Source organism: Streptomyces sp. NPDC059874, from assembly GCF_042731135.1.
Taxonomy (GTDB): Bacteria; Actinomycetota; Actinomycetes; order Streptomycetales; family Streptomycetaceae; genus Streptomyces.
Genome location: NZ_JBHWJY010000017.1, coordinates 77,475 through 118,084, shown reverse-complemented (window position 1 = coordinate 118,084; position 40,610 = coordinate 77,475). Strand labels below are relative to the sequence as shown.

Below are 40,610 nucleotides of genomic sequence, written 5' to 3'. Positions count from 1 at the left end.
CCCAACGCGGGAAACTCCTCCCCCCCCCCCCCCCGGGCGGGCCGGGGGGGGCCGACGTCCTGCTCGTCTCCCTCGGTCTGATCGACCTCGGCTTCTACACGAAGGCCGACGAGACCGCCGCCAACGCCCGGCGGTTCATCGCCGAGGCGCGAGCGGCCCGCCCGGGAATCCGGATGGTCCTGCTCCCGGTGATCCCGAACGTCCGGGCCGAGGAGGACGCGCCGTTCGCGGCCGAGGTCGACCGCTTCAACGAGCTCCTGGCGAAGGCGGTCGCCGACCTGACGAGCGACGCCTCCCCCGTCCTGCTGGCCGCGCGCCCGGCCTCGTACGACATCCACCAGGACACCTACGACGGCACCCACCCCAACGCCTCCGGCGAGCACCGGCTGGCGGGGGAGTTCGCGGCGGTGCTGCACCAGGCCTGGGGCCTCGGCGGCCCTTACCGCCCGCAGGGCTAGGCCGTCTCTTCCGCCCCCTCATCCGCAGCCGTACCCGCAGTCGGCTGCTGCGCCTGCCTGATCTCCCTCAGGTAGTCCAGGGCCTGCTTCCCCGAGACCTCGCCCAGGAGCCGGTCCTCGTGCAGTCCGCGGCGGGCTTCGTTGCGGGCGTTGACGAGCGCCTCGGCCCGCAGGACCAGCAGGCAGCCGAACACCAGGGCGCCGACCACCCACCATGGTGCCTCGGCGAGGAGGCCCAGCGCGGCCGTCAACAGGCCGCCGAGGGAGGCGAGAAGGCGGTAAGCAGTCATCGGTGAACTCCTCTGAGGACGGGCAGGGGAAGGGGACTTCGGCAGATCCGCCAAGGAATCCCCTGAACCTGGCAGTTGGCCGTACAAGCGCCGCCCGGCCGGCCAAGATGGGTGCTCCGGGCAGGGACGGAAGCCCCCGGCGACCCGGCCGGCGGCAACTCCCACCGACGACGTTCCTCCGCTCGCAAGCCGTCCACCAGGGGCTTCGGGCAACCGTGAACGCGTGAACGCCAATGAACGGGCTCCGAACGAGGAGAGTGAATGGCAGGACGTGGAGGCTCCCAGCCCAAGGGCCCGCAGCGCCCCGATCCGGCGGCCGCCGCACCGCAGTTCCGGTCCTGGGCGGCGCTCATGCGCCGCGTCTACGACGAGCTCTACATGGAGCTGGAACCGGCGGAGCGCCCGTCGGTCAGGGCAATGGCCGCCGCGGCACATCGCAGCGACGGCTACATGTCGCAAGCGTTCTCCGGCAAGGGGCGTATGGAGCTGGAGTCGTTCCGCTTGTTGGTCAAGGCGCTGGGCGGGGACCCCGGCACATGGGAGCCGCGCTGGCACCGGGCCGAGGCCCGGCAGCAGCCGCCCGCCGATGTGGAGCCACCGCCTCCGCCGCTGCCCGGAGTCGAGGACGAGAGCCCGGAGATCCCTGAGAGCTCCGCCGGCCCCGACGCGGACCTGCGACGCTACCCCCTCCGCCGCTTCGTGCGGACCGTCCTCGCGTGGGCGGCCGCGGTGTTCGCCTCACCGGCCCGCTCCCGCCGGGACAAGCACGCGGTGCGGATGCGGCGCACGCTGATCAAGGCGGTCATGGCCCGGGCGGCCAAGGACTTCGGGCGGGCCGAGGCCCACTACTACCTCGAACCGCGGTTCGTGATCCTCGAGCAGCCGGAGGAGGCGAACTTCGGGAGCAGGCGCCGGGAGAGGACCCGCCGGCGGGCCGATCCCCGGCGGGTGGAGACCGTGAGCAGCGTCCGCGCGCTCTACGAGGACATGGAAGACCTCGTGGTGCTGAGCAAGGCGGGCATGGGCAAGACCACGCAGCTCGCTTGCCTCGCCCACCGGCTGGCCGAGGAGGCCCTGGCCGGCGGCCACGACCGGGACCCTTCCTGCATCCCGGTCTACCTGCGCCTCGACACCTACCGCGGCGAACCGATCGAGGAATGGCTGGCCGCCCAGTTGAGCAAGATCAAGGGCGTCTCGGCCCTGCTCGTACGCAGCTTGCTGGACCAGCACCTGCTGCTCCCGGTGCTGGACGGACTGGACGAGGTACCGGAGGCCGATCGGCCCAAGTGCGTCAAGGAACTGCTGCGCCTGCGCGAGCTCTGCCCGGGCATGGCCGTCGGCTGCCGGACGGACGAAGGCGATCTGCGCCGCCTCGCCGAGGGCTTGCACGCGCTGCGCTACGTGGAGATCCAGCCGCCGATCCGGCAGGACGTCCAGGCCTACCTCAACGTCAACAGGGCGGCCCTCGCCGACGTGCACGCGGCGCTGGAGGAGAACCAGGAGCTGTGGCCGCTGCTGCAGTCCCCGATGATGCTCAACATCATCAGCATCACCTACGCCAACCGGTCCGCGGACGATCTGCGCATGGGCGGCAGCAACGCCGAGCGCCGCAGCCGGATCTTTGACGCGTACGTGGGGGAGTGCTTGCGGCGCGAGCGCCCGCGGCCGGACGGCGCCCCGGAGCGGACGCTGACCTGGCTGACCTGGCTGGCCCGGACGCTCACCGCACGCAAGGAGCACGTCCTGTACCTGGACCGGCTGGACCTGAGCTGGCTGTCCCGCCGGGAGGGGATCCTGCCGCGGGCCGCTCCGAACGTGGCCATGGCGGCCTGCGCCCTCGGCACAGCCGCGCTGTGGGTGGCGGCGGCCGACCGGGCCGGAGTGCTGCACGCCAGTCTGCCGGCGGCCGTGGTCCTCGCGCTGGGCATGGTGTGCTCCACCGCGGCGCAGGCGTACGAGTCGGAGAAGCACTTCCTCCGGAGTCCGGAGGGCGGGGGCACGGCTGCCAAGGGGGAGCGCGGGGACGTGCTGATCCCCCTCGCGGCCAATGGAGGGACGGTGATCCTCCTCGGGCTCGTCATGACGATGACGGGCGTTGACCTGGGGGGACCGGGACCCGTGGTGGTGGGGCTGGCCTACTTATGGGTCTCCGCCACCCAGTGGGAAGCCTCGCTCACCGACGTGTTCTCCCCTGTGGAGCAGATGCGGTGGACCTGGCGCCGGCGCGAGCGGGCGATGTACGAGCCGGGCAGGTTCCCCATGAAGCGCTTCGCGCTGACCGCCTCGGTCTGGCTGGCCCTCATGTGCCTGGTCGGCTACGTCGTCCAGTTGCTCTGCCCGGAGCCCGCGTGGCTCGCCCCGGTCGCGGCTTTCCTGCTGGGCCAGGCCTATATCTTCGGCAACCAGTTCGAACCATCCCTACAGGACCGGCGCCCCCGCCCCAACGAGGGCGTCCGCCGGACGGTCCGCTTCTCCCTGGTCCACGGGTTCGCGGGCCTGGTCGTGGCCGCCGTGTGCCTGACCGCGCTCATCGCCCTGGCCTCGCCCGAGCACGACCTGCGCCGCGCCGGCTATGTCGCCACTCTGCTGGGCGCACTCTTCGCCCTGGTGCGGGGCTTCCGCTACGGGGGCCTGGCGGTCGTACGCCACTGGACGATCCGCGCGGTCCTCGCGTACCGGGGGCGCACTCCCTACCGCTACCGGCGTTTCCTGCACACCGCCGAGGAGCGCATCCTGCTCTTCCGCACGGACAGCGGATTCTTCTTCCCGCACCGTCTGATCCAGCTCCATCTGGACACCACCGCCGAGGAGTTGCTGCCGCGGGTTACGCCCTTGCCTTGAGTGCACTCGAAGCGTTTGTCTTGTGGTCCATGAAGTACACGCAGCTCGGACGCACCGGACTCAAAGTCAGCCGACTCGTTCTCGGCACGATGAACTTCGGTCCGCAGACAGACGAACCCACGAGCCACTCGATCATGGACTCCGCGCTCGACGCGGGCCTGAACTTCTTCGACACCGCCAACGTGTACGGGTGGGGTGAGAACAAGGGCCGCACCGAGGAGATCATCGGCACCTGGTTCGCCCAGGGCGGTGGCCGACGCGAGAAGACGGTCCTCGCCACCAAGGTCTACGGCTCCATGTCCCGCGAGGGCGAGACCTGGCCCAACGAGGACAGGCTGTCGGCGCTGAACATCCGCCGGGCCGTCGAGGCCAGCCTCAAGCGGCTCCAGACCGACCACATCGACGTCTACCAGTTCCACCACATCGACCGCCGGACCCCCTTCGAGGAGATCTGGCAGGCCGTCGACGTACTGATCCAGCAGGGCAAGATCCTCTACGCGGGCTCCTCCAACTTCCCCGGCTACAAGATCGCCCAGGCCAACGAGACGGCCGCCCGGCGCGGGATGGTCGGCCTGGTCAGCGAGCAGTGCCTCTACAACCTCGCCGAGCGGCGGGCCGAGATGGAGGTCATCCCGGCGGCCCAGGACTACGGCCTCGGGGTCATCCCGTGGTCGCCGCTGCACGGCGGCGTGCTCGGCGGGGTCATCAAGAAGGAGGTCGAGGGCGGGCGCCGGGCCTCCGGGCGGGCGGCGGACGCGCTGGCCAACAGTTCGGTACGGGCGCAGATCCAGGCGTACGAGGACCTGCTGGAGAAGCACGGCCTGGAGCCCGGCGAGGCCGCCCTGGCCTGGCTGCTCACCCGGCCGGGCGTGACGGGCCCCATCGTCGGCCCGCGCACCGCCGAGCAGCTGGACGGTGCGCTGCGCGCGCTGGAACTGGAGCTGAGCGAGGAGGTACTGGCCGCGCTGGACGAGATCTTCCCCGGGCCGGGACCGTCCCCGGAGGCCTTCGCCTGGTGATCGACGTCGAGCCGTGGACGGTCCGCCGGGCGCTACTGGCCGACGGCGGCCGCCACGGCCACGACGACGAACATCAGCACGAGCACACCGGCCATCACACGGTTTCTGGTCTTGGGATCCACCCGTCGAGCCTAACCGGTCCCCGCGGTCAGCCTTCCAGGGGCCAGGCCGCGACCGTCTCGTAGCGGGGCTGCTCGCCGGGGATCCCGCTGGTGGGCAGGTTGCTGCGGACCAGGCTCAGCTCGCCGACCTGCCAGGCCGTCCCCTCGAAGGAGGCGAGCCCCTCCAGGTAGTGCCGCAGGCCGTCACCCTGGCCCTGGTCGGGGTGGTCACGCTTGATGTCGCGGCTGCGGCCCAGGGTGAGGTGCGGGGTGTACCGGTGGTGCTGCCCCATCGGTACGCCCGCCCGCCGCGCGGCGGCGTCCGCCCGCTCGGCGAGCATCCGCATCCCGTCGAGGTCCCCGGCGGCCCCGACCCACAGAGCGCGGTCCCCGAAGTGCCCGGCGCCGTGCAGCCGCAGCGTGAACGGGGCCGTGCGGTGGGCGGCCCTGGCCAGCCGGACGTGCAACTCGGGGAGCAGCTCGTCCCGCACCTCGCCGAGGAAGGCCAGAGTGAAGTGCCAGCCCGCCTGGGCGGTCCAGCGCAGCCGGTCGTCGCGCAGCCCCTCCAGGGCCTGCGCGAGCTCCTCGACGGCCGCGGGGGGCGGCAGCACGGCGACGAACAGTCTCATGGCCCCGAGCCTATAGGCGCCGCCGGTGCCGAGGGGTGCGCTCGGCCGCGCCGCCGTTGCCGGGGGCCAGCCCCCGGACCCCCGCGCCTCAAACGCCGGCGAGGCTGGATGTTTCAGCCCCGCCGGCGTTTGAGACGCGGGGTCTGGGGCGGAGCCCCAGGAGGCCGGGCCGCAGGCGCCTAGGCGACCGCCACCAGTTCGCGGCGGCGCGAGCCGGCGGCGGGGACGAACGCCACCCCGTGCCGGCTCACGCGCAGGCGGAGGTTGCCGACCCGGGCGAGGATCAGCCCGATGGCGAGCGACGCGGCCAGCGACACCGCGCCACCCGCCGCCATACCGACCCGCGCGCCGTACGTGTCCGTGATCCAGCCCACCAGCGGCGCGCCCACCGGGGTCCCGCCCGTGAACACCATCATGAACAGGGCCATGACCCGCCCCCGCATCTCCGGGTCGGTCGCCATCTGCACGCTGGAGTTGGCCGTGACGTTGACCGTCAGCCCGAACAGCCCGATCGGCACGAGCAGCGCCGCGAACAGCCAGAAGCCCGGCGCGAAGGCCGTCACGATCAGCAGCGCCGAGAACAGCACGGCGGCCGCCGTCAGCAGCCGCAGCCGGGAGAGCCCCCGCCGGGCCGCGAGCAGCGCGCCGGCCAGGGAGCCGGCCGCGATCAGGGTGTTGAAGAGCCCGTATGTGCCCGCGTCCCCGTGGAAGACGTTGTCGACGAACGCGGAGAGCCAGATCGGGAAGTTGAACCCGAAGGTCCCGATGAAGCCGACCAGCACGATCGGCCAGATCAGCTCCGGCCGGCCGGCGACGTAGCGCAGGCCCTCGCGCAGCTGCCCCTTCGCGCGGGGCTGCGGCTCGACCGGGTGCAGTTCGTTCGTGCGCATCAGCAGCAGGCCGATGACGGGCGCGGCGAAGGACAGTCCGTTCAGCAGGAAGGCCCAGCCGGAGCCGACGGCGGTGATCAGCACACCGGCGATCGCCGGGCCGACCAGCCGCGCGGACTGGAAGTTCGCCGAGTTCAGGCTGACGGCGTTGGCCAGTTGGTCCTTGCCGACCATCTCGGGGACGAACGTCTGCCGGGCGGGGTTGTCCACGACGGTGACGAGGCCGAGCAGGAAGGCGGCGAGGTAGACGTGCCAGACCTGGACGTGTCCCGCCAGGGTGAGCGCGGCGAGTGCGACACCGGTGAGGCCCATCGCGCTCTGGGTGGTGATCAGCAGCGGCCGCTTGGGCAGCCGGTCGGCGAGTACGCCTCCGTAGAGGCCGAACAGCATCATCGGCAGGAACTGCAGGGCGATGGTGATGCCGACGGCGGAGGCGGAGCCGGTCAGGGAGAGGACCAGCCAGTCCTGGGCGATGCGTTGCATCCAGGTGCCCGTGTTCGACACGGCCTGGCCGGTCGCGAAGAGCCGGTAGTTCCGGATCTTCAGCGAGCTGAACATCGAGTTCTTGCCCGCGCGTGCGTCAGTAGTGGGGGTGGATATGTGGTCGGGTGCGGAGTCTGCTCCGTTTCCCGTACTCAAAAGCGTTCGCCTCCTGGCGTCGTCCTTATAGGTGCGCGAGCTTCTCCAGGACGGGTGCGGCCTCGCGCAGCTTGGCCCACTCCTCCTCGGTCAGCTCGGCCGCGAGCCCGGCCAGGAAGGCGTTCCGCTTGCGACGGCTCTCTTCGAGCATCGCTTCGGCCTCCTCGGTCTGGCGGACCACCTTCTGGCGGCGGTCGTCGGGGTGCGGCTCCAGCGTGACCAGTCCCTTGGCCTCCAGCAGGGCGACGATGCGGGTCATCGACGGCGGCTGCACGTGCTCGCGCCGGGCCAGCTCACCGGGGGTGGCCTGGCCGCAGCGGGCGAGGGTGCCGAGGACCGACATCTCGGTCGGGCTCAGCGACTCGTCGACGCGCTGGTGCTTGAGGCGCCGGCCCAGTCGCATGACGGCGGAGCGGAGGTCGTTCACGGCGGCAGCGTCGTCGCCATGGGAAAGGTCACGCATGTCTTTAGAGTAACTCATTACTCTAGCTAAAGAACACCGGGTTTCCTTCTGACCCCTTCGTCGCCCTCAGTCACTCGTAAGGGTGAGTGGGGCGCGGAAAGTGACACGCGTACACGCCCTCAGCCCCGACCCTTTCGGCATGGGGACACATGTGCTGAGCATGCGCATAGACGGGGAGCTCCTCGACAGGCTCCGGACTCATGCCGCCAAACGCGGAATGAGCGTCCAGGACTACGTGGTCCGGACGCTCATTCGCGACGATTTCGACGAGCGCTTCAAGGCGGCCGTCGACGAGACGGAGAAGTTCTACGGGCTCACGTGAGCCCTGGCACGAGCCTTACGTGAGGCCGAGGGCGGGCATCGCGTAGTAGAAGACGAACACCGCCGACACGACGTACATGGCCACCGGGACCTCACGGCCCCGGCCGGTCGCCAGCCGCAGCGCGCTGAAGGCGATGAAGCCGATGCCGATGCCGTTGGTGATCGAGTACGTGAAGGGCATCATCACCATGGCCAGGAAGGCCGGGACGGCGATGGTGAAGTCGCTCCAGTCGATGTCCTTGACCGAGCCCGCCAGGATCAGGAAGCCGACCGCCACCAGGGCGGGGGTGGCCGCCTGGGACGGGACCATGGTGGCGAGCGGGGTGAGGAACAGCGCCACGGCGAAGAGACCGCCCGTCACGACGTTCGCCAGACCCGTGCGGGCGCCCTCGCCGACCCCGGCCGTGGACTCCACGAAGCAGGTGGTCGCCGAGGAGGAGGTCGCGCCGCCCGAGGCGACGGCCAGGCCGTCGACCAGCAGGACCCGGTTGATCCCGGGGAACTCGCCGGTCTCCTTGTCGATCAGCTTCGCCTCGTCGCCGACGCCGAGGATCGTGCCCATGGCGTCGAAGAAGCAGGACAGCAGCACGGTGAAGACGAACAGGACGCCCGTCAGCACCCCGACCTTCCCGAAGCCGCCGAAGAGGCTGACCTGGCCGACGAGCCCGAAGTCGGGCGCGGCCACCGGGTTGCCCGGCCACTCGGGCACGGTCAGGCCCCAGCCGGTGTCCGGGATCTCGACGACCAGCTGGACGACGACCGCGACGACGGTCATGGCCACGATGGAGATCAGGATCGCGCCGGGCGTCTTGCGGATCAGCAGCGCGAGCGTGAGCAGCACGCCGACCGCGAAGATCAGGACGGGCCAGCCGTGCAGGTGGCCGCCGGTGCCGAGCTGGAGCGGGACCGTGGTGTGCGCGGCGTCCGGGATGCGAGTGACGAAGCCGGAGTCGACCAGGCCGATCAGCATGATGAACAGGCCGATGCCGATCGCGATGCCCTTGCGCAGGCCCGTCGGGACGGCGTTCATGACCCGCTCGCGCAGGCCGGTCGCGACCAGCAGCATCACGACGAAGCCCGCCAGCACCACCATGCCCATGGCGTCGGGCCAGCTCATGCGCGGGGCGAGCTGGAGGGCGACGACCGTGTTGACCCCGAGGCCGGCGGCCAGCGCGATCGGGACGTTGCCGATGACGCCCATCAGGAGGGTGGTGAAGGCCGCGGTCAGGACGGTCGCCGTGACGAGCTGGCCGCCGTCGAGCTGGTTCCCGTACATGTCCTTCGCGCTGCCGAGGATGATCGGGTTCAGCACGATGATGTAGGCCATCGCGAAGAAGGTGGCGAAGCCGCCGCGGACCTCGCGGGCGATGGTCGAGCCGCGCTCGGAGATCTTGAAGTAGCGGTCCAGGCCGCCGGAGGGTCCCTGGGGGGAGGGCTCCGGACGGATGGCTTCGGGGGCGGGGGCCGACGTGCTCATACGGTCCTCAAATGGGGGTTCATACGAAGAAAATGGGCCTGGCCCAAACCGTTTCAGTATGAACACATGAACGAAGGGGAGTCCATCTCCGCGCGTAGACCCCGGCCCGGCCCGCCTAGACTTGCCGCATGGCGAAATGGACAGCGAGGCACGAGGCTCCCGAGCCCTTGGAGGGCCCGGTCGTCGCGACCATCACGGGCGGCACGATCCTCTGGTTCGCCATGTTCCTCGCCCAGCTCCCCTTCTACGGCTGGTTCGCCGACCGGGACCTGCTGTGGTGGGTCTGGACCTGCGCGGCCGGCGGCTTCCTCGGCCTGATCGGCATCTGGTACGTCCGCGGCCGCGACGCCGCCCTCAAGCGCCACGCCGCCGAGCAGGCGGAGCGGGCCGAGCAGACCCCGCCCGCCTAGGTCCGCCGTACGGGCTCCAGCCGCAGGTGCTGCGGCGTCGAGCGGAGGCGGGCCGACAGGTCCGGAAGCGGTGGCGGGGTCGCGCCCTGCGTGAACCAGAGGAGGACGTCCTCTCCCTCCCTGACCGGCAGCGCCGGGAAGGTGTTCTCGGCGTGTTCGGTGCGGTGCACCGCCAGTGCCGGGAACCCGGCGGCGGCCAGGGCGGGGCGTAGCTCCCGCTCGAAGTGGACGGCGAAGTCCCCGTCCAGTGGATGGCACACGGTCACGACGCCCGGCCCGCCGACGCCCGGCCTCCCTCGCTCGCCCGCGCCCGCGCCCGCGCCCGCCTCGCCCGCGCCCGGCCCGGGCCTGCCGGCGACCGGCGGAGCCGGCAGGCCCGGCCCGCGCAGCAGCAGCACGTCGTCCGAGTCCACCATGGTCGCGTTGGCCGCCTCCCGGTGCGCCTGCCAGACGGGGCCGTAGTAGAAGGCCCTCAGCGCCCGGTCCCGCGCCGCCATGTGCGGGAAGGCCCGCAGCCAGACGAAGCGGTCCGGGTCGTCGAGGTCCCGGAAGCGGCCTCCGACGCTGATGCCGACCGCCTCCTGCCCGGTGACGAACTCGCGCTCGAACAGGTCGATCAGTGTGTCCCGGGCACCCGGGTGGAGGGTGTACTGCCGGAGTTCGACGATGAGGTCCATGAGCCGCACGCTAAGGCCGGTCCCCTGACACCCTCCGTCAGCGAAAGGGGCGACCAGGGGACGATTCGGGTCATCCCGAAGTCGGATCTTCGGTTCGCTCGGCGGGTGAAGCGTTCGAACCACGCTTACCGTCGAAACCATGACGCAGCGGGCAGACATCGACCACGACGGGCCGGAGCGGGCCACCGGGGCCATCGACGCGGGGGCCGAACTCGACCCCGTACACCCCGTGCGGCCACCGGCGCCCCGGTTCAAGCCCGCCGGGCTGACCACCGCCGAAGTCGCCGAACGCGTCGCGCGCGGCGACGTCAACGACGTTCCCGTCCGCAGCAGCCGCTCCACCGCCGACATCGTCCGCGCGAACGTCTTCACCCGCTTCAACGCCATCATCGGCGTCCTCTGGGTGATCATGTTCTTCGTCGCGCCCATCCAGGACAGCCTCTTCGGCTTCGTGATCATCGCGAACACCGGCATCGGCATCATCCAGGAACTGCGCGCCAAGAAGACCCTCGACGGCCTCGCCGTCATCGGCGAGGCCAAACCCAGCGTCCGCCGCGAGGGCCGCACCGCCGAGATCTCCACCTCCGAGATCGTCCTCGGCGACGTCATCGAACTCGGGCCCGGGGACAAGGTCGTCGTCGACGGCTCCGTCGGCGAGGCCGAAAGCCTGGAGATCGACGAGTCCCTGCTCACCGGCGAGGCCGACCCCGTCCTGAAGAAGCCCGGCGACACCGTCATGTCGGGGTCCTTCGTGGTCGCCGGCGGCGGCGCCTTCACCGCCACCAAGGTCGGCCGCGAGGCCTACGCCGCCCAGCTGGCCGAAGAGGCCTCCCGCTTCACGCTCGTCCACTCCGAGCTGCGCTCCGGCATCTCCACCATCCTCAAGTACGTCACCTGGATGATGATCCCGACCTCGATCGGCCTGATCATCAGCCAGCTCGTCGTCAAGGACAACAACCTCAAGGACTCCATCGCCCGCACCGTCGGCGGCATCGTCCCGATGATCCCCGAGGGCCTCGTCCTCCTCACCTCCGTCGCCTTCGCGATCGGCGTCATCCGCCTGGGCCGCAAGCAGTGCCTGGTCCAGGAACTGCCCGCCATCGAGGGGCTGGCCCGCGTCGACGTGGTCTGCCTCGACAAGACCGGCACCCTCACCGAGGGCGGCATGGACGTCACCGAGCTCCGCCCGCTCGGCGGCACGGACCCCGCGTACGTCAAGAAGGTGCTCGGCGCCCTCGGCGAATCCGACCCCCGCCCCAACGCCAGCCTCCAGGCCATCATCGACGCCTACCCCGACAGCGCCGAATGGCGCTGCACCGAGTCCCTCCCCTTCTCCTCCGCCCGCAAGTACAGCGGCGCCAGCTTCAGCGAGGGCGACGGCGAGAACAACACCTGGCTGCTCGGCGCCCCCGACGTCCTGCTCCCCGCCGGGGACCCGGCCCTCGACGAGATCAACGACCTCAACGAACAGGGCCTACGCGTCCTGCTGCTGGCCCGCTCCGGCCGAGAGCTCGACGACGAGGCCGTGGCCACCGGGGTCAGGCCGACCGCACTCGTCGTCCTGGAGCAGCGGCTGCGTCCCGACGCCGCCGACACCCTGCGCTACTTCGAGGACCAGGACGTCAAGGCGAAGGTCATCTCCGGCGACAACGCGGTCTCCGTCGGCGCGGTCGCCGGGAAGCTGGGGCTGCCGGGCGCGGAGAACACCGTCGACGCCCGCAAGCTCCCCACCGAACAGGCCGGGATGGCCGAGGCCCTCGACGAGAACGCGGTCTTCGGCCGCGTCACCCCGCAGCAGAAGCGCGACATGGTCGGAGCCCTGCAGTCCAAAGGCCACACGGTCGCGATGACGGGCGACGGCGTCAACGACGTGCTCGCCCTCAAGGACGCCGACATCGGCGTCTCCATGGGCTCGGGCTCGGAAGCCACCCGCGCCGTCGCGCAGATCGTCCTCCTCAACAACAGCTTCTCCACCCTCCCCTCGGTGGTCGCCGAGGGCCGTCGCGTCATCGGCAACATCACCCGCGTCGCGACCCTCTTCCTCACGAAGACGGTCTACTCGGTGCTCCTCGCCATCCTGGTGGTCTGCTCGCAGGTCGAGTACCCCTTCCTGCCCCGCCACCTGACCCTGCTGTCCACCCTCACGATCGGCATCCCGGCCTTCTTCCTGGCCCTGGCCCCGAACAAGGAGCGCGCCAAACCGCACTTCGTGAAGCGCGTGATGCGCTACGCCATCCCCGGCGGCGTGATCGCGGCGACGGCCACCTTCGTGACGTACCTGATCGCCCGCGCCCACTACACGGGCCCCGACTCCCTCAAGGCGGAGACCAGCGCGGCCACCCTGGCCCTCTTCCTCACCTCCATGTGGGTCCTGGCGATCATCGCCCGCCCGTACACCTGGTGGCGCGTCGGCCTGGTCGGCGCCATGGGCGGGGCGTTCCTGATCGTCCTCGTGGTGCCGTGGCTCCAGGACTTCTTCCAGCTGAAGCTGGAGGGCGCCACCATGCCGTGGATCGCGGTGGCCACCGCGGCGGTGGCCGCGACCCTGATCGAATTCACCTTCCGCTGGGTGAACCGCAAGTTCCCGGCCTAGGCCCGTCGCCGCGTCAGTCGAACCACCTGTCGCGGGCCAGTTCCCCGGTGCGGGACGGGTCCTCCAGGAGTGCCGCCACCTCGAAGCGGCGGGGCCACTGGGAGGCCGACCAGGCCAGGCCCGCCGCCACGCCCTCCAGTGTGGAGGCGTGGAGGGTGCCGTCGGGGGTGCGGCGCCAGTCGAGTTCGATGCCGCCCGCGATCAGTTCCTCGTGCTCGACGTACGTGGTCGGGGTCGAGGGGCCGAGGAGGATGCGGACCGATTCGGGTACCTCGTGGACCTCGCCCGGGGTCGTCACCTCCGCCGGGACCGTCTCCGAGAGCCGGCGGACCTGGAGGAGGTCCGCCAGGTCCGCCGCCCGGGACGGGGCGACGGGGAGGAGGGGGAGGCCGGTGGTGAGGGGGAGGAGGTCCGGGGCGTCGGCGACGAGCGCGTCGGCCGCGTCCACCACGACCACCTCGCCGTCCACCACCGCGCGCAGCTCGTCCGGGAGGGTGACCTGCTCGGGGTCCAGGTCGGCCAGGGCCCCGTACAGGCCGTGCAGTTGGCGGCCGGTGACCTCGCGGTCCGGGTCGGCGAGCCGGCCCAGGAGCTCGGCCGCGCCGCCGGGCTCGTCCAGGAGGGCGGAGACCGTGGTGCGTACGCCGAGGGCCCGCAGGACCTGCTCGTCCTCGAAGCCGGTGGCGTCCGCCGAGGTGTAGAGGCCCTCCAGGAGCGGATCGCCGCCCGCCGCGCGCAGACCGGCCGGGCGGCGGCCGTCGAGCACCGGGTGATCGCGCAGCCACCAGGCGGTGTACGGGCGCACCGACTGCGTGGTGCCGTCCGGGAGCAGGATGCGCACGGGCTGGGTGAGGGCGTCGCGGAGCGGGGGCTGCGCGAGCATCGCGAGGGCCTGGGGCCAGCAGTCGTCGTCGACCAGGTCGAGGTCGCGGACGGCGACCAGTTCCGTGGCCACCGGGGGGACCGGGGTGTCGGGCAGCTGGTCGAGGAGGTCCTCGCACCAGACGTCGACCGCGTCCAGCAGCCCCGCGTCGTCGGGCTCCGCGAAGTCCCCCTCGCGCGGCTCCAGTTCGTCCGGGTCGAGGACGACGTCGGTGGCGCGGACCAGCTGGAAGGTGGCGAGGACCCCGCAGGCGGTGAGGGTGTCCGCGTCCCAGCGGGCGGCCAGTTCGGCGTCCAGGTAGGGGATCTCGTCCTCGCGGACGACCGAGGCCAAGGGGCTGCCCGGTAGCAGGAGTTCGCCCGCCGGGGTCAGCTCGCCGTCCTCGTCGGGCAGGGCCAGCGCGCCGAGCCAGGGTTCGTCGCCGGGCGACAGCTCGGCGTCGCGGACCAGCCCCAGGACGACCTCGGCCAGTTCGTCGGCGTCCAGCGTGTCCGCGTCCTCGTCCCAGATCTCGCCCGCGTCGAGGGAGGCCGCGACGGCCGCCCGCACCTGCGGGGTCGTCAGGACGGCCCGCGGCGTCGCCGGGAGGGCGCCGAGCTTCTCCAGCAACGGGTGCGCCGCGTCCGGGTGGGCCACCTTCAGCCCGAGGCGGGCCAGGTCGGCCGGCGTGTCCCCGGAGGGCAGCAGGACGTGGCGCGGGCCGATCGTCGTACGGCCGTCGGCGAGCGGCACGGGCAGCCCGGACAGCCGGTCCGGGTCCACCCCGGCAAGGCTGTCGTAGAGCCGGTGCCACCAGTCGGGGGTCCGCTCGATGCCCGCGATCCGCTCGATGGCATCCCCGAGCGGGAGCCGGCCCACACCCAGCGTCCGCAGCTCGGCGCGCCGCTCCAGGCCCGCCGGGAGCAGCGTCGGCAGCACCTCCGCGAGGACCCGCACGGTGTCGGCGCCCGCGCCCTCCACCACCTCGGCCTCGAAGGGGCGCAGCGCCGACAGCTCCTCGGAGGGGGCCGCCGGGGCGAGGAAGGCGGTGCGGGGCAGCCGCTTCAGTACGGCCGCGCGCAGGGCCCCGTCGAGCTCGCCCTTGCCGAGCGGGCCCGGTACGAGGTCCACGAGCGCCGTGCTCACCGGCTCCCACTCGCCGAGCAGTTCGGCGTACGCGTCGGCCGCGCGCTCCACGAGGAAGTCGGTCAGCGGCCCCGGCGCCGGGTGCCGGCGGGTGGTGTCCAGCGGCAGCGTCGCGATGAGCAGCGCGGGGATGCCCAGCGGCTCGTCCGTCGGGGTCGGCGCGTGCACCACGCTCGCGGTGGCCGGGCGCACCGGAGCGCCCTCGGCGTCCACCGGCACCGCCCAGGACACCGCCCAGGCGGGCCGCAGCCGCTCCTCCACGGGCCGGTCGGCGAGCAGGGCCCGCTCGATGGGGCCGCCGTGGCGGACGGTGCGCCAGCGGTTGGTGCCGGTCAGCGAGTCCTCGATGACGGTGTACGGGCCCTCGTCGGCGCGGTGCAGGGTGCGGGTGCCCCCGGTCGGGGTCTCGACCACGACCTCTCGCAGCCCCGGCAGGGTCAGCAGCAGGGCGTCGTCGATACCGGCCAGCAGCCGCTCCACCAGGTCCTCGGCGGCCGCGTCGCGCAGCGGGAGGACGACCACCGTGTCGTAGCCTTCGGGCGCGGTGCCCTCGGCGGGCAGCGGGAGGCGCAGCAGCGGGACGTGCCCGTCGCGGCGGCGCAGCTCGTCGCCGAGGCCGGGGCTGCCGACGGCTGCGTCCTTCGCCAGCTCGCGGGCCTCGGCCAGGGACCAGCGGACCCCGCCGTGCCGGCCCAGCACCGCGGGCTCGTCGCAGACGGCCAGCACGGCGGCGAAGCCGACGCCGAAGCGGCCGACGCTGTCGTCCGCGGACTCCCGCTTGGCGGAGGCGCGCAGGGTGGACAGCGACTCCACGCCCGTCGCGTCCAGCGGGGCACCGGTGTTGGCCACGGCCAGCACGGCGTGCCCGTGGTCGCCCTCGCCGGCGTGCAGGGTCAGCCGCAGCCGGCCCGGCACCTTGGCCCGGGCGGCGGCGTCGGCGGCGTTCTGCGCCAGCTCGACGACGAGCCGGTCGCGGTAGCCGCCGAGCGCGAGGTCCTCCTCGGCGTTGGCGTCCTCCCGGAACCGGGCCGGGCCCGCCCCCCACGCGTCGAGCACCCCGCGCCGCAGCCGGGCCGTGCCGAAGGGGTCCACGCCGCTCTGGGCCGCCGTCACTCGCACGCTCACGCCGCTGCCTCCAAGATCGCTCTCCGGAGTCCTGACCCCGGAGAGCTGAAGGTATCGCGTGAAGGGCTACGCCTCGCCCGTGAGGTGGGCGAACACGACCACGTTCGCGTCCCAGTGGCGGTCCGCGGTGAGGTGGCCGCCGCACGTGATGACGCGGAGCTCGGCCTTGCCGCGGGTGTCGCCGTAGACCTTGTCGGTGGGGAAGGCGTCCTTCTTGAAGGTGTCGACCTCGTCGACGGAGAAGACGGCGGTGGTGCCGTCGGCGCGGTGGACGTCGATCTCCTCGCCCTTCTTCAGCTTCTTGAGGTCGAAGAAGACGGCCTTGGCGACCTGCGGGGTGTCCATGTGGCCGACGATGGCGGCCGCGCCCGGCTCGCCGGGGGTGGGGCCGTTCTCGTACCAGGCCGCGTCCTTGGGCTTGGCGAAGTCGGGTTCCCGCATGACGCCTTGGGCGTCGAGGCCGACGGTGTCCAGCGGGGCGTCCACGCCGATGTCGGGAATCTCGATGTGGTCCGGGACGGACGGGGCGAGGGAGGCGGCGGCGGCAGCGTGGGCCGGGCCGCTCTTCTTGCCGCCGTCGCCCGCGGAGCAGCCGGAGGCGAGGAGCACGGCGAGGGCCGTGGCGAGGACCGAGGCCCCCGCCCGGGCGGCCGCGCGACGTGCGTGGCCGCCCCGGCGGAGGGAGGTGGTGGCGGGCTCAGACATCGCTGGCATCGCCGGTCTCGGGCACGTAGCCGACGGGGGCCTCGCCGGTGTTCACGGAACCCTTGGGGGTCTTGTGCTCGCTCGGCTTCAGCGGCTGGGGCTTCGGCTGCGGCTGCGGCTTCACGTCGGGGGTGCTCTTGCCCTCGGTGGAGAACTTGACGGTGTCGAACTTCTTGCCGCCCGCGTAGGCCTCGACGCCGTAGTAGCCGGTCTTGACGTCCTTGGCCACCACGGCGGTGCCGGTCCAGGTGCCGTGGCCGTCGTCCTTCAGGTTGACCTGGCCGCCGGTGAAGGCGTCCGACTTCACGAAGGCGTTCTTCTCGGCGGCGCCGGTCCTGATGGTGACGACGACCTTGTCGCCGGGGCGGCCGAAGTCGGTGGACAGGCTCACGGTGGACGCCGTCGGCGTGGGCTTGTCGCCCTTCATGACGGTCAGCTGCGCGGTGGCCTGGAGCTTGGCGCCGTCGCGGCCGGTGCCGGTCAGGGAGACCCCGTACGTGCCGTCGGCGACGTCGGCGACCGTGGCGGTGCCGCCCCGGCCGTCGGTCATCTTCACGCCGTCCAGGGCTTGGAGGAGACGGAGAGGTTCGTGGAGCCGTCGGGAACGTCCATCTGGAAGCTGATGGAGGAGCCGGGCTTGGCCGTCGACGCCGACAGCTTCAGGCCCGCCTTGTCCGCGTGGGCGGCCGTGCCGATCGCGGAGTGGGAGTCGTGGGCGGGAGAGTCGGCGGCGAAAGCGGTGGCGGCGCCGCCGAGCGCCATCGACGAGGCGAGGGCGATGCTCGCGATGGTGAGTGCCTTGCGCATGGGAATTCCTCCTGAACGGGCCGGGGTTGTTTCCCGGCACACCAGACATGAGGGACATCCCGGGGCGCTTGGTTGCGGGCCGGTTCGGGGGTCGGGGGAAGGCCTGCCGAAGGTCCTGAGGGGTAAAGACGCAGGCCGGGCCGGGGGTGAGGATCTTCCGTTTACGGGCTCTTTGCCCCGATTTTTGGGACGAAGGTCCCGGCGGGGGTGCTGTCCGTATGCGTGGGGACCGGCGAACGCGCGGAGCCCGCGACGACCAGGGGTCGCCGGGGGCTCCGTGTGCCAGTCAGCTGCCGATCAGGTCAGAGCTTCTCGATGACGTAGTCGATGCACGCGGTCAGCGCCTGCACGTCCGCCGGGTCGATCGCCGGGAACATCGCGATACGGAGCTGGTTGCGGCCGAGCTTGCGGTACGGCTCGGTGTCCACGATCCCGTTGGCGCGCAGCACCTTGGCGACGGCCGCCGCGTCGATGTCGTCCGAGAAGTCGATCGTGCCGATGACGGCCGAGCGCTTGTCGGCGTCCACGACGAACGGGTTCGCGTACTTCGACGCCTCCGCCCAGCCGTACAGGTTGCGCGCGCTGGCAGCCGTACGACCGGTGGTGAACTCCAGACCGCCCTGGCTGTTCATCCACTCCAGCTGCTGGTTCAGCAGGAAGAGGGTGGACAGTGCCGGGGTGTTGTACGTCTGGTTCTTCAGCGAGTTGTCGATCGCCGTCGGCAGGGAGAAGAACTCCGGGATGTGCCGGCCCGACGCGTGCACGCGGGCGGCGCGCTCCAGGGCGGCCGGGGAGAACGCGGCCAGCCACAGGCCGCCGTCCGAGGCGAAGGACTTCTGCGGGGCGAAGTAGTAGACGTCCGTCTCGGTGATGTCCACCGGCAGGCCGCCGGCGCCCGAGGTCGCGTCCACCAGGACGAGCGAACCGGCGTCCGCGCCCGCGACGCGCTTGATCGGCGCCGCGACACCCGTCGAGGTCTCGTTGTGCGTGTACGCGTACACGTCCACGCCCGCCTCGGCGACCGGCTCGGGGTGCGTACCCGGCTCGGAGGAGATCACGGAGGGCTCGTCCAGCCACGGCGCGAGCTTCGCGGCCTTGGCGAACTTGGAGGAGAACTCGCCGAAGGTGAGGTGCTGGGACTTCTGCTCGATGAGCCCGGCGGTCGCGATGTCCCAGAAGGCGGTGGAGCCGCCGTTGCCCAGGATCACCTCGTAGCCCTTGGGCAGCGAGAAGAGGTCCCGGAGACCCTGGCGCACCGAGCCGACCAGGTTCTTGACCGGGGCCTGGCGGTGTGAGGTTCCGAGCAGGGAGGTTCCGGTGGCGGCGAGGGCGTCCAGCGCCTCGGTCCGCACCTTGGAGGGGCCCGCGCCGAAGCGTCCGTCGGCGGGCTTGATGTCAGCGGGAATCTGGATCTCAGCCACGGGCCGAGCGTATCGGGTCCAAGTGGGCGCCACCGCGCCGCGTCCAGCGGATGAGACACCGTGGCGGACACGCGGCGTTGGTTCGCGGCTGTATCGCACGAGTGGGGCTCACGAGCCCCGAACCGCTCACGGAGCGCCTGTAAGGCGAGACGAGCGGTGACACTCCTTACGGACGTCTACTCTGGTGAGATGACCGCGCCCTCCTCGTGCCCGACGACCCCCGCCGCCGCGAACGCCGTGCCCGCTGCGAACGCCGTGCCCGCCGCGAACGCCGCGAACGCCGCGAACGCCGTGCCCGCCGTCTCCCCGGCTCCCACCGCGGGCCGCGGGGCCACCCGCTTCGGGCCGGTCGCGCTGGTGATCTCGGCGGGCGTCTCGGTGCAGTTCGGCGCGGCCCTCGCGGTCACGATCATGCCCAGGGTCGGGGCGGCCGGCGTGGTCACCCTCCGGCTCGCCGCCGCCGCGATCGTGCTGCTGCTCCTGTGCCGGCCCAAGCTGCGCGGCTACTCGCGCTCCGACTGGCGCACCGTGATCACCTTCGGCATCGCCATGGCCGGCATGAACGGCCTCTTCTACCAGGCCGTCGACCGGATCCCGCTCGGCCCGGCCGTCACCCTGGAGGTACTGGGTCCGCTCGCGCTCTCCGTCATCGTCTCCCGCCGCCTGGTCAACCTGCTGTGGGCGGGCCTGGCCCTGGCGGGCGTCGTCCTCCTCTCCAGCCATGGTGGGGGCGGCTTCGGCGGCCTCGACCCCCTCGGCGCGGCCTTCGCCTTGGGGGCGGGGGCCATGTGGGCGGCGTACATCGTCTTCAGCGCCCGCACCGGCCGCCGCTTCCCCCAGGCGGACGGCCTGGCACTGGCGATGGCGGTGGCGGCGGTGATCTCGCTCCCCCTGGGCGTCGTCGAGGCGGGCCCGGACCTGCTGGTCCCGAGCACCCTCGCCCTGGGCGTCGGGGTGGCCGTACTCTCCTCCGTCCTGCCGTACACCTTGGAACTCCTGGCCCTGCGCAAGCTCCCGGCCCCCACCTTCGCGATCCTGATGAGCCTGGAGCCGGCCATCGCGGCCACCGCGGGCTTCCTCGTCCTGAACCAGGCGATGTCCGCCCTGGACGCCCTCGCCATCGCCCTGGTGATCGCGGCGAGCATGGGCGCGGTGCGGTCGCAGATCGGCGGGCGGGGGGAGTAGGGGGCGGGGGGAGTAGGGGGCGGGGGGGGTACGGGTTCACGCGCGTGCGGGACTTCTCCCCCCTCGGGGCACGCCCGGGGGCGGCGGTTGCCCACCCGCCGCTCGCGGTGGTGGGGCGGGGGCGGGTAGTCCTGTACGGCAGAGGCTTCGGGTGGCGGGGTCCGAGCCGGGCCCAATCAGAGAAGTCTTGGGGGTTTCCCGTCAGTCCCATAGTCCTTCCGTGTCGGGCCGGCCTGTCAAGGGCGCTCCTTCGTCGCGTCGCTGCGCGACGGCCTGCGGCCGCCCTTGACAGGCCGTCCCGCCCCGGAAAGACAAGAGACTGCCAGGAAACCCCCAAAAGAACGGGCCGGTCCGAGGATCAAGGACGGGCCGGTCAGGGATGTCCGGGCCGTCTGGGGAGGGGCCGGTCCCGAGCTCGGGCCCTCGAAGGTCGCTTCCCGGGCCGGGCAGGCGGCCCAGCTCCCCGAAACCCCGACCACAAGCGCCTCGGGGGAGGATTGGCGCGTCAAATCGCTACGCGCTCCTCGACGACGGCGTCTGCCACCCGTCCGGGGCTGGTCTAGGCCGCGACGGATCGCTACGCCCTCCTCGACGACGGCGTCCGACGGCCCTCTGGGGCTGGGAATAGGCCGCCACGGATCGCTACACAACTGACGTCGTCTGGCGTCGATCAGCCCGGCATGGGCAGGTCATAGGCCGCCCACGAAGGTCAGTTGAGACGCTTCGTGGGCGTCTGCGGGTCAGTTGAGCGGTCTTCGGCGTCCTGACGGACCCGTATGTCGGTGATCTCAACCTCTCACTACGGCAAGAGGCATCACGGCGTCGCGAACAGCCACAAAAGGCTTGCAGTCGCCCGCTTTGGGTGCGTTTGTAGCGATTGTGGGCGGCTTATGTCCAGCCCCAGGCGGTCGTCGGACGCCGTCGGGGAGGAGCGCGTAGCGATCTGGGGCGTGGGGCCCGTCTGACCTCCCGCCGGCGTCATTTGGTCGCTGTTTGGGGGTGGTTGGGCTGCCCCGACCCTGAGGGCGGTCTGGAAGGGCCCGGGCCGGGCCTGCCGCCGGGAACCCGGCCGTGCATCGCTGATGGGCCCGCCCTTTGAATCTAGGACCGGCCCGTTCTTTTGGGGGTTTCCTGGCAGTCTCTTGTCTTTCCGTGGCGGGACGGTCTGTCAAGGGTGGAGCGCAGCGACATCGCGAAGCGACGCGACGAAGGAGCGCCCTTGACAGGCCGGCCCGACACGGAAGGACTATGGGACTGACGGGAAACCCCCAAGACCTCTTTGATTGGGCCCGGCTCGGACCCCGTCACCGAAGCCCCGCCTCTCCGCACTGCCGCCGGGGTGGGTGGCCACCGCCCCGGAGCGCGCCCGTACGGGCGAAGCCCCCCACACGCGTGCTCCCGTCCCCCCGTCCCCCCGCCGCGCCGCCCCCGCCGCCCCGCGGGACCGCCGCCGCCCCCGCTCGCGTCGCGTACACCTCAGGTGCACCCTGGAGACAGGGTGACCCCCTGGAGGTGATGCACCATGTCCACACTCGTTGGGTGGCATGTGGAGCTCGAATTCACCGAGGAGGGCCACCGCACCAGTGCGGCGGCCCTGGTCAGACTCGGGGACGGCTCCGAGATCAGGGCGCGAGGATATGCCTTGCGCCACCCCTCCGACCCGGAGCAGCTGAGGGTCGGGGAAGAGATCGCGGGTGCTCGCGCGCTCATGGATCTCGCGTCGCAGATGCTGCAGAAGGCCCACAGTGAGATCGACGAAGCTACGGGTCGGCATTCCTACCCGCTCAACCGCTGAGCGGACATGCCGCTGACGGGCTCCGACAGGAGTTCGTCAGCGGGTCCGGCCGCGGAACAGGACGCCCGCCAGGGTCACGGCCACGGCCGTGATGCCGGCGCACCAGGCGAGGGCCACCCAGGGGGAGTCACCCGCGGGCTGCGCGAGCAGCAGCGCGCGCAGGGATTCGATCACCGGGGTGAGCGGCTGGTGCTCGGCGAAGCCGTGGAGCCAGCTCGGCATCGTCTCGATGGGGACGAAGGCGCTGGACGGGTACGGCAGGAACATCATCAGGAAGGTGAATCCGCCCGCCGCCTCCGGCGACTTGGCGAGCAGGCCGAGGACGGCCGCCATCCATGAGATCGCCGTGATGTACGCGAACAGCAGCCCGGCCGCCGCCAGGAAGGCGGACGGTCCCGCTTGGGGTCGGAAGCCGATGGCGAGGGCGACGGCGAGGACCAGGGTGGTGGACAGCAGGTTCCGCAGGACGGAGGCCGCCACGTGCCCGGCCAGGATCGGGACGCCGCCGACGTCGAGGGAGCGGAAGCGGTCGACGATCCCGTTCTTCATGTCGTCCGCGACGCTGACGGCAGTGCTCGCCGCGCCGAATCCCGCGCAGAGGAGCATGGCGCCGGGCACCACGTACGTCACGTACTCGGTCCCGGTGTCGATGGCGCCGCCGAAGAAGTAGACGAAGATCAGCATCAGTACGACGGGCATCATCAGCGCGGCGATCAGCGCGTCCGGGCTGCGGCGGCTGATGCGCAGGCTGCGTCCGGCCAGGGAAAGTGCGGCGGTCATCGGTCTGCTCCCGTCAGGGCGAGGAAAACGTCGTCGAGGGTGGCGGTGCGGACCGCGAAGCGGTCGACGGCGGTGCGGTCCGGGTCGAGCTCGTCGAGCAGCGCCCGCACGTGCGCGGCGGTTCCGTCGGTGGCCAGGCCCAGAGTGAGCTCCTCCGGTTCGAGGTGGACCGCCCGTGGGGCCAGCGCCTCGTAGGCGGTCCGGTCGGTGAGTGTGAGGTCCAACCGGTGCCCGTCCACCCGGGACTTGAGCTCGGCCGGTGTGCCTTCGGCGGCGACGCGCCCGTCGGCGAGGACGGCGACGCGGTCGGCGAGCCGGTCGGCTTCCTCCAGGTACTGGGTGGTGAGCAGCACGGTCGTGCCGTCCGCGCGCAGTTCCCGTACGAGGTCCCACAGGTCCTGGCGGCTGCGCGGGTCGAGCCCGGTCGTCGGCTCGTCCAGGAAGATCACCTCGGGTCGGGAGACCAGGCTCGCGGCGAGGTCGAGACGGCGCCGCATCCCGCCCGAGTACGTCTTCGCCGTACGTCCGCCGGCCTCGGCGAGCCCGAAGCGCTCCAGCAGCTCGTCGGCGCGGGCCCGGGCCGCGCTGGGTCGCAGCCCCCGGAGTCGGCCCATCATGCGGAGCGTCTCGGCGCCGGTCTGGAGTTCGTCGCCGGCCGCGAACTGCCCGGTGAGGCTGATGGAGCGGCGTACGAGGGCCCGCGCGGACGCGGTGTCGTGGCCCGCGACCCGGGCGGTCCCGGCGTCGGGCTCGGTGAGGGTGGCGAGGATCCGCACCGTGGTGGTCTTCCCGGCGCCGTTGGGGCCGAGGAGGGCGAGGACGCTGCCGCGGGGGACGGCGAGGTCGATGCCGTCGAGGACGCGCAGGGCGCCGTAGGACTTGGTCAGGCCGGTGGCGTGGATGCCGAACTCCATGACCGCTCCCTTCTGCGTATGGGTTACGCGCTACTGCGTAAGTAATACACAGAACTAGGATGTGGGTCAACGGCTCATGACGGAGAGGGGGCGGCGATGGCGGACGAAACCGAGGGCGGCACCGGGCTCCCGGCGAGCCTGGAGATGGCCTGGGGTCTGCGCGAACGCCCCGGCAAGGGCCCGCGCCCCACCCTCACCCTCCCGCGGATCGTGGACGCGGCCGTCGCGCTCGCCGCCACGGAGGGGATGGACGCCGTCTCCATGGGTCGGGTGGCCAAGGAACTCGGCGTCTCGACGATGTCCCTCTACCGGTACGTCACGGCGAAGGAAGAGCTGTACATCCTGATGTCGGACGCGGGAGTCGGAACCCCGCCGCCGCTCCCGCCGGACGCGGACAGCCGGGACTGGCGGGAGCTCCTGTCGGACTGGGCCTACGCGCAGCGCACCGTCCTGATGGCCAAGCCGTGGATCCTGCGCATCCCGATCACGGCCCCACCGGCCACCCCGAACCAACTCGCCTGGATGGAACGCGGGCTCGCCGCGATGGCCGGCACCAGCCTGCGGGAAAGCGAGAAGCTGTCGACGATCATCCTCATCGGCGGCCTCGTACGGAACGAGGCCACCATGGCCGCCGACATGATGGACGCCATCATCAAGAGCGGGGTCTCACCGGACCAGGTCGTGGGCCAGTACGTCCGCACGCTGCGGCTGCTCACCGGCCCGGACACCCACCCGGCGGTGACGCGGCTGCTGGAATCCGACGCGTTCACGGGGTCCGACGAGCCGGACTTCCAGTTCCGGTTCGCCTTGGGCCGCCTGCTGGACGGCCTGGCCGAACTGATCGACGAGCGGTGACCGTCAGTCGACGTGGAGGGGTGGCGGGGACCACGTCGGGGGCAACTCGTCGGCCGGGTCCCCGGTGACGCGGAGCGGGTAGCGCCACCGCCACCACCGCGGCTGCGCCGCCATTTCGCTCGCGCTCATGCCGAGGGGCTTGATCGGCGCGGTGGCGGCGCGGAACCGCGCGTCGAGGGCGTCCAACTCGGGCTGACGGAGTGCGCGGACCCGTTCGGTGAGGATCGGCCAAGCGCTGTGCAGCGCGTCGCGGTGGCGTGTGTCGTTGTCGAACTCCCAGGCCCACATGGCCTCGACGCCCTCTTCGACCTCCGCCACGAACTCGGCCCATGCCTCCATGCAGGCGTTGAGCGTCATGGTGTGGAGGTGGTAGTAGGCGGAGAGCAGAGCCGTGGCACGGTGGACCGAGGCGTAGTCCTCGGCGTCCAGCGGCTCGTCCTCAGTCAACCGAGCGGGCCCAGTCGGTGAGCGTCGCCCAGGCGGCGGGGGCCAGGTCCAGGACGGGGCCGTCGGTGACCTTCGAGTCCCGGACGTGGATCTGATCGGCGCAGGCGGCCACCTCGACGCACTGGCCGCCTTCGTCGCCGCTGTAGCTGGACTTGAACCACTCAAGTGAGGTGGTGGCGCTCATGTCTCTCCTAGCAGGCGGTCCAACAGGCCCCGCGTCAGCTCGGTGTTGAGGGCCTGAGTCCGCAGCATCGCATACTTGCGAGACAGGATGCTGACCTCATCTGGGTCCGAGATGAGGTGACTGCCACGCTGGCTTTCGGTGTAGCCAAGGTGCCGGTGGTCAGGGGTTTCCAGGAGGGTGAAGGCGCCATTGAGGCCCGCGTGCGATGTCCGGCCCAACGGCATCACCTGCAAACTCACGTCCGGCAGATCGGCGCACGCGCGCAGGTGGCGGAGCTGCTCCTCGTACACCTCGTCACCGCCGAGCCGGTCGCGCAGGACCGCCTCCCAGATGACGAAGCTCAGCGTCGGCGGGGTCTCGCGGCGCAGTATCTGTTGACGCGCCACGCGTGAGCGGGTCAGTGCCTCGATCTCGGCCGCCGGATGGGCCGGGACGCGGCACGTGAAGACGGCTCGGGCGTAGTTCTCCGTCTGGAGCAGACCCGGCACCACCTGGTTGTCGAACCAGGACAGGGCGATCGCCAGCCGCTCCAGCTCCATGTACTCCTCAGCCCACGGCGGTGTCGCGTCCACCTCGGGCATCTCGTTGGCCGCCACCGCCAGCAACCCCGGCAGCCCCAGATGCTGGTCCATCAGCTCCGCGACATTCGGCATCAGGGCTCGGCGCCCCTGCTCGATCGACGCGATGGACTGCTCGTCCAGCCGTACGAGCTCTCCCAGCTGCTTCTGGGTCAGACTCTTCGCGACCCGGCCGGCGGCCACCTGTTTGCCGACCATCTTCATGGTCGTCGCGTTCGGTCGTGGGCGCTTCCTCGGTGGCATGACTACGAACTCCCCACCCGCACACGTGCGATACCCCGGGCCCACCCGTACTCACCAATGAGTACGGGTCGGCGTACTGCTCCACGGTAGTCACGCAACGCGACGATGGTCCGGTGAATCTCCATACTCAGGCGGCCCTCATGCGCGAGCGGCTCTATCTCCGCTCACCCCAAACCATCCAGGCCGCACGCCACTTCACACGTGACACCCTGCACGCCTGGGGGGTCCGGGACCGCCACGACGACATGTTGCTCTGCGTGAGCGAGCTGGCCACCAACGCCCTGCGCCACGGCGTCCCGCGCGGCCGCGGGTACCTGCTCCGGCTGATCGGCACCGACTCGACCGTCCGGATCGAGGTGCACGACAGCGGGCCCGGGCTGTCCCGGATCGCGGGCCGGCCGCCAGGGCGGGGGCTGACCATCGTCGGGGCCCTCTCCGACGGCTGGGGGGTGCTGCCCCGCTCGCCCGGCAAGGTGGTCTGGTGCGAGGTCGTACACCGCTGAGCGGGAGCGGGTCAGGCCCCGGCCGCCAGCAGCGTCGCGGCCAGCTTCATCCGTTCGTCCAGCTGCTTCTTCGCCACGTCCAGCGTCTCCGCGTTCCGCTCGATCGCCCGCTGCTGGTAGGCGACTTCGACGGTGTACCAGATGCCCACCAGGTTGGTCTCCCGCTTGCACTCCACGTCCTGCTTGGCCATGGTGACCGCCTGCGGGCTGCTCATGCCGGCCTCGTCGATGCCCGGCGGCTGGGCCGTCGGGTCGGTGAAGGCGGCGTAGCCGTGTTTGGCCATGCATTCGCTCCAGGCCTTGGTCGCCGCGACGACCCGGCTGTCCTTCTGGGCGCGGCCGTAGGCCTCGATGCCGTGGCTCTGCGCGACCATGCCGTCCACCGTGTCCTTGGTGGGCGTGAACAGCTTCAGGGCGCTCTCGCGCAGGCAGCCGCCCGCCGGGACCTTCTGGCCGCCGACGACCGTGGTCGCCACGTCGGACTTCTCGGCCTCCTCCTGGCTCATCGGAACCTTCATCGACGGGTCCACCTCCAGGCCGTGGAGTACGAGCTTCTCGTTGCCGCCGAGGGTCTGCCGAGGGGGCCTCACGGTGTTGCCGAGCCGCGGGTTGGTGTAGCCGGACTGTGCCGCCTCGGCCGGGTCGGATATCCCGTAGCGGCGGCTCTCGTCCTGCTGGACCGCCCCGTCGGCCTTCCGGCGCTGCGTGAAGCGGAAGCCGTAGCGCTGCATGCACTGGTCGATGAGCACGTCCTGCGCCTCGTCGAGCAGTGCGAGCTGCCGGCTGTCCGGGGTGTACGGGGCCAACGGGAAGACCAGGCTGCGGCTTTCGAGCAGGGTCGGGACGGCGCCGATGGGGGGTTCCTTGCCGGCATCGGAGTCGGTGTCGGCCTTGCCGCCGGCCGTCTGCGAGCACCCGGTCAGCAGGAGCGCCAGTACGGCTGCGGAGGCCGCCAGGGCGGCGCGGGGGGCGTGCGGCGAGAACATGGTGGCTCCGGATTGCGGGGGCGGCTGCGACGCGGGGCGGCTCCGCCCGCGGGCAGCGGGCGGAGCCACCTTCTCGAGCGGGCCTAGAAGTAGAAGGCCGAGGAGATCTGGTTGAAGAAGGTCGAGTTCAGGTTGCCCCTGGTACCGGACCCGAGGTTGACCTGGTAGCCCTGGCCGCCCGAGCCGGTGTACACCTTCCACGTGTAGGTGTCCCGGTTCGACCAGGACTCCGTGTTGTTGTCCGTCAGTTGCCCCGCGCAGCTCCTCGTCCCCTTGAACGAGTCGTCGTAGAAGTTGATGTCGTTCACGTAGAGGTCGAAGACCGAGTTCGACTGGTCCTGCCAGCAGAACAGGCCGAGCTCGCCGTCGGTGAGCCAGCCGTCCTTTTCGGCGGCGGAGGCCGAGCCGGCGCCGACGGCGACCGCGCCCAGGACCAGGCCGGCGGCCGCGACGGTGCGCAGGGAATTACGAAGCTTCATCAGTCATGCCTTTCGGACAAACTGTCGCAATTTCGGGGGGCGGCGGGATCTTGGCCATTGCGGACGGGCTTCGACCGCCATGGAGTGGATCACGCCGCGGCGAGCCTGGCAACTGTCCCCGAGCACAGGAGTTCGGCCTACCCGTTGACCCAGGGTGTCGGACGATGCGAGGCGCCTCAGGAGGTTCGCTGCGTCATTTCCGCGTGCCCGATCGCTTGCCGAACCTGCTGTACGGGCGCTTTTCCTGCTGTCCGGCTGCGTAGAGGTGGATTCCGCTTCCCTCCTCCGCTCGGCCCGCGGCTTCACCCCTTCGTTCCGGAACCCAGGAAGAGGAAGGGAGGGGTGGACCCCAAGATGGCTGAAGGTGACGGCCGGGCAGGATGCCGGCTGACGGGGGTGTCCGATAACCGGTTCTCGGCCCCCTCTCATCGGTTACGGAGGGTGCCCTTCGGATGAACCGATGGTGACGACCCTTCAGTAGTGTGGAAAATGACCAATGTGCCGAGCTCCTCCGAAAAGTTATGATCAAGGGCGGTATTCTGGTCTTGCCGCGCCTTCTTCGCCTCTGCAGGTAGGAAAAAGTTGAGTGATGCGGTGGACTCCGGCGTCGATCGCGGCTTATGCCCGTATTGCAAGCTCGGTGCACGGGAGCGGTGGGACAAGGAATCAGAATGGATTCGTCAAGGACTTATTCGGGTACCTGATCTGACCGATCGGGAACTCGAGGTGTTCAACGCGATGACGTGCGGACCCTCGAATGAAGAGCTCGCGAAGAGTCTCGGGATGGTCATTCGAACCGTGAAATTCCATCTGGAGAATATTCGCGGCAAGCTGGGCGGCATCTCCCGCATTCAGACATGTCTGCTCGCTGTGCACCACCGGTTTGTCACCTGCTCCACCGGACACGTCTGAGCCGGTTCCTCACGGCACGTACGGCCCCTGTACGTACCGCCCGGCGCTGTCATAGGGCCATGCATTGGGCTGGCAGCCGGCAAGTCCCTTGATCTGCTGCATCATCACGGGCGCGAGCGCGCCCGGCGCGGCGCAGCTCTCGTGCCCGCGGCCTATTTCGTGGCCCACTTCATGGTTGATGATGAGTGCCCGGTACTGCTGGATCGGACCGTCGAACTGTGGAGACCCCTGCACCCAGCGCTTGAGATTGACCACGACCGTGTGTCCCGTCCGGCAATTCACGTTGCCGCGGCTCTCCGGCGTGGTCACATCGCACAGCCGGTCGGTGGTCGTGGGCGTCGCCACTTTGACCGTGAAGTCCACGGGCCCGGAGGAGACGAGCTGGAAGCCGTACGCCTTGTTCTTCGTCCAGCCGCGTGAGTGCCCGAGGATGTCGGACACCTCCCGGGCGGTCTGCGGCCCCGGTAACTGGATCCCGTCCTCGATCTCCACCCGGTAGCGCCGGATCTGCCCCTGCCCTTGGGCCTTCCCCTGGGCCTGGACGACCGTGAAGGTGCCCGGGCCCGTGTCCGGTACGGCGCCTCCGGGGGTGGCCGAGGGGGACGGGGAGGGAGTGGGCGTGGGGGAGGGCGAAGGCGACGGGGGCGGGGGCGGCGGCGGGGCCGCGGGGGTCGTCGTCCGGCCGCCGGTCGGCTCTGCCGGGGCCGCGCGCGCGGGCGGTTCGGACGGTGACGGCAGGAACGCGAGGGCGGTTCCCGCCCCGGCGCAGCCCACCGCCGCCACGATGGTGGCGGCCAGGGTCCGCTTCTTCCTGCTGCGCCGTGCCTCGGTGCGGGTCAGGCCGGCGGCTCGCTTCCCCACGGGTCAGGCGCCGGCGATCAGGGACGCGGCGAGCTTCATCCGCTCGTCCAGCTGCTTCTTCGTCAGGCCCAGGGTCTCGGCGTTCTGCTCGATGATGCGCTTCTGGTAGGCGAGTTCCACCGTGTACCAGATGCCCACGAGGTTGGTCTCCTTCTTGCAGGCCACGTCCTGCTTGGCCTGGGCGATCGCCTGCGGGCTGGCGATGTTGGCGTCGTTGATGCCGGGCGGCTGGCCCATCGGGCTGTCCACCTGGTACCCGTGCTTGCCCATGCACTCGCTCCAGGACTTGAACGCCTTGACCACCCTGCTGTCCTTCTGGGAGCGCGCGTAGGCATCGAAGTCGAAGCCTTGCGCGACCCAGGCGTCCACCGTGTCCTTGGTGGGCGTGAACAGCTTCAGGGCGCTCTCGCGCCTGCAGCCGCCAGCCGGTACCTTCTGCCCGCCGAAGACGGTCGTGGCCACGTCGGACTTCTCCGCCTCCTCCTGGCTTTTGGGAACCGGCAGGGAGGGGTCCACCTCCAGCCCGGACAGCACCAGCTCCTCATTGGCTCCGAGGGGCTGCTGCGGGGGCCTCCCGGTGCGGTCGTCCGGCGGGTTGTCATAGCCGTATTGGGCCGCCTCGGCCGCGTCGGAAAGCCCGTACCTCCGGCTGTAGTCGAGCTTGGCCGCCGCGTTGGCCTTGCGCCGCACCTGGTAGCGGAAGCCGTAGCGCTGCATGCACTTGTCGATGAGTACGTCCTGAGCCTCGCCGAGCAGGCCGAGCTGGCGGTCGTCCGGGATGTACGCGGCGATCGGGAAAGTGAGGTTCCGGCTTTCGAGCAGCGTCGGCACGGCGCCGGTCGCGGGTTCCTCGTCGGAGCCCCCGCCGTCCGACTGGGAGCACCCGGTCAGAAGGAGCGCCAGCACGGCTGCGGAAGCCGCCAGGACAGGACGGGGGGAACTCGGCGAGAACATGGTGGCTCCGATACGGGACGGCTAGGATGCGGGAAGCGGCAGCTCCGCCCGGCGCTTACGGGCGGAGCTGCCGTTTTCGCGTGTGAGGTCAGGCAGATGTGCCTAGCGGGGGTAGGCCGAGGAAACCCGGTTGAAGTACGTCGAGTTGAAGTCGTCCCGCTCGCCGACCAGGATGTAGCCGCGGCTTCCCTGGCGCTTCCAGTCGGTGTAGACGTCCCACACGTAGGCGTCCTTGTTCGAGAACGACTCGGTGTAGTCGTTGGTGGTGTGCCCGGCGCAGCTCAGCGAGCCCTTGAAGTAGTCGTTCGAGAAGTCCTCGTCGAAGTCGTAGAGGTCGAAGACCGAGCTCGACTGGCCCGACTCGCAGAACAGGCCCAGCTCGCCGGAGGTGAGCCAGCCGTCCTTGGCGGCGGCAGAAGCGGAACCGGCGCTGACGGCGACGGCGCCGATGACGAGGCCGGCGGCGGCGAAGGTGCGCAGGGAATTACGGAGCTTCATTATTCATCTCTTTCGGTGGAGTCGTTGATTCGGTGGCCGAGAACTCGTTCATTGCGGGTCTGGCCTCGAACGCCAAGGAGTGGATCACGCCATGCCGGGATTTCACAACTGTCCTCGGGTACAGGTGCGTGATCTTGTTTTTCGTTTAGGGTGTCGGTGATCCCACATGCCTCTGGAGGCCTGCTGTGCCATTTCGACGGGCCCGATCCGTGGCCGCTCCCGCTGTGTTGTCGGCGATTTTCCTGGTGTCCGGCTGCTCTGGCGAGGATTCTGCATCCCGTTCCGTCTCCTCTTCTGCTTCGGCGCCCGCTTCTGCTTCCGCTTCGCCTTCCGCTTTGCCTTCCGCTTCTGCTTCGCAGTCCGGGCAGGCCAAGGGCGCGGTCGATCCCAAGCAGGCCGACTTTTTCCGGTGCCTCAAGGAAAAAGGGCTGCCCATGAAGGAAACGGATTCGGGAATTCCGATCGTGGATTCGAGCAAGGCGGATCCCGTCAAGGTCAAGGAAGCCGAATCCGCTTGCGACAGCCGCCGATCGGTTCCGCCGGCGACCCCGGAACAGCTCGCCGAGGCGAAGGCGCTCACCGCTTGCATGCGGGCGAACGGCGTGCCGAACTTCCCCGACCCGGATCCGAAGACGGCGGACCATGACACCGAGAAGCTCCGCCTGAAGGAGTCGGCGGAAGGGTCCGCCGCCATGAAGAAGTGCTCCACCCCCGACAAGTCGTCGAATCCTGGGCAGGGCGCCGGATGACGGCGGACACGAGGGAGCCCGATCCCACGGAATCCGCCCAGGAGGTCGTGGAAACCGAGGAGGCCGACGGCGCCGAGTCCTCCCCCGGTCTGTCCCGGCGTCGCACGTGGGTGGCGGCCGTCGCGGTGGGGGCGGTCCTGCTCTCCGCTGCCGGCGTCGCCGCCTCGCTGGTGATCAAGTCGCCCGCGCAGACCGCCGCGGAGGCCGGTCCGCCGCCGCTGGACGTACTCATCGCACGCGTCGAGAAGCGCGTGCTGCGCGACACGGTCATCGTGCGTGGCACGGTCACCTCGGCACAGGCAGTCCAGGTCACTCCGACCGTCACGGGCGCGGAGGGGTCAGGCCCGGCAGTGGTCACCAAGGTCGCCGTCCGCCAGGGTGACAAGGTCGAGGCGGGCAAGGTGCTCCTGGAGGTGTCCGGGCGCCCCGTCTTCGCGCTGCCCGGCGGGCTGCCGGTGTACCGGGACCTGAAGCCGGGTGCGACCGGCGACGACGTGAAGCAGCTGCAGAAGGCCCTGGCGGGGCTCGGCCACGGCACCGGATCCGACGCGGCCGGCACCTTCGGCGCGGGTACCAAGGCCGCGCTGGGCGCTTTCTACAAGTCGATCGGCTACGACCCGCTGCCCGCGGTGGCAGACCGGGGCGAGGCCGTGAAAGCCGCGGAAGACGCGGTCACTTCCGCCGAGCGCTCCCTGGAGGACGCCAAGGCCGCCGCCGCGAACACCGGTACCGGCGGCACGGGGAGTACGGGCAGTACCGGCGGCACGGGCACGACGGGTACTTCCGGCACCACGGGCGGCTCGGACACCAAGGGCTCCGGTGGCAGCAAGGGCTCCAGCCAGGACGGTGCCCGCGCGGTCGCCCGCGCCCAGGAGGACCTGCGCAAGGCCCGCGCGCGCCTCGCCGAGGCCCGCGCGGCGGCCGGCCCCATGCTCCCGGTCGGCGAGGTCGTCTTCCTGGAGTCCTTCCCGGCCCGCGCCGACTCTGTCACCGTCCGCCCCGGCTCCCCGGTCAGCGGCTCCGCGATGTCCCTGTCGGCGGGAGCGCTCGTCGTCCGCGGCCAGCTCCAGGAACATCAGAAGGGCCTGGTCCGCGCCGGCCAGAAGGTCGAGATCCTCTCCGAGATCAGCGGGGTCACGGCAGCCGCCGAGGTGCAGTCGGTCGCCGACACCGCGCAGTCGGCGCCCGCGCCGGGCACCGGGTCCAACGGCGGCCAGGGACAGGGGCAGGGCCAAGGCCAGGGGCAGGGCCAGCAGGCTCCCGCCCCCGGCGGGCCGAGTGGGTACGAGATGCTCGTACGCCCCCTCGCACCGCTGGACACCAAGCTCGTCGGCCAGGACGTCCGGCTGACCGTGGAAGCCGCCGCGACCGACGGCAACGCGCTCGTCGTCCCGGTGTCCGCGGTCTCCGCCCAGGCCGATGGCCGCACCATCGTCACCGTGGTCGACGGTACGGGTGCCCAGCGCCGCGTCGAGGTCCGGCCCGGGACCACTGGCGACGGCTACGTGGAGGTCCGGCCCACCGAGGACGGCACCCTCGCGGACGGCGACTCCGTGGTCATCGGTGTCAACCCCGGCGTCGCGAACAAGCAGCCCGGCAAGCAGAACGACGGGAAGAGCGGCGGCACCGGTGGGGGCGGCAAGAGCGGCGGCGGTTCATGACCCAAGACATGGCCGAGCACACGACCGAGGACGCGACGCCCGTCATCGAGTTCCGGCAGGTGGGCCTGACGTACCCGGGCCCACCGGCGGTGGCCGCCTTCAAACCATGCGATCTCACCATCCGTCGCGGTGAGTTCGTCACCGTCATCGGCCCCTCGGGCTCCGGCAAGTCGACCTTCCTCAACATCGTCGGCCTGCTCGACGCACCCACCGTCGGCCACTATCTCCTCGACGGCATCGACACCGGCGCGCTGGGCGACAACGACCGGACCGCCCTGCGCGGCCGCCGCATCGGCTTCGTCTTCCAGTCCTTCCACCTGCTGCCGCACCGCTCGGCCCTGGAGAACGTCGCCCTCGCCATGCTCTACAACGGCGTGCCCCGCAAGGAGCGTCCCGCCCGCGCCCGGGAGGCCCTGACCCGGGTCGGGCTCGGCCACCGCCTCTCCGCGGTTCCCTCCCGCCTGTCCGGCGGCGAACGCCAACGGGTGGCCATCGCCCGGGCACTGGTCGCCCGGCCGTCGCTGCTGCTGTGCGACGAACCGACCGGAAACCTCGACTCCGCCAACGCCGACACGGTGCTGGCCCTCCTGGACGAGCTCCATGCCGACGGGATGACCGTGCTCGTCATCACCCACGACCAGGAGGTCGCCGCACACGGCGGCCGGACCGTCGCGATCCGCGACGGCGTACTGCGCGAACAGGCCCCCGCATGAAACTGCCCCAGCTCCGCCGGCTCCCGCGGCGTCGGTCCCGCACCGCCGTCCGGGTAGAGCCCTCCCGCTTCGCCGCCCGCGACAACGTCTCGGAGGCCTTCGCCGGTGTACTGCAGCGCCCGGCCCGTTCGGCGCTGACCGCACTCGGGACGGTCCTCGGCGTCGGCACCTTCGTCGCCGTCCTCGGCCTGACCGCCACCACCTCGTCCCAGATCGACAGCCGGTTCAACCTGCTCACCGCCACCGAGGTGACCGTCGAGGACATCGCCCGCGAGAAGAACAACTTCGCCGGCCCCGGATTCCCGGCCGACGCGGACCTGCGCGTCGAGCGGCTGGGCGGGGTCCAGCACGCGGGCGTCTTCTTCACGGTCCGCCTCGACCCCGCCGCCGGCGGCGTCCGCTCCGCCCCGGTCGGCGGCGCCAAGGGCGGCAGCGAGAGCACCGACGTGATCGCCGCCTCACCCGGCGCGCTGCAGGCCGCCGTCCCCAAGATGGCCCAGGGCCGCCTGTACGACGAGTACCACTCCAGCACCAGGCAACGCGTGGCCGTCCTCGGCTCGGCCGTCGCCGCCCGCCTCGGCATCACCACCCTGGACACCCGGCCGGCCGTCTTCATCGGCTCCGAGCCCTTCACCGTGATCGGCATCGTCCAGGACGTGCGGCGCAAGTCCGATCTCCTCCTCTCGGTCGCGGTCCCCCGCACCACCGCCGAGGAGATCTGGGGCCCGCCTCAGAGCAGCGGCACCACCATGCTGATCTCGACCGATGTCGGTGCCGCCCAGCAGGTAGCCCGCCTGGCCCCCACGGCGCTGCGCCCCGACCACCCCGAGTACCTCAAGGCCGTGCCGCCGCCGGACCCGCGCACCCTGCGCTCCGGCGTCACCTCCGACCTGGAACAGCTCTTCCTGATCCTCGCCGGGATCTGCCTGGTCATCGGTGCCGTCGGCATCGCCAACACCACTCTGGTCGCCGTCCTGGAACGCACGGGCGAGATCGGTCTGCGCCGTGCGCTGGGGGCCCGGGGACGCCACATCACCACCCAATTCCTCGCGGAATCAGGCGCCCTGGGCACACTCGGCGGACTCGTCGGCACCTCCCTGGGCACCCTCACCGTGGTCGGCGTCGCCGTCATCCGCGACTGGACGCCCGTCATCCACCCGGCCACCGTCGCGACCGCGCCCCTCCTCGGCCTGATCACCGGCGTCCTGGCCGGCCTCTACCCCGCGTGGCGCGCCGCCCGCATCCAGCCCGCCGAGGCCCTCCGACGCTGAACGGCCCTCGACGGCCAAGGGGCTGCCGGGGGCGTCCGGGACGTGTCGAGCCGTCAGCTGGTGCGTCGCCGGCGGCCGGTGCCGCGAGCGCCGCTGTTCGGGGGCGTGGGGGTGGGCGACGAACAGAGCCGGGCCGTCGCCCACGCGAGGCCCAGGCACACGGGGGTGTAGAGCACGAGGTTGAGCAGCCGGAACGGGCCCTCCGCCGGGCTCGCCGTCAGCCCCGTCACCCACCCGAGGCCCGCGAGCCCCCGGGCGGCCAGCCCGGCGGCCACCGCGCCCGTGACCAGCCGGGCCGTACGCCCGCCGCGCCCCCGGGAGTACACCATCACGGCCCCGGCCCCCGTCAGGAGCAGCGCGGCCAGCGGAACCACCACGCGCGGGGTGAAGGGCGCCTCCAGCCCGAGCACGGCGAGCGACAGGCTCCGCGCGTCCACGGCCGGCCAGGTCGCCCCGGTGGCCCAGTACAGGTGCAGCAGTCCGTCGACGGCCAGCACCCCGGCCACCGCCTGGCCGGTGCGGTGTCGTGTCGTGGTCTTCATGTGAGCCCCCTCGGTTCTCGGTGCCGGAACAACCCGGCACATGAAAGGAGGAGGGCGCCACGGGGGACATTCCTGTGAGCCGTGTCATGCGAGCTGCCAGCAGATTGCTTGCACCGCCACTACTCTTGTTGCATGGCCACTCTCTATGTGCGTGATCTGTCCGACGAGGCGCTCGCCGAGCTGAAGGTACGGGCCGCCCGCAGCCGCCAGTCGCTCCAGGCGTACGCCCGGACCCTGCTGGAGGAAGAGGCCGCGACGCCGTCGATCGAGGACGTCGTCGCGCGAATTCGGGCCCGGGTATCGGCCGAACTGAGCGTGGACGAGGTCCTCGCGGACCTCGATGCCGGACGGCGGCGCGAATGATCGTGATCGACGCGAGCGCCGTCGTCCTGCTGGTCGCCGACGCGGGGCCGGCCGGTGAGGCGGTTCGCGAGCGGGTGCTCGGCGAACGGCTCGCCGCGCCCTACCTGCTCGACGTGGAGGTCGCCCACGCCCTCCTCGGCCGCCACCGCGGCGGCAAACTCTCCGACCGGCAGCTGGACGCGGCCTGGGACGACTTCACGTCCCTACCCATCCGGCGGATGGAGCACATGCCGGTGCTGCCCCGGGTGCGTGAACTGCACGCGAACCTCGCCGCGTACGACGCCACCTACGTCGCCCTCGCGGAAGGGCTCCAGGTGCCGCTCGTCACCTGCGACGCGCGGATCGGCCGTTCGGGGAGCCCTCGGTGCAAGATCGAGGTCTTCGGCTCGGTGTAGGAACACGCGAAAGCCCCGCCCCCGGTGCGTTGCACCGGGGACGGGGCCTTCATGCCGTACGGGTCAGAGCTTCTCGGGCGTCCGGATGCCCAGCAGGGACATGCCCTTCGAGAGCGTGCGGGCCGTCAGGTCGCACAGGAAGAGGCGGTTCTCGCCCACGACCAGCTCCGGCTCGGGCTTCACGACCGGGCACTCCGTGTAGAACGTCGTGTAGAGGGAGGACAGCTGGTAGAGGTACGCCGCCACCTTGTGCGGGGCGTACTCCGCGGCCGCCTCCTCGACCAGCGCACCGAAGCCGTCCAGGTGCAGGCCCAGCGCGCGCTCGGCCGGGGCCAGCTCCAGCTCCGGGTGCGGGACCGGCGTACGGTCGCCCGCGTTGCGCAGGATGGACTTGATCCGGGCGTACGCGTACTGGATGTACACGGACGTGTCGCCGGTCAGCGAGACCATCTGGTCCAGGTCGAACTTGTAGTCCCGCGCGGCGGAGGTGGAGAGGTCCGCGTACTTGACCGCGCCGATGCCGACCTGGAGGCCGTTCGTGACGATCTCCTCCTCGGTGAGGTTGCCGCGCCCCTCGTCCTTCTCCCGGACCACGGTCGTCGCCCGCTCCACGGCCTCGTCGAGCAGGTCCACCAGCCGGACCGTCTCGCCCTCACGGGTCTTGAACGGCTTGCCGTCCTTGCCGAGGACCGTGCCGAAGGCCAGCTGGACGGCCTTGACCTCGTCGTTCAGCCAGCCCGCCCGGCGCGCCGTCTCGAAGACCATCTTGAAGTGCAGCGACTGCCGGGCGTCCACGACGTACAGCAGGGTCGAGGCGCTCAGGTTGCCGACGCGGTCGCGGATCGCCGACAGGTCGGTCGCGGCGTAGCCGAAACCACCGTCGGACTTCTGCACGATCAGCGGGGTCGGGTTGCCGTCCGGGCCCTTGACGTCGTCGAAGAACACGCACAGCGCGCCGTTCGAGCGGACGGCGACGCCCGACTCCTCCAGCAGCTTGCACGTCTCGACCAGCATGTCGTTGTAGCCGGACTCGCCGATCACGTCGGGGTCCTGGATGTCCATGTCCAGCTTGTTGAAGACCGAGTAGAAGTAGATCTTCGACTCGTCCACGAACCGCTGCCACAGCGCCAGCGTCTCGGGCTCGCCGGCCTGGAGGTCCACCACCCGCGCCCGCGCCCGCGTCTTGAACTCCTCGTCGGAGTCGAAGAGCGCGCGCGAGGCCTTGTACAGGCGGTTCAGGTTGGACATGGCCTCCTCGCCGGAGACCTCGTCCTCGCTCTTGTGGTCCAGCTCGTGCGGGTGCTCCAGCAGGTACTGGATGAGCATGCCGAACTGGGTGCCCCAGTCGCCGATGTGGTGGCGACGGACCACCTTCTCGCCCGTGAACTCCAGGATCTCCACCATCGCCGCGCCGATCACGGCGGACCGCAGGTGGCCCACGTGCATCTCCTTCGCGACGTTCGGCTGCGCGTAGTCGATCACCGTGGTGCCCGGCTCCGCCGCGGGCGCCACGCCGAGGCGGTCGTCGCCCGCCCGCGCCGCGAGGGTCTCGATGATCGCCTTGTCGGTGATCGTGATGTTGAGGAAGCCCGGACCCGAAACCTCGATCTCCCGGATCAGGTCACCGGTCGCGATGCCCTCGACCACCGTCGTCGCCAGCTCGCGCGGGTTGGCCTTCGCCTTCTTCGCGAGCGCCAGGATGCCGTTGGCCTGGAAGTCGGCCCGGTCGCTTCGTCGCAGCAGCGGGTCGGCGCCACCGGCCTCCGGCAGGGCCGAGGCGAGGGCGTCCGCGACGCGCTGATTGACGGAAGAAGCGAGGGAAGGGACCGAGGCCATGAGCTGCCGTTCCTGTGAGGTTGTGCCGGTGGGTGCACTTGGTTGTTCCGACAAGTGCCGAGTATCCCACGTGAGGGCCACCCGTTTCGCGGGAGAAACAGGGACGGGAAACAACTGCGGAGCGACCGCCGACGTCTGGGAGAATGGCTGGAGCCAGCATTCGAGATAGAAGGACGTGTCGTGGCGCAGAGCAGCACCGAGACCGACTGGGTCTCCCGTTTCGCGGACGAGGTCATCGCCGAGGCGGAGCGCCGAGCACCCGGCAAACCTGTCGTCGTCGCGTCCGGACTCTCCCCCTCCGGCCCCATCCACCTGGGCAACCTCCGCGAGGTCATGACCCCGCACCTGGTCGCGGACGAGATCCGCCGCCGGGGCTTCGAGGTCCGCCACCTCATCTCCTGGGACGACTACGACCGGTACCGCAAGGTCCCCAAGGGCATCCCCGGCGTCACCGAGGAATCGCACGCCCAGCACATCGGCCGCCCGCTGACCGCCGTGCCCGCGCCCGAGGGTTCCGCGTACCCGAACTGGGCCGAGCACTTCAAGGCCGCCATGGTCGAGTCCCTGGCCGAGCTGGGCGTCGAATACGACCCCATCAGCCAGACCGAGCAGTACACCGCAGGCACCTACCGCGAGCAGGTCCTGTTCGCGATGAAGCACCGCGGCGACATCGACGCCATCCTCGACCAGTACCGCACCAAGCAGAAGCCGGGCGGCAAGACCCAGCAGAAGCAGGTCGACGAGGCCGAGCTCGAAGCCGCCGAAGGCTCCGGCGCGGCCGCCGAGGACGACGGCAGCAGCGCCGAGGGCGGCTACTTCCCGTACAAGCCCTACTGCGGCGAATGCGGCAAGGACTTCACCAAGGTCACCTCGTACGACGACGAGACGACCGAGATGACCTACGTCTGCACCGAGGACGAGTTCACCGAGACGGTCAAGCTCAGCGAGTTCAACCGCGGCAAGCTCGTCTGGAAGGTCGACTGGCCCATGCGCTGGGCCTACGAGGGCGTCGTCTTCGAGCCCTCCGGCGTCGACCACTCCTCGCCCGGCTCCTCCTTCCAGGTCGGCGGCCAGATCGTCGGCATCTTCGGCGGCGAGCAGCCCATCGGCCCGATGTACGCCTTCGTCGGCATCAGCGGCATGGCCAAGATGTCGTCGAGCAAGGGCGGGGTCCCCACCCCGGCCGACGCGCTGAAGATCATGGAACCGCAGCTGCTGCGCTGGCTCTACGCCCGCCGCCGCCCCAACCAGTCCTTCAAGATCGCCTTCGACCAGGAGATCCAGCGGCTCTACGACGAGTGGGACAAGCTGGAGGCCAAGGTCGCCGACGGCTCCGTGCTGCCCGCCGACGCGGCCGCGCACAGCCGCGCCGTACGGGTCGCCTCCCACGAGCTCCCGCGCACCCCGCGCCCGATGCCGTACCGCACGCTCGCCTCCGTCGTCGACATCACCGCCGGCCACGACGAGCAGACCCTGCGCATCCTCTCCGACCTGGAGCCGGAGAAGCCCCTCACCTCCCTCGACGAGGTCCGGCCCCGCCTGGACCGCGCCGAGAACTGGATCACCACCCAGGTCCCGGCCGACCAGCGCACCCTCGTACGCGACGAGCCCGACACCGAGCTGCTGTCGTCGCTGGACGACGAAGGCCGCGAGTCGCTCCGCCTGCTCCTCGACGGACTCGACTCGCACTGGTCCCTCGACGGGCTCACCACCCTCGTCTACGGAGTCCCGAAGGTCATGGCCGGACTGGACCCGGCCGCCAAGCCCACCCCGGAGCTGAAGGTCGCCCAGCGCACCTTCTTCGCGCTCCTCTACCGCCTCCTCGTCACCCGCGAGACCGGCCCGCGCCTGCCCACTCTGCTCCTGGCGGTCGGCGCGGACCGGGTGCGCAAGCTGCTCGCCGCCTGAGGCACGTGATACGGAAGGGCCCCCCCCCCCCGGGGGGGGGGGGCCCGCCCACCAACCGCGGGGCAGCGAAACCAATTTGAGGTTAAAGTATAATTTAAAAAAAAAAACACCCCCCACAACAAAA

41 protein-coding genes are annotated in these 40,610 nt (G+C 71.0%); 18 read left to right on the top strand and 23 right to left on the bottom strand.

What is annotated here, in order from left to right; genetic code table 11:
- Nucleotides 1-458: GDSL-type esterase/lipase family protein (locus ACFV9H_RS13060; RefSeq protein ID WP_385397041.1), on the top strand; the 458-nt coding region annotated here is incomplete at its 5' end.
- Here the strand turns inward: ACFV9H_RS13060 and ACFV9H_RS13055 are convergent.
- A complete protein-coding gene (locus tag ACFV9H_RS13055) occupies nt 455-748 on the bottom strand; it encodes a hypothetical protein (protein ID WP_385397039.1) in 294 nt (97 codons plus the stop codon). The genes ACFV9H_RS13060 and ACFV9H_RS13055 overlap by 4 nt on opposite strands.
- Nucleotides 749-1,009: 261 nt before the next feature.
- On the opposite strand from ACFV9H_RS13055, the gene ACFV9H_RS13050 reads away from it, so the two are divergent.
- Both ACFV9H_RS13050 and ACFV9H_RS13045 read left to right on the top strand, forming a co-directional pair.
- Nucleotides 1,010-3,589 carry an NACHT domain-containing protein gene (locus ACFV9H_RS13050; protein ID WP_385397037.1) on the top strand — a complete coding sequence of 860 codons (2,580 nt, stop codon included), beginning with the start codon at nt 1,010-1,012 and terminating at the stop codon, nt 3,587-3,589.
- 29 nt (nt 3,590-3,618) lie between these two features.
- Nucleotides 3,619-4,608 (top strand): aldo/keto reductase, encoded by a 990-nt coding sequence (locus ACFV9H_RS13045; protein ID WP_385397035.1) that lies wholly within the window; start codon nt 3,619-3,621, stop codon nt 4,606-4,608.
- A gap of 148 nt (nt 4,609-4,756) precedes the next feature.
- Here the strand turns inward: ACFV9H_RS13045 and thpR are convergent, their stop codons facing one another.
- The 3 genes from thpR to ACFV9H_RS13030 form a co-directional block, all read right to left on the bottom strand.
- Nucleotides 4,757-5,338, bottom strand: a complete 582-nt coding sequence (gene thpR, locus ACFV9H_RS13040; protein ID WP_385397033.1) for an RNA 2',3'-cyclic phosphodiesterase — start codon at nt 5,336-5,338, stop codon at nt 4,757-4,759.
- Between the two features lie 179 nt (nt 5,339-5,517).
- Complete coding sequence (locus tag ACFV9H_RS13035) at nt 5,518-6,867, bottom strand: MFS transporter (protein WP_385397031.1); 1,350 nt, start codon at nt 6,865-6,867, stop codon at nt 5,518-5,520.
- A gap of 25 nt (nt 6,868-6,892) precedes the next feature.
- The gene (locus tag ACFV9H_RS13030) at nt 6,893-7,330 is read right to left on the bottom strand and encodes a MarR family transcriptional regulator (RefSeq protein ID WP_329381216.1); all 438 of its coding nucleotides are present in this window, start codon (nt 7,328-7,330) and stop codon (nt 6,893-6,895) included.
- 139 nt (nt 7,331-7,469) lie between these two features.
- On the opposite strand from ACFV9H_RS13030, the gene ACFV9H_RS13025 reads away from it, so the two are divergent.
- Complete coding sequence (locus ACFV9H_RS13025) at nt 7,470-7,652, top strand: hypothetical protein (RefSeq protein WP_030156886.1); 183 nt, start codon at nt 7,470-7,472, stop codon at nt 7,650-7,652.
- Nucleotides 7,653-7,667: 15 nt separating this feature from the next.
- Here ACFV9H_RS13025 and ACFV9H_RS13020 read toward each other — a convergent pair whose 3' ends face one another.
- Nucleotides 7,668-9,128 (bottom strand): NCS2 family permease, encoded by a 1,461-nt coding sequence (locus ACFV9H_RS13020; RefSeq protein WP_385397029.1) that lies wholly within the window; start codon nt 9,126-9,128, stop codon nt 7,668-7,670.
- A gap of 128 nt (nt 9,129-9,256) precedes the next feature.
- On the opposite strand from ACFV9H_RS13020, the gene ACFV9H_RS13015 reads away from it, so the two are divergent.
- Nucleotides 9,257-9,538 (top strand): DUF2530 domain-containing protein, encoded by a 282-nt coding sequence (locus ACFV9H_RS13015; RefSeq protein ID WP_385397027.1) that lies wholly within the window; start codon nt 9,257-9,259, stop codon nt 9,536-9,538.
- Here the strand turns inward: ACFV9H_RS13015 and ACFV9H_RS13010 are convergent.
- A complete protein-coding gene (locus ACFV9H_RS13010) occupies nt 9,535-10,215 on the bottom strand; it encodes an NIPSNAP family protein (protein ID WP_385397025.1) in 681 nt (226 codons plus the stop codon). The two genes, ACFV9H_RS13015 and ACFV9H_RS13010, sit on opposite strands and share 4 nt — an antisense overlap.
- A gap of 139 nt (nt 10,216-10,354) precedes the next feature.
- Between ACFV9H_RS13010 and ACFV9H_RS13005 the strand changes: the two genes are divergently transcribed.
- Complete coding sequence (locus ACFV9H_RS13005) at nt 10,355-12,808, top strand: HAD-IC family P-type ATPase (protein WP_385397023.1); 2,454 nt, start codon at nt 10,355-10,357, stop codon at nt 12,806-12,808.
- Between the two features lie 13 nt (nt 12,809-12,821).
- Here the strand turns inward: ACFV9H_RS13005 and ACFV9H_RS13000 are convergent, their stop codons facing one another.
- From ACFV9H_RS13000 to serC, 5 genes are all read right to left on the bottom strand, one after another.
- Nucleotides 12,822-15,941 (bottom strand): sacsin N-terminal ATP-binding-like domain-containing protein, encoded by a 3,120-nt coding sequence (locus tag ACFV9H_RS13000; protein ID WP_385397021.1) that lies wholly within the window; start codon nt 15,939-15,941, stop codon nt 12,822-12,824.
- 66 nt (nt 15,942-16,007) lie between these two features.
- A complete protein-coding gene (locus tag ACFV9H_RS12995) occupies nt 16,008-16,646 on the bottom strand; it encodes a class F sortase (protein WP_385397019.1) in 639 nt (212 codons plus the stop codon).
- Nucleotides 16,639-17,202 (bottom strand): hypothetical protein, encoded by a 564-nt coding sequence (locus ACFV9H_RS12990; protein ID WP_385397017.1) that lies wholly within the window; start codon nt 17,200-17,202, stop codon nt 16,639-16,641. The genes ACFV9H_RS12995 and ACFV9H_RS12990 overlap by 8 nt, the downstream gene beginning before the upstream one ends.
- Nucleotides 17,199-17,453: a hypothetical protein gene (locus ACFV9H_RS12985; protein WP_385397015.1), complete on the bottom strand. Its 255-nt coding sequence runs from the start codon at nt 17,451-17,453 to the stop codon at nt 17,199-17,201. The genes ACFV9H_RS12990 and ACFV9H_RS12985 overlap by 4 nt, the downstream gene beginning before the upstream one ends.
- Before the next feature lie 302 nt (nt 17,454-17,755).
- A complete protein-coding gene (gene serC / locus ACFV9H_RS12980) occupies nt 17,756-18,874 on the bottom strand; it encodes a phosphoserine transaminase (RefSeq protein WP_385397013.1) in 1,119 nt (372 codons plus the stop codon).
- 189 nt (nt 18,875-19,063) lie between these two features.
- Between serC and ACFV9H_RS12975 the strand changes: the two genes are divergently transcribed.
- Nucleotides 19,064-20,059: a DMT family transporter gene (locus ACFV9H_RS12975; RefSeq protein WP_385397011.1), complete on the top strand. Its 996-nt coding sequence runs from the start codon at nt 19,064-19,066 to the stop codon at nt 20,057-20,059.
- 1,522 nt (nt 20,060-21,581) lie between these two features.
- Nucleotides 21,582-21,854 carry a DUF1876 domain-containing protein gene (locus ACFV9H_RS12970; RefSeq protein WP_362596825.1) on the top strand — a complete coding sequence of 91 codons (273 nt, stop codon included), beginning with the start codon at nt 21,582-21,584 and terminating at the stop codon, nt 21,852-21,854.
- 36 nt (nt 21,855-21,890) lie between these two features.
- Here ACFV9H_RS12970 and ACFV9H_RS12965 read toward each other — a convergent pair whose 3' ends face one another.
- Entirely contained in the window at nt 21,891-22,634 is a 744-nt protein-coding gene (locus tag ACFV9H_RS12965; RefSeq protein WP_385397009.1) for an ABC transporter permease, read from the bottom strand.
- On the bottom strand, nt 22,631-23,548 hold the full coding sequence (locus tag ACFV9H_RS12960) for an ATP-binding cassette domain-containing protein (RefSeq protein WP_385397007.1): 918 nt from the start codon (nt 23,546-23,548) through the stop codon (nt 22,631-22,633). The genes ACFV9H_RS12965 and ACFV9H_RS12960 overlap by 4 nt, the downstream gene beginning before the upstream one ends.
- A 96-nt stretch (nt 23,549-23,644) precedes the next feature.
- On the opposite strand from ACFV9H_RS12960, the gene ACFV9H_RS12955 reads away from it, so the two are divergent.
- On the top strand, nt 23,645-24,403 hold the full coding sequence (locus tag ACFV9H_RS12955) for a TetR/AcrR family transcriptional regulator (RefSeq protein ID WP_385397005.1): 759 nt from the start codon (nt 23,645-23,647) through the stop codon (nt 24,401-24,403).
- Between the two features lie 3 nt (nt 24,404-24,406).
- On the opposite strand, the gene ACFV9H_RS12950 is transcribed toward ACFV9H_RS12955, so the two are convergent.
- The 3 genes from ACFV9H_RS12950 to ACFV9H_RS12940 are packed head-to-tail and all read right to left on the bottom strand — an operon-like array spanning nt 24,407 to nt 25,816.
- Entirely contained in the window at nt 24,407-24,850 is a 444-nt protein-coding gene (locus tag ACFV9H_RS12950) for a hypothetical protein (RefSeq protein ID WP_385397003.1), read from the bottom strand.
- Nucleotides 24,843-25,034 (bottom strand): DUF397 domain-containing protein, encoded by a 192-nt coding sequence (locus ACFV9H_RS12945; RefSeq protein WP_385397002.1) that lies wholly within the window; start codon nt 25,032-25,034, stop codon nt 24,843-24,845. The genes ACFV9H_RS12950 and ACFV9H_RS12945 overlap by 8 nt, the downstream gene beginning before the upstream one ends.
- The gene (locus tag ACFV9H_RS12940) at nt 25,031-25,816 is read right to left on the bottom strand and encodes a Scr1 family TA system antitoxin-like transcriptional regulator (RefSeq protein WP_385397000.1); all 786 of its coding nucleotides are present in this window, start codon (nt 25,814-25,816) and stop codon (nt 25,031-25,033) included. The genes ACFV9H_RS12945 and ACFV9H_RS12940 overlap by 4 nt, the downstream gene beginning before the upstream one ends.
- Nucleotides 25,817-25,968: 152 nt before the next feature.
- Here ACFV9H_RS12940 and ACFV9H_RS12935 point away from each other — a divergent pair, with 152 nt between their 5' ends.
- Nucleotides 25,969-26,358, top strand: a complete 390-nt coding sequence (locus ACFV9H_RS12935) for an ATP-binding protein (protein ID WP_385396998.1) — start codon at nt 25,969-25,971, stop codon at nt 26,356-26,358.
- Nucleotides 26,359-26,369: 11 nt separating this feature from the next.
- On the opposite strand, the gene ACFV9H_RS12930 is transcribed toward ACFV9H_RS12935, so the two are convergent.
- Nucleotides 26,370-27,344 (bottom strand): hypothetical protein, encoded by a 975-nt coding sequence (locus ACFV9H_RS12930; RefSeq protein ID WP_385396996.1) that lies wholly within the window; start codon nt 27,342-27,344, stop codon nt 26,370-26,372.
- An 83-nt stretch (nt 27,345-27,427) separates the two neighbouring features.
- Nucleotides 27,428-27,823 carry a hypothetical protein gene (locus ACFV9H_RS12925; protein ID WP_385396994.1) on the bottom strand — a complete coding sequence of 132 codons (396 nt, stop codon included), beginning with the start codon at nt 27,821-27,823 and terminating at the stop codon, nt 27,428-27,430.
- 582 nt (nt 27,824-28,405) lie between these two features.
- Between ACFV9H_RS12925 and ACFV9H_RS12920 the strand changes: the two genes are divergently transcribed.
- A complete protein-coding gene (locus ACFV9H_RS12920; RefSeq protein ID WP_385396992.1) occupies nt 28,406-28,735 on the top strand; it encodes a response regulator transcription factor in 330 nt (109 codons plus the stop codon).
- A gap of 9 nt (nt 28,736-28,744) precedes the next feature.
- On the opposite strand, the gene ACFV9H_RS12915 is transcribed toward ACFV9H_RS12920, so the two are convergent.
- The 3 genes from ACFV9H_RS12915 to ACFV9H_RS12905 form a co-directional block, all read right to left on the bottom strand.
- On the bottom strand, nt 28,745-29,596 hold the full coding sequence (locus tag ACFV9H_RS12915) for a DUF3152 domain-containing protein (RefSeq protein ID WP_385396990.1): 852 nt from the start codon (nt 29,594-29,596) through the stop codon (nt 28,745-28,747).
- Between the two features lie 3 nt (nt 29,597-29,599).
- Nucleotides 29,600-30,550, bottom strand: a complete 951-nt coding sequence (locus tag ACFV9H_RS12910; protein WP_385396988.1) for a hypothetical protein — start codon at nt 30,548-30,550, stop codon at nt 29,600-29,602.
- 102 nt (nt 30,551-30,652) lie between these two features.
- Nucleotides 30,653-31,048 carry a hypothetical protein gene (locus tag ACFV9H_RS12905; protein ID WP_385396986.1) on the bottom strand — a complete coding sequence of 132 codons (396 nt, stop codon included), beginning with the start codon at nt 31,046-31,048 and terminating at the stop codon, nt 30,653-30,655.
- A 224-nt stretch (nt 31,049-31,272) separates the two neighbouring features.
- On the opposite strand from ACFV9H_RS12905, the gene ACFV9H_RS12900 reads away from it, so the two are divergent.
- Genes ACFV9H_RS12900 through ACFV9H_RS12885 form a run of 4 tightly spaced genes read left to right on the top strand, consistent with a single transcriptional unit; the run spans nt 31,273 to nt 35,442 of the window.
- Entirely contained in the window at nt 31,273-31,797 is a 525-nt protein-coding gene (locus tag ACFV9H_RS12900; RefSeq protein WP_385396984.1) for a hypothetical protein, read from the top strand.
- Nucleotides 31,794-33,458, top strand: coding sequence for a peptidoglycan-binding protein (locus ACFV9H_RS12895; RefSeq protein WP_385396982.1), 1,665 nt, complete (start codon nt 31,794-31,796; stop codon nt 33,456-33,458). Before ACFV9H_RS12900 ends, ACFV9H_RS12895 begins: the two co-directional genes overlap by 4 nt.
- Nucleotides 33,459-33,466: 8 nt before the next feature.
- The gene (locus tag ACFV9H_RS12890) at nt 33,467-34,171 is read left to right on the top strand and encodes an ABC transporter ATP-binding protein (protein WP_385396980.1); all 705 of its coding nucleotides are present in this window, start codon (nt 33,467-33,469) and stop codon (nt 34,169-34,171) included.
- Nucleotides 34,168-35,442: an ABC transporter permease gene (locus ACFV9H_RS12885; protein ID WP_385396978.1), complete on the top strand. Its 1,275-nt coding sequence runs from the start codon at nt 34,168-34,170 to the stop codon at nt 35,440-35,442. Before ACFV9H_RS12890 ends, ACFV9H_RS12885 begins: the two co-directional genes overlap by 4 nt.
- Nucleotides 35,443-35,495: 53 nt before the next feature.
- Here ACFV9H_RS12885 and ACFV9H_RS12880 read toward each other — a convergent pair whose 3' ends face one another.
- Complete coding sequence (locus ACFV9H_RS12880) at nt 35,496-35,984, bottom strand: DUF3995 domain-containing protein (RefSeq protein ID WP_385396976.1); 489 nt, start codon at nt 35,982-35,984, stop codon at nt 35,496-35,498.
- Nucleotides 35,985-36,116: 132 nt separating this feature from the next.
- Here ACFV9H_RS12880 and ACFV9H_RS12875 point away from each other — a divergent pair, with 132 nt between their 5' ends.
- Nucleotides 36,117-36,347, top strand: a complete 231-nt coding sequence (locus ACFV9H_RS12875; protein ID WP_385396974.1) for an antitoxin — start codon at nt 36,117-36,119, stop codon at nt 36,345-36,347.
- A complete protein-coding gene (locus ACFV9H_RS12870) occupies nt 36,344-36,742 on the top strand; it encodes a type II toxin-antitoxin system VapC family toxin (RefSeq protein WP_385396972.1) in 399 nt (132 codons plus the stop codon). Before ACFV9H_RS12875 ends, ACFV9H_RS12870 begins: the two co-directional genes overlap by 4 nt.
- A gap of 63 nt (nt 36,743-36,805) precedes the next feature.
- Here ACFV9H_RS12870 and argS read toward each other — a convergent pair whose 3' ends face one another.
- A complete protein-coding gene (gene argS, locus ACFV9H_RS12865; protein ID WP_385396970.1) occupies nt 36,806-38,578 on the bottom strand; it encodes an arginine--tRNA ligase in 1,773 nt (590 codons plus the stop codon).
- A 180-nt stretch (nt 38,579-38,758) separates the two neighbouring features.
- On the opposite strand from argS, the gene lysS reads away from it, so the two are divergent.
- On the top strand, nt 38,759-40,486 hold the full coding sequence (gene lysS, locus ACFV9H_RS12860) for a lysine--tRNA ligase (protein ID WP_385396968.1): 1,728 nt from the start codon (nt 38,759-38,761) through the stop codon (nt 40,484-40,486).
- The last annotated feature ends 124 nt before the right edge of the window (nt 40,487-40,610 follow it).

Coding starts and splice junctions, on each gene's coding strand:
- ACFV9H_RS12885 (WP_385396978.1), top strand. CDS start 34,168: ATGAAACTGCCCCAGCTCCGCCGGCTCCCGCGGCGTCGGTCCCGCACC.
- ACFV9H_RS12945 (WP_385397002.1), bottom strand. CDS start 25,034: ATGAGCGCCACCACCTCACTTGAGTGGTTCAAGTCCAGCTACAGCGGC.
- ACFV9H_RS13055 (WP_385397039.1), bottom strand. CDS start 748: ATGACTGCTTACCGCCTTCTCGCCTCCCTCGGCGGCCTGTTGACGGCC.
- ACFV9H_RS12960 (WP_385397007.1), bottom strand. CDS start 23,548: ATGGAGTTCGGCATCCACGCCACCGGCCTGACCAAGTCCTACGGCGCC.
- argS (WP_385396970.1), bottom strand. CDS start 38,578: ATGGCCTCGGTCCCTTCCCTCGCTTCTTCCGTCAATCAGCGCGTCGCG.
- ACFV9H_RS13030 (WP_329381216.1), bottom strand. CDS start 7,330: ATGCGTGACCTTTCCCATGGCGACGACGCTGCCGCCGTGAACGACCTC.
- ACFV9H_RS13050 (WP_385397037.1), top strand. CDS start 1,010: ATGGCAGGACGTGGAGGCTCCCAGCCCAAGGGCCCGCAGCGCCCCGAT.
- ACFV9H_RS12995 (WP_385397019.1), bottom strand. CDS start 16,646: ATGTCTGAGCCCGCCACCACCTCCCTCCGCCGGGGCGGCCACGCACGT.
- ACFV9H_RS12910 (WP_385396988.1), bottom strand. CDS start 30,550: ATGTTCTCGCCGAGTTCCCCCCGTCCTGTCCTGGCGGCTTCCGCAGCC.
- ACFV9H_RS12955 (WP_385397005.1), top strand. CDS start 23,645: ATGGCGGACGAAACCGAGGGCGGCACCGGGCTCCCGGCGAGCCTGGAG.
- ACFV9H_RS13005 (WP_385397023.1), top strand. CDS start 10,355: ATGACGCAGCGGGCAGACATCGACCACGACGGGCCGGAGCGGGCCACC.
- ACFV9H_RS12895 (WP_385396982.1), top strand. CDS start 31,794: ATGACGGCGGACACGAGGGAGCCCGATCCCACGGAATCCGCCCAGGAG.
- ACFV9H_RS12965 (WP_385397009.1), bottom strand. CDS start 22,634: ATGACCGCCGCACTTTCCCTGGCCGGACGCAGCCTGCGCATCAGCCGC.
- ACFV9H_RS12905 (WP_385396986.1), bottom strand. CDS start 31,048: ATGAAGCTCCGTAATTCCCTGCGCACCTTCGCCGCCGCCGGCCTCGTC.
- ACFV9H_RS12875 (WP_385396974.1), top strand. CDS start 36,117: ATGGCCACTCTCTATGTGCGTGATCTGTCCGACGAGGCGCTCGCCGAG.
- ACFV9H_RS13025 (WP_030156886.1), top strand. CDS start 7,470: ATGGGGACACATGTGCTGAGCATGCGCATAGACGGGGAGCTCCTCGAC.
- ACFV9H_RS12940 (WP_385397000.1), bottom strand. CDS start 25,816: ATGAAGATGGTCGGCAAACAGGTGGCCGCCGGCCGGGTCGCGAAGAGT.
- ACFV9H_RS12970 (WP_362596825.1), top strand. CDS start 21,582: ATGTCCACACTCGTTGGGTGGCATGTGGAGCTCGAATTCACCGAGGAG.
- ACFV9H_RS12930 (WP_385396996.1), bottom strand. CDS start 27,344: ATGTTCTCGCCGCACGCCCCCCGCGCCGCCCTGGCGGCCTCCGCAGCC.
- ACFV9H_RS12870 (WP_385396972.1), top strand. CDS start 36,344: ATGATCGTGATCGACGCGAGCGCCGTCGTCCTGCTGGTCGCCGACGCG.
- ACFV9H_RS13010 (WP_385397025.1), bottom strand. CDS start 10,215: ATGGACCTCATCGTCGAACTCCGGCAGTACACCCTCCACCCGGGTGCC.
- ACFV9H_RS13045 (WP_385397035.1), top strand. CDS start 3,619: ATGAAGTACACGCAGCTCGGACGCACCGGACTCAAAGTCAGCCGACTC.
- thpR (WP_385397033.1), bottom strand. CDS start 5,338: ATGAGACTGTTCGTCGCCGTGCTGCCGCCCCCCGCGGCCGTCGAGGAG.
- ACFV9H_RS12985 (WP_385397015.1), bottom strand. CDS start 17,453: ATGCGCAAGGCACTCACCATCGCGAGCATCGCCCTCGCCTCGTCGATG.
- ACFV9H_RS13015 (WP_385397027.1), top strand. CDS start 9,257: ATGGCGAAATGGACAGCGAGGCACGAGGCTCCCGAGCCCTTGGAGGGC.
- ACFV9H_RS12880 (WP_385396976.1), bottom strand. CDS start 35,984: ATGAAGACCACGACACGACACCGCACCGGCCAGGCGGTGGCCGGGGTG.
- ACFV9H_RS12975 (WP_385397011.1), top strand. CDS start 19,064: ATGACCGCGCCCTCCTCGTGCCCGACGACCCCCGCCGCCGCGAACGCC.
- ACFV9H_RS12890 (WP_385396980.1), top strand. CDS start 33,467: ATGGCCGAGCACACGACCGAGGACGCGACGCCCGTCATCGAGTTCCGG.
- ACFV9H_RS12925 (WP_385396994.1), bottom strand. CDS start 27,823: ATGAAGCTTCGTAATTCCCTGCGCACCGTCGCGGCCGCCGGCCTGGTC.
- ACFV9H_RS13020 (WP_385397029.1), bottom strand. CDS start 9,128: ATGAGCACGTCGGCCCCCGCCCCCGAAGCCATCCGTCCGGAGCCCTCC.